This is a genomic window from Rhizobium sp. 01T437 (assembly GCF_056398505.1).
Window position 1 is genome coordinate 504,856 of the sequence record NZ_JBFTPM010000002.1, and the last position, 56,415, is coordinate 561,270.

At 59.7% G+C, this 56,415-nt stretch carries 56 protein-coding genes (2 of these 56 cut by a window edge); 38 read left to right on the plus strand and 18 right to left on the minus strand.

Annotated features, from left to right (window positions below):
• A protein-coding gene (gene trxB, locus AC1DM5_RS05935) for a thioredoxin-disulfide reductase (RefSeq protein WP_439016019.1) crosses the window boundary here: on the minus strand, positions 1–105 show its 5' end (the start). 870 nt of this gene lie to the left of the window's left edge; the window shows 105 of its 975 coding nt (coding positions 1–105); the start codon lies at positions 103–105; the stop codon falls past the left edge of the window.
• 230 nt (positions 106–335) lie between these two features.
• Between trxB and AC1DM5_RS05940 the strand changes: the two genes are divergently transcribed.
• On the plus strand, positions 336–803 hold the full coding sequence (locus tag AC1DM5_RS05940; protein WP_007824299.1) for an Lrp/AsnC family transcriptional regulator: 468 nt from the start codon (positions 336–338) through the stop codon (positions 801–803).
• Between the two features lie 102 nt (positions 804–905).
• Here AC1DM5_RS05940 and AC1DM5_RS05945 read toward each other — a convergent pair whose 3' ends face one another.
• Genes AC1DM5_RS05945 through greA form a run of 3 tightly spaced genes read right to left on the minus strand, consistent with a single transcriptional unit; the run spans position 906 to position 3,310 of the window.
• Positions 906–1,700: a hypothetical protein gene (locus tag AC1DM5_RS05945; protein ID WP_477820619.1), complete on the minus strand. Its 795-nt coding sequence runs from the start codon at positions 1,698–1,700 to the stop codon at positions 906–908.
• Positions 1,701–1,752: 52 nt separating this feature from the next.
• A complete protein-coding gene (locus AC1DM5_RS05950; protein WP_477820618.1) occupies positions 1,753–2,802 on the minus strand; it encodes a glycosyltransferase family 4 protein in 1,050 nt (349 codons plus the stop codon).
• 31 nt (positions 2,803–2,833) lie between these two features.
• Positions 2,834–3,310 carry a transcription elongation factor GreA gene (gene greA / locus AC1DM5_RS05955; RefSeq protein WP_113325123.1) on the minus strand — a complete coding sequence of 159 codons (477 nt, stop codon included), beginning with the start codon at positions 3,308–3,310 and terminating at the stop codon, positions 2,834–2,836.
• A 249-nt stretch (positions 3,311–3,559) separates the two neighbouring features.
• On the opposite strand from greA, the gene AC1DM5_RS05960 reads away from it, so the two are divergent.
• The gene (locus tag AC1DM5_RS05960; RefSeq protein WP_477974734.1) at positions 3,560–4,792 is read left to right on the plus strand and encodes a putative DNA modification/repair radical SAM protein; all 1,233 of its coding nucleotides are present in this window, start codon (positions 3,560–3,562) and stop codon (positions 4,790–4,792) included.
• Positions 4,792–6,237, plus strand: a complete 1,446-nt coding sequence (locus AC1DM5_RS05965) for a UdgX family uracil-DNA binding protein (protein ID WP_477974736.1) — start codon at positions 4,792–4,794, stop codon at positions 6,235–6,237. Before AC1DM5_RS05960 ends, AC1DM5_RS05965 begins: the two co-directional genes overlap by 1 nt.
• A 22-nt stretch (positions 6,238–6,259) precedes the next feature.
• Here AC1DM5_RS05965 and AC1DM5_RS05970 read toward each other — a convergent pair whose 3' ends face one another.
• The 4 genes from AC1DM5_RS05970 to AC1DM5_RS05985 all read right to left on the minus strand — a co-directional run bounded on the left by AC1DM5_RS05970 (position 6,260) and on the right by AC1DM5_RS05985 (position 13,114).
• Complete coding sequence (locus AC1DM5_RS05970; RefSeq protein WP_477820615.1) at positions 6,260–7,450, minus strand: T6SS phospholipase effector Tle1-like catalytic domain-containing protein; 1,191 nt, start codon at positions 7,448–7,450, stop codon at positions 6,260–6,262.
• Between the two features lie 119 nt (positions 7,451–7,569).
• On the minus strand, positions 7,570–11,055 hold the full coding sequence (carB, locus tag AC1DM5_RS05975) for a carbamoyl-phosphate synthase large subunit (protein ID WP_477974738.1): 3,486 nt from the start codon (positions 11,053–11,055) through the stop codon (positions 7,570–7,572).
• A gap of 173 nt (positions 11,056–11,228) precedes the next feature.
• A complete protein-coding gene (locus AC1DM5_RS05980; protein ID WP_477820613.1) occupies positions 11,229–12,266 on the minus strand; it encodes a zinc-dependent alcohol dehydrogenase family protein in 1,038 nt (345 codons plus the stop codon).
• A gap of 77 nt (positions 12,267–12,343) precedes the next feature.
• Positions 12,344–13,114, minus strand: a complete 771-nt coding sequence (locus AC1DM5_RS05985; RefSeq protein WP_477820612.1) for a LytTR family DNA-binding domain-containing protein — start codon at positions 13,112–13,114, stop codon at positions 12,344–12,346.
• Between the two features lie 85 nt (positions 13,115–13,199).
• Between AC1DM5_RS05985 and AC1DM5_RS05990 the strand changes: the two genes are divergently transcribed.
• Positions 13,200–13,688: a DUF2306 domain-containing protein gene (locus tag AC1DM5_RS05990; protein WP_477820611.1), complete on the plus strand. Its 489-nt coding sequence runs from the start codon at positions 13,200–13,202 to the stop codon at positions 13,686–13,688.
• 84 nt (positions 13,689–13,772) lie between these two features.
• The gene (gene ypfJ, locus AC1DM5_RS05995) at positions 13,773–14,702 is read left to right on the plus strand and encodes a KPN_02809 family neutral zinc metallopeptidase (protein ID WP_477974740.1); all 930 of its coding nucleotides are present in this window, start codon (positions 13,773–13,775) and stop codon (positions 14,700–14,702) included.
• Positions 14,703–14,754: 52 nt separating this feature from the next.
• Here the strand turns inward: ypfJ and AC1DM5_RS06000 are convergent, their stop codons facing one another.
• A complete protein-coding gene (locus AC1DM5_RS06000) occupies positions 14,755–15,747 on the minus strand; it encodes an aldo/keto reductase (RefSeq protein ID WP_477820609.1) in 993 nt (330 codons plus the stop codon).
• A 111-nt stretch (positions 15,748–15,858) separates the two neighbouring features.
• Here AC1DM5_RS06000 and AC1DM5_RS06005 point away from each other — a divergent pair, with 111 nt between their 5' ends.
• From AC1DM5_RS06005 to AC1DM5_RS06015, 3 genes are all read left to right on the plus strand, one after another.
• Positions 15,859–16,764 (plus strand): LysR family transcriptional regulator, encoded by a 906-nt coding sequence (locus AC1DM5_RS06005; RefSeq protein ID WP_477820608.1) that lies wholly within the window; start codon positions 15,859–15,861, stop codon positions 16,762–16,764.
• A 134-nt stretch (positions 16,765–16,898) separates the two neighbouring features.
• Positions 16,899–18,146, plus strand: coding sequence for a TCR/Tet family MFS transporter (locus AC1DM5_RS06010; protein WP_477820607.1), 1,248 nt, complete (start codon positions 16,899–16,901; stop codon positions 18,144–18,146).
• Between the two features lie 141 nt (positions 18,147–18,287).
• Positions 18,288–19,691 (plus strand): MATE family efflux transporter, encoded by a 1,404-nt coding sequence (locus AC1DM5_RS06015; protein WP_477820606.1) that lies wholly within the window; start codon positions 18,288–18,290, stop codon positions 19,689–19,691.
• Positions 19,692–19,707: 16 nt separating this feature from the next.
• Here the strand turns inward: AC1DM5_RS06015 and AC1DM5_RS06020 are convergent, their stop codons facing one another.
• The 3 genes from AC1DM5_RS06020 to carA all read right to left on the minus strand — a co-directional run bounded on the left by AC1DM5_RS06020 (position 19,708) and on the right by carA (position 22,074).
• On the minus strand, positions 19,708–20,028 hold the full coding sequence (locus AC1DM5_RS06020) for a hypothetical protein (protein ID WP_007824261.1): 321 nt from the start codon (positions 20,026–20,028) through the stop codon (positions 19,708–19,710).
• 162 nt (positions 20,029–20,190) lie between these two features.
• Positions 20,191–20,715 (minus strand): N-acetyltransferase family protein, encoded by a 525-nt coding sequence (locus tag AC1DM5_RS06025; RefSeq protein ID WP_477820605.1) that lies wholly within the window; start codon positions 20,713–20,715, stop codon positions 20,191–20,193.
• Between the two features lie 153 nt (positions 20,716–20,868).
• A complete protein-coding gene (gene carA / locus AC1DM5_RS06030) occupies positions 20,869–22,074 on the minus strand; it encodes a glutamine-hydrolyzing carbamoyl-phosphate synthase small subunit (protein ID WP_477820656.1) in 1,206 nt (401 codons plus the stop codon).
• Between the two features lie 368 nt (positions 22,075–22,442).
• Here carA and AC1DM5_RS06035 point away from each other — a divergent pair, with 368 nt between their 5' ends.
• On the plus strand, positions 22,443–22,895 hold the full coding sequence (locus AC1DM5_RS06035; protein ID WP_477820604.1) for a GatB/YqeY domain-containing protein: 453 nt from the start codon (positions 22,443–22,445) through the stop codon (positions 22,893–22,895).
• Here AC1DM5_RS06035 and AC1DM5_RS06040 read toward each other — a convergent pair.
• A complete protein-coding gene (locus AC1DM5_RS06040; protein WP_477974742.1) occupies positions 22,876–23,772 on the minus strand; it encodes a hypothetical protein in 897 nt (298 codons plus the stop codon). The two genes, AC1DM5_RS06035 and AC1DM5_RS06040, sit on opposite strands and share 20 nt — an antisense overlap.
• Before the next feature lie 768 nt (positions 23,773–24,540).
• Between AC1DM5_RS06040 and dnaG the strand changes: the two genes are divergently transcribed.
• The 7 genes from dnaG to AC1DM5_RS06075 all read left to right on the plus strand — a co-directional run bounded on the left by dnaG (position 24,541) and on the right by AC1DM5_RS06075 (position 32,422).
• On the plus strand, positions 24,541–26,556 hold the full coding sequence (dnaG, locus tag AC1DM5_RS06045) for a DNA primase (RefSeq protein ID WP_113324530.1): 2,016 nt from the start codon (positions 24,541–24,543) through the stop codon (positions 26,554–26,556).
• Positions 26,556–28,421 carry a DNA helicase RecQ gene (gene recQ, locus AC1DM5_RS06050; protein WP_477820602.1) on the plus strand — a complete coding sequence of 622 codons (1,866 nt, stop codon included), beginning with the start codon at positions 26,556–26,558 and terminating at the stop codon, positions 28,419–28,421. The genes dnaG and recQ overlap by 1 nt, the downstream gene beginning before the upstream one ends.
• 75 nt (positions 28,422–28,496) lie before the next feature.
• Positions 28,497–28,958, plus strand: a complete 462-nt coding sequence (locus AC1DM5_RS06055) for a cupin domain-containing protein (RefSeq protein WP_477820601.1) — start codon at positions 28,497–28,499, stop codon at positions 28,956–28,958.
• A 61-nt stretch (positions 28,959–29,019) separates the two neighbouring features.
• The gene (locus AC1DM5_RS06060) at positions 29,020–29,748 is read left to right on the plus strand and encodes a class I SAM-dependent methyltransferase (RefSeq protein ID WP_477820600.1); all 729 of its coding nucleotides are present in this window, start codon (positions 29,020–29,022) and stop codon (positions 29,746–29,748) included.
• Positions 29,749–29,815: 67 nt separating this feature from the next.
• Positions 29,816–31,003 carry a glycine C-acetyltransferase gene (locus AC1DM5_RS06065; protein ID WP_310387090.1) on the plus strand — a complete coding sequence of 396 codons (1,188 nt, stop codon included), beginning with the start codon at positions 29,816–29,818 and terminating at the stop codon, positions 31,001–31,003.
• 23 nt (positions 31,004–31,026) lie between these two features.
• Positions 31,027–32,064 carry an L-threonine 3-dehydrogenase gene (gene tdh, locus AC1DM5_RS06070; RefSeq protein WP_477820599.1) on the plus strand — a complete coding sequence of 346 codons (1,038 nt, stop codon included), beginning with the start codon at positions 31,027–31,029 and terminating at the stop codon, positions 32,062–32,064.
• A 10-nt stretch (positions 32,065–32,074) separates the two neighbouring features.
• Positions 32,075–32,422, plus strand: a complete 348-nt coding sequence (locus AC1DM5_RS06075; protein ID WP_477820598.1) for a GFA family protein — start codon at positions 32,075–32,077, stop codon at positions 32,420–32,422.
• Positions 32,423–32,431: 9 nt separating this feature from the next.
• On the opposite strand, the gene AC1DM5_RS06080 is transcribed toward AC1DM5_RS06075, so the two are convergent.
• Positions 32,432–32,983 carry a L,D-transpeptidase family protein gene (locus AC1DM5_RS06080; protein ID WP_477820597.1) on the minus strand — a complete coding sequence of 184 codons (552 nt, stop codon included), beginning with the start codon at positions 32,981–32,983 and terminating at the stop codon, positions 32,432–32,434.
• Positions 32,984–33,511: 528 nt separating this feature from the next.
• On the opposite strand from AC1DM5_RS06080, the gene rpoD reads away from it, so the two are divergent.
• From rpoD to AC1DM5_RS06120, 8 genes are all read left to right on the plus strand, one after another.
• Complete coding sequence (rpoD, locus tag AC1DM5_RS06085; protein ID WP_112543627.1) at positions 33,512–35,566, plus strand: RNA polymerase sigma factor RpoD; 2,055 nt, start codon at positions 33,512–33,514, stop codon at positions 35,564–35,566.
• A 279-nt stretch (positions 35,567–35,845) separates the two neighbouring features.
• Positions 35,846–36,139: a GYD domain-containing protein gene (locus AC1DM5_RS06090; RefSeq protein WP_113324502.1), complete on the plus strand. Its 294-nt coding sequence runs from the start codon at positions 35,846–35,848 to the stop codon at positions 36,137–36,139.
• Between the two features lie 126 nt (positions 36,140–36,265).
• Positions 36,266–36,988: a DUF930 domain-containing protein gene (locus AC1DM5_RS06095; RefSeq protein WP_477974744.1), complete on the plus strand. Its 723-nt coding sequence runs from the start codon at positions 36,266–36,268 to the stop codon at positions 36,986–36,988.
• Between the two features lie 48 nt (positions 36,989–37,036).
• Entirely contained in the window at positions 37,037–38,149 is a 1,113-nt protein-coding gene (locus AC1DM5_RS06100) for a DUF930 domain-containing protein (protein WP_477974746.1), read from the plus strand.
• 108 nt (positions 38,150–38,257) lie between these two features.
• On the plus strand, positions 38,258–38,419 hold the full coding sequence (locus tag AC1DM5_RS06105; protein WP_183740999.1) for a hypothetical protein: 162 nt from the start codon (positions 38,258–38,260) through the stop codon (positions 38,417–38,419).
• Positions 38,420–38,469: 50 nt separating this feature from the next.
• A complete protein-coding gene (locus AC1DM5_RS06110) occupies positions 38,470–39,267 on the plus strand; it encodes an APH(3') family aminoglycoside O-phosphotransferase (protein ID WP_477820595.1) in 798 nt (265 codons plus the stop codon).
• 105 nt (positions 39,268–39,372) lie between these two features.
• Positions 39,373–40,173 carry an AraC family transcriptional regulator gene (locus AC1DM5_RS06115; RefSeq protein ID WP_477820594.1) on the plus strand — a complete coding sequence of 267 codons (801 nt, stop codon included), beginning with the start codon at positions 39,373–39,375 and terminating at the stop codon, positions 40,171–40,173.
• Positions 40,174–40,245: 72 nt separating this feature from the next.
• Positions 40,246–41,133, plus strand: coding sequence for a DMT family transporter (locus AC1DM5_RS06120; protein WP_477820593.1), 888 nt, complete (start codon positions 40,246–40,248; stop codon positions 41,131–41,133).
• Here AC1DM5_RS06120 and AC1DM5_RS06125 read toward each other — a convergent pair.
• Complete coding sequence (locus tag AC1DM5_RS06125) at positions 41,130–41,993, minus strand: helix-turn-helix domain-containing protein (protein ID WP_477820592.1); 864 nt, start codon at positions 41,991–41,993, stop codon at positions 41,130–41,132. The two genes, AC1DM5_RS06120 and AC1DM5_RS06125, sit on opposite strands and share 4 nt — an antisense overlap.
• A gap of 135 nt (positions 41,994–42,128) precedes the next feature.
• Between AC1DM5_RS06125 and AC1DM5_RS06130 the strand changes: the two genes are divergently transcribed.
• The 8 genes from AC1DM5_RS06130 to AC1DM5_RS06165 all read left to right on the plus strand — a co-directional run bounded on the left by AC1DM5_RS06130 (position 42,129) and on the right by AC1DM5_RS06165 (position 47,753).
• A complete protein-coding gene (locus AC1DM5_RS06130) occupies positions 42,129–43,064 on the plus strand; it encodes a phytanoyl-CoA dioxygenase family protein (RefSeq protein WP_477820591.1) in 936 nt (311 codons plus the stop codon).
• 226 nt (positions 43,065–43,290) lie between these two features.
• Positions 43,291–43,689 carry a DUF427 domain-containing protein gene (locus AC1DM5_RS06135; RefSeq protein WP_007824207.1) on the plus strand — a complete coding sequence of 133 codons (399 nt, stop codon included), beginning with the start codon at positions 43,291–43,293 and terminating at the stop codon, positions 43,687–43,689.
• A gap of 140 nt (positions 43,690–43,829) precedes the next feature.
• Positions 43,830–44,486 (plus strand): hypothetical protein, encoded by a 657-nt coding sequence (locus tag AC1DM5_RS06140; RefSeq protein WP_477974748.1) that lies wholly within the window; start codon positions 43,830–43,832, stop codon positions 44,484–44,486.
• Positions 44,487–44,609: 123 nt separating this feature from the next.
• Positions 44,610–45,833, plus strand: a complete 1,224-nt coding sequence (locus AC1DM5_RS06145) for an MFS transporter (protein WP_477820589.1) — start codon at positions 44,610–44,612, stop codon at positions 45,831–45,833.
• Positions 45,834–45,939: 106 nt separating this feature from the next.
• Positions 45,940–46,293, plus strand: a complete 354-nt coding sequence (locus AC1DM5_RS06150) for a DUF1428 family protein (RefSeq protein ID WP_037099860.1) — start codon at positions 45,940–45,942, stop codon at positions 46,291–46,293.
• A gap of 74 nt (positions 46,294–46,367) precedes the next feature.
• Positions 46,368–46,790, plus strand: coding sequence for a secondary thiamine-phosphate synthase enzyme YjbQ (locus AC1DM5_RS06155; protein WP_477820588.1), 423 nt, complete (start codon positions 46,368–46,370; stop codon positions 46,788–46,790).
• Between the two features lie 122 nt (positions 46,791–46,912).
• A complete protein-coding gene (locus tag AC1DM5_RS06160; protein WP_477820587.1) occupies positions 46,913–47,218 on the plus strand; it encodes a hypothetical protein in 306 nt (101 codons plus the stop codon).
• Positions 47,219–47,369: 151 nt separating this feature from the next.
• The gene (locus AC1DM5_RS06165) at positions 47,370–47,753 is read left to right on the plus strand and encodes a hypothetical protein (protein WP_037099852.1); all 384 of its coding nucleotides are present in this window, start codon (positions 47,370–47,372) and stop codon (positions 47,751–47,753) included.
• 114 nt (positions 47,754–47,867) lie between these two features.
• Here the strand turns inward: AC1DM5_RS06165 and AC1DM5_RS06170 are convergent, their stop codons facing one another.
• Complete coding sequence (locus AC1DM5_RS06170) at positions 47,868–48,611, minus strand: SIMPL domain-containing protein (protein ID WP_477820586.1); 744 nt, start codon at positions 48,609–48,611, stop codon at positions 47,868–47,870.
• Positions 48,612–48,838: 227 nt separating this feature from the next.
• Between AC1DM5_RS06170 and AC1DM5_RS06175 the strand changes: the two genes are divergently transcribed.
• The 5 genes from AC1DM5_RS06175 to AC1DM5_RS06195 all read left to right on the plus strand — a co-directional run bounded on the left by AC1DM5_RS06175 (position 48,839) and on the right by AC1DM5_RS06195 (position 53,364).
• Positions 48,839–49,138 (plus strand): hypothetical protein, encoded by a 300-nt coding sequence (locus tag AC1DM5_RS06175; RefSeq protein ID WP_477820585.1) that lies wholly within the window; start codon positions 48,839–48,841, stop codon positions 49,136–49,138.
• Positions 49,135–49,368: a hypothetical protein gene (locus AC1DM5_RS06180; RefSeq protein WP_477820584.1), complete on the plus strand. Its 234-nt coding sequence runs from the start codon at positions 49,135–49,137 to the stop codon at positions 49,366–49,368. The genes AC1DM5_RS06175 and AC1DM5_RS06180 overlap by 4 nt, the downstream gene beginning before the upstream one ends.
• Complete coding sequence (locus tag AC1DM5_RS06185) at positions 49,362–50,705, plus strand: O-antigen ligase family protein (protein WP_477820583.1); 1,344 nt, start codon at positions 49,362–49,364, stop codon at positions 50,703–50,705. The genes AC1DM5_RS06180 and AC1DM5_RS06185 overlap by 7 nt, the downstream gene beginning before the upstream one ends.
• Before the next feature lie 61 nt (positions 50,706–50,766).
• Positions 50,767–50,946, plus strand: coding sequence for a hypothetical protein (locus AC1DM5_RS06190; protein WP_477820582.1), 180 nt, complete (start codon positions 50,767–50,769; stop codon positions 50,944–50,946).
• Positions 50,947–51,147: 201 nt separating this feature from the next.
• The gene (locus AC1DM5_RS06195; RefSeq protein ID WP_477820581.1) at positions 51,148–53,364 is read left to right on the plus strand and encodes an adenylate/guanylate cyclase domain-containing protein; all 2,217 of its coding nucleotides are present in this window, start codon (positions 51,148–51,150) and stop codon (positions 53,362–53,364) included.
• Between the two features lie 15 nt (positions 53,365–53,379).
• Here the strand turns inward: AC1DM5_RS06195 and AC1DM5_RS06200 are convergent, their stop codons facing one another.
• Together AC1DM5_RS06200 and AC1DM5_RS06205 are read right to left on the minus strand one after the other, a co-directional pair.
• Positions 53,380–53,892, minus strand: a complete 513-nt coding sequence (locus tag AC1DM5_RS06200) for a YHS domain-containing (seleno)protein (protein WP_477820580.1) — start codon at positions 53,890–53,892, stop codon at positions 53,380–53,382.
• 30 nt (positions 53,893–53,922) lie between these two features.
• Positions 53,923–54,513 (minus strand): ankyrin repeat domain-containing protein, encoded by a 591-nt coding sequence (locus AC1DM5_RS06205; RefSeq protein WP_477820579.1) that lies wholly within the window; start codon positions 54,511–54,513, stop codon positions 53,923–53,925.
• Positions 54,514–54,847: 334 nt separating this feature from the next.
• Here AC1DM5_RS06205 and AC1DM5_RS06210 point away from each other — a divergent pair, with 334 nt between their 5' ends.
• Positions 54,848–56,415, plus strand: partial view of an NACHT domain-containing protein gene (locus tag AC1DM5_RS06210; protein ID WP_477974750.1) — the 5' end (the start) only. Its footprint extends 2,971 nt past the window's final position; only the first 1,568 of its 4,539 coding nucleotides appear in the window; it begins with the start codon at positions 54,848–54,850; its stop codon lies beyond the right edge, outside the window.

The following is a 56,415-nucleotide window of genomic DNA, read 5'->3' on the forward strand; positions in this document are numbered from 1 at the left end:
GGCGATCAGAACCGGCTTCAGCATGGCGCGCGCGGCATAGACCGCTGCCGTATAGCCGGCAGGTCCGGAACCGATAATGAGCACCTTGGTATGGCGGGCAGACATGGAATTTCCTTTCGACTGGCAGGATGCGGCGGCTAAGAGGCGAATAAGGCCGTTTCGCGATCCCTGCGCCATTTATGAACGACCAATGCTTTTATTCAAGGGCAGCCTTGCATTACCAACAAGGCAAATGCAGGCGCTGTGCAAGATTCCGTCATCTGACTGAAACTTTCTTGCGTATTCCGTCGCTTTATATAGAAGCTGCCCGCGGGGAATTAAAGAAAGGCCTAAGCGTGGTTCGCGCTGAACTTGACGTTATCGACATAAAGATATTGCGGGAACTGCAGGCCGACGGCCGCATGACCAATGTGGAACTTGCCGATCGGGTGGGAATTTCCGCGCCGCCCTGCCTGCGCCGTGTGCGCAAGCTCGAAGAAGCCGGTGTCATCGAAGGCTATCACGCGATGCTGAACAGCCCGAAGCTCGGGCTCGATCTCGTCGCCTTCTGCATGGTCGGTCTCAAGCACCAGTCGGAAGCCAACCTGAAGGCCTTTGCCGCTGCCACCACCGAATGGCCGCTGGTGCGCCAAGCCTGGATGGTTTCCGGCGACAGCGATTTCCTGCTGCATTGCGTGGCCCAAAACCTCACCCGCTTCCAGGACTTCGTTATCGAGGTGCTGACGGCCAACGAGCATGTCGATACGGTTCGCACCATGCTGACGATCCGCCAGGTGAAGAAGCTCGGACTCGTCGAACTGTAATCTAAAGCGTGTCGCGATCTTCAGATCCGCTTGCCACGCTTTAGGCTCTTGTTTTCGCATGTCGTTGCCGCAAAACCGCTACACACTTTTGCGCGACATGCTTTAGCCTCGCCAGGCCTTGCTCAGCCAATCGGTATTGCCGATGCGGCGATACCATTTCTGTCCGCCACCTTCAAAAACCTCACTCATTTTCGGGCTGCCGGCAAAGACGACGATTTTGGCCTCCGGCGGCCGCTCGGGATCGCGCCAGAAGCTCTGGATGTGGGGTGGCACGCAGGCATTCTTGAAGCTCACGCACCATTCGCGCGGCCAGTATTGCAGGTTTCCTTGCGCTTCGAGCTTTGCACTCTGGAACTGCTGTGAGATCTCGTATTTCGACATGGCCGCCACCGGGTCGGCGACATAGGTATCCAGAATATAAGCGTGGGCGCCGATTTCGTAGCGGAAGACCGAACTGTTGCCGACCGAGCCAAGGAACTTGTCGCGCGCGGGCTTGAGTTTGCGCAGCGGCTTGGCGCGGAAGAGATCGTCATCGCGGATGATGAGGAACTTTCCCGGATGCTGGAAGAGCGGTTCCAGATCATCGACGATAACGAGATCGAGATCGAGGAAGAGGGCAATGCCCTTGAGATCGGCAAGCTCGCGGCGGAAGAGCGCAAGCTTCTGCCAGCGGCGGTCCTTGGAGCCGGCCGGCAGGCCGAGCTCGGGCAGAGGAAAGGTTTCCATACCCTCGTCGAGGCCGGCTGTATTGTCGGTGAAGCAAACAAAGCGATGCGGGCGCTTCAGGTGTCGTTTGACGCCGCGGTAGAGATTGTTGACGTATTCGGCGCCATAGAGCGTCCCCCACTTCATACAGAGCACGTTGACCAGGTTTTCGTTGTCATTTGCGGTCGACATCTACGTGTCCCTACCTCCCTGATATGTCCGTTGCCATGGTCTGACGAACGGCTTACGCGCCGAGAAGTTGCTGGTAAATCCGGTTGATCGCCGTCGCTTCCTTTTCCAGCGCGAAATTTTCCCGCACGCGCGCCAGCGCCGTTTCTCCCTGCGCAATGGCGAGGGCAGGATCGGCAAGATAGGTGGCGATCGCCGCCGTCAGCGCCTCGCCGTTGCCGGGCGGCACGATGACGCCGTTCTCGCCGGGCACGATCATTTCAGCGTAGGCACCGGCGTCAGAGGCCACGACTGCTGTCTTCGAAGCCATGGCCTCCAGCGGCGTCAGGCCGAAGCCTTCATTGCGGGAGGGGGCGACATAGAGCGTCAGGCGGCGATACCAGACCTTGATATCTGGCACTTCGCCGATGAAGACGATGCGGTCGGTCAGACCCGCTGCGGCGATATCGGCCTTCAGCTTGTCGGCAAATGCAATGTGTTCCGGGGTGACGCGACCGGAAATGACGGCCGTCCAGTCCGGATGCTGCGGCAGCAGCGCCATCATCGCCTGCACGAAAAGATCGGTGCCTTTCTGATGGCGGACGCGGCCGAAGCAGCCAATGAGGTAGCGGCCGGGCAGGCCTGTGGCAGCGATCGTGTCGACAGACCCTTCGGGGGGATGGAAGAGCGTAAGATCGACGCCGTGCTGGATGACCGTGTACGGCACCTTGAGGAAGGAGCCGGAACGGCTGCTGGTGGCGATGACAGCATCCATCTGGCGAATCAGCCAGCGGGTGTAGGAGCTATGTCGGCGCTGGGCGGCTGAGGTGAAGACAAGCTTAAGCGGCATGCGCAGCACGTGACGCATGAGGATGCCCGCCGCCATCTCATTGTTGCGGCGTGCATGCCAGACGCGATGGCCCCGTCCGGTCGGCGGACGCCAGAGGCCTGATAGCTGCGGCCATTTCAGGCGCGGAAGTTCCGGCGGAAGGCCGGGGCCGAGGGCTGCGATCCTGATCCCCAGCCGGATCTGGCAGGGGATGAGCTGAACGATCGTCGACGTGACGCCGGAGAGCCGGCGTTTCAGGTTGGGCGCGATGATCTCGACGTCACTGATATCCGGCACTGGCTGCTCTTGAAGGGGGAGGCGCGGGCGATCAGCCCCAGGAGACGGAGAGGATTTCGTAGGCCTTCGAACCACCCGGCGCGTTGACTTCGATGGAATCGCCGACTTCCTTGCCGATCAGCGCGCGGGCGATCGGGGAGGAGATCGAGATACGGCCCTGCTTCACGTCGGCTTCCTGATCACCGACGATCTGGTAGGTCTTTTCCTCTTCGGTGTCCTCGTCGACGAGCTTCACCTTGGCGCCGAACTTGATCTTGTCGCCCGACATCTTGGAGAGATCGATGACTTCGGCGCGCGCCGTCAGGTCTTCGAGCTCAGCAACGCGGCCTTCATTGTGGCTCTGCGCTTCCTTGGCGGCATGGTACTCGGCATTTTCCGAAAGGTCGCCATGGGCGCGCGCTTCCGCGATTGCCTCGATGATTCGCGGGCGCTCCTCCTGCTGACGCCAGCGCAGTTCTTCCTGCAGCTTGACGAAACCACCCTGTGTCATCGGTACCTTATCAACCATTTTTTCGTCCTTCTCTCCCCGCATCTGCAGTTCTCGCAGACACAAAAGAAAACAGGTCCCGAAGGGAACTTCGGAACCGTGCTACAATCTTAGTTCGTTGCTTATAGCAGATCGACACGCGCGATTTCCATAAAATTCTTACCGAAGCTTTCCGCCTCCCGCAGAAGTACCTGCTTTTGAAGGGAAGTTGGATGGAGGCTCACTTCTTCGTCTTGATTTTGCCACCGTGAACATTTAGTGAACACGCTGATGAAGAAATCGCTTAAAGAACGGTTGGTGATCCTCTCCGACGCTGCCAAATATGATGCTTCCTGCGCCTCGAGCGGCACTGTCAAACGGGATTCGGCTGCCTCCGGAGGGCTCGGTTCCACCGAAGGCTCGGGCATATGCCATGCCTACGCGCCGGATGGGCGATGCATCTCACTCTTGAAGATCCTGCTCACCAATTTCTGCATCTATGATTGCGCCTATTGCATCAATCGTTCGTCCAGCAATGTCGAGCGCGCCCGCTTTACGCCGGAAGAGGTGGTCTGGCTGACACTGGAATTCTACCGGCGCAACTATATCGAGGGACTGTTTCTCTCCTCCGGCATCATCCGCTCGTCCGACCATACGATGGAGGAAATGGTGCGCATCGTGCGGGAGTTGCGGGTCACGCATCAATTTCGCGGCTACATCCATCTGAAATCCATTCCGGAGGCCTCTGCGCATCTGATCGAGGAGGCGGGGCTCTATGCCGATCGCCTGTCGCTCAATATCGAGCTGCCGACCGATAGCGGCATCAGCCGTTTTGCGCCCGAGAAGAAGCCGGAGAGCATTCGCCGCTCGATGGGCGATCTCAGGCTGAAGATCGAGGCTGCGGAGGAGCCGACGCTGCAGACCAAGAGGCGCAAGCGCTTCGTGCCGGCCGGCCAGAGTACACAGATGATTGTCGGCGCTGACGGCGCCAATGATGCGACGATCCTGTCGAGCAGCGGCCAGCTTTACAGCAGCTATGGTCTCAAACGCGTCTATTATTCCGCCTTCAGCCCAATTCCGGACAGTTCGAAGAACCTGCCTCTCATCAAGCCGCCGCTGATGCGTGAGCACCGGCTCTATCAGGCCGACTGGCTCTATCGTTTCTACGGGTTCGGCATCGATGAGATCACCGCGACGCAGCAGGGTGGCATGCTGGATCTCAATCTCGATCCCAAGCTTGCCTGGGCGCTCGGCCATCGCGAGGACTTCCCCGTCGATGTCAACCGCGCCGATCGCGAGAGGCTCTTGCGCGTGCCGGGGCTCGGCACCAAGACGGTGAAGGCGATCCTGACTGAGCGGCGGCAACGCCGTCTGCGGCTTGAAGACCTGCCGCGGCTCGGCGTGTCGATCCGCAAGGTGCAGGCCTTCATCACTGCCGAGGGCTGGACGCCGCATCGCCTTGTCGACCGGCCGGACTTGCGCGCGATGTTCGAACCGCAACCCGAACAGTTGTCGTTGCTATGATGCGCCGGGTGGTTCTGGAGGGCAGGGGCAATTTCGAGGAATGGCGCAAGGCCGCTCGCGCCTTTGCCGCAGCCGGGATTCTGCCAGAGGACGTCGACTGGCATGAAAAGAGCAGCGAACCGGGCTTTGCCTTCCAGCGTGACGCCTTGCCGCCCGATCCTCCCGTCAGCGCCAAGCCGATGAGCGTGCCGCCGGCTTTCATGGCGTTAGCCGAGGCAGTGATCTGCTATAGCGATGCCAGGCGTTTTTCGCTGCTTTACAGCCTGCTCTGGCGGCTGCAGGAAAACCGGAACCTGCTGGATCTGGCGTCCGATGAAGAGGTGTCGCGTGCTCTGCTGATGCAGAAGAGCGTGCATCGCGACGCCCACAAGATGACGGCCTTCGTGCGCTTCAAGGAGGTGGCGGCACCTGCCGGCGGGCGGCGGAAATTCATCGCCTGGTTCGAGCCGGATCATTACATCGTCGCGCGCAAGGCGTCCTTCTTCCAGCGCCGCTTCACCGACATGGACTGGCTGATCGCGACGCCGAAGGGTTCGGCTGCCTGGGACGGCAAGCGGCTGACGACAAGCAATGCTGCCTGCGAGAAGCCTGACATCAGTGACGCGACCGATGATCTCTGGCGCATCTATTATGCCAGCATCTTCAATCCGGCGCGGCTGAAGGTGAAGGCCATGCAGGCAGAGATGCCGAAGAAATACTGGAAGAACCTGCCGGAAGCCGATCTCATCCCCGGCCTGATCGCCGAGGCTGAAGCGAAAGTGCTTGCCATGGCCGAGCGCGAGGCCACGATGCCGCTTCCCTATCACAACAGGATCCAGGAGGCGGCCGCCCGCATGCCGGCCCCGCAGATGGCTCCTGCCGGAACGCTGGAGGCATTGCGCGAGGAGGCCGCCGTCTGCAGCCAATGCCCGCTGCATGCGAAGGCGACGCAGACCGTCTTCGGCGAAGGGCCAGATGATGCCGAGATCATGTTCGTTGGTGAGCAACCAGGCGATCAGGAGGATCTCGCAGGTCGACCCTTCGTCGGGCCGGCGGGCAAGGTTTTCGACGAGGCGATCGCACAGGCCGGCATCGATCGGTCGAGGCTTTATGTCACCAATGCCGTCAAGCATTTCAAATACGAGCCGCGCGGCAAGCGGCGCATCCACCAGAAGCCCAATCCGGGCGAAGTGCAGCATTGCCGCTGGTGGCTGAAGCTGGAGCTCGATCTCGTAAAGCCGAAATTGATCGTGGCGATGGGCGCGACGGCGCTCTATTCGCTGACCGGCGAGGAGCAGAAGCTGGAGGATCTGCGCGGGCGCCCGATCGCAATGGAGGAGGGGCGGTTGCTCTTCGTCACGGTGCATCCCTCCTATCTGCTGCGAATTCCGGACGAGGAGAGGAGGGCACAAGAGCTGATCCGCTTCCGGCAAGATATGAATCTGATCAAGGGCCTGGCTGCCTGAGCGCAGAATTCGGTTCAATGCGTCAGGAGACGAAGACCGGATCTTTCGGCAGGTTCGGCGGATTATATCCGGTCACCATGCGCACCCTCACGGATTCATGCAGGTTTGTGCCATCGGGGATGAAACGCCTGTCTTCGCGGGGCAAATAAATCCCTCTTCTGTCGCCGCGCTTGCGCCAGGAGTTTTCCGGCACGCGCCGCGGAATATATTCGAGCAGCTTCCACCCCGCGCTCATTGAGTCGTGCAGCGGCGCGGCCGCATTGAGCTCGACATAGTATTTGTCGCTCTTGCCAAGGACGATACTGTTGATGGTGCGCGAAACGTAGAGCAAGCCTGAGGGGCCTGTTTCGCGGATCATCCAGTCAAGCGGTATCTTGATCTGGGCGCTCTCGGTTTCCGGGTAACCGCCGCCGATATCGCCGTGGACACCGGCAAACCACACCTCCTTAAAGTCCTGTTTTGCGGTTGCGGGCTTGAAGGGATTGCCGCGATAGTCCTGATCCGGCGTCCACAATTCCGGCTGGAACATGGTTCTTCGTTCGTCGATCGCCATGGCATGGCGCACATATTCGACGCTTGGATTCTTGCGGGTGAAAGGATGGGTCTTGAACTGAATGCGCCCTTTGCCCTTTTCGATGACAGAGGCAACCGTATCAAAGAGACCGAGCAGCTTGATCGGCGGGCGGTCGTTGCGCAGCATGCGTTCGTAGAGCCGCATGCTCTTGAAGGCCGATGAGGGATCGCCGCCATCGGCGCGCTGCTCCTGTTCGGGAATGCCCTTGTAGGTTCTGTAAGCGTAGTCGAGCAGGTTCAGGTGATATCTGCTGCACAGCCCAAAGGCATGGATGAAACCTGCGAGAACACGGGCCGTATAGGCGCCGCGGCTGAAGCCGAAAATATAGATGCGGTCCCTCTCGGGATGGCCTCCGTGATCGTCGGGCGTGCCGGCATCGTAATTTTCGACGAGGAAGCGGTAGGCGCCTTTGACGTTTTCATCGAGACCCCAACCAGTGGTAAGGCCCCAGACCTCGATAGACTTGCGGTAGAAGGGCGACCAGGCATCTGCCGCAGCCAGCGTGCCGACGCCGGGGTCGTAATAGACGATCTGTTCGTCGGAGCGCTTCAGCGTTCCGAACAGACGCAAAATATTGGTGCGGTCTGCAGTTATCTCGTTCGACGTGCCGTCGAACAGAATGACGATATTCTTCGACATGCTGCTTCCCCGATACGGCCGGGGAGCAGGCTAACATCAAGTATCCGTGTCTGCAATTTTGGGTCGCAGTTTTGGCAGACCGAGGAGGTGAGGCGAAGAGGCGATGCCTCTTCGCGGGATCAGAAGTAGCTCTGCAGCGGGCGGACTTCGAGATTGCCGGCCTTGAGCGCCTTGATGGCCTGGGCGGCGGCTTCGGCGCCGGCCATCGTGGTGTAGTAGGGCACCTTCTGCATCAGCGTGGCGCGGCGCAGCGACTTCGAATCCGAGATCGCCTTGTTGCCGTCGGTCGTGTTGATGACGAGCTGGACCTGGCGGTTGCGGATGGCGTCCTCGATGTGCGGACGTCCCTCGAGAACCTTGTTGATCTTCGCGGCGGTGATGCCGTTTTCGGCGAGGAAGCGGGCGGTGCCGCCGGTCGCGAGAACCTTGAAGCCCTGTTCGACGAGGATGCGGATCGCCGGCAGAACGCGCGGCTTGTCTTCGTCGCGCACGGAAACGAAGACCGTGCCTTCACGCGGCAGTTCGACGCCGGCGCCGAGCTGCGACTTGGCGAAGGCCAGCGCGAAATCCGTATCGAGGCCGATGACTTCTCCGGTCGAGCGCATTTCCGGTCCGAGCAGCGTGTCGACGCCCGGGAAACGGGCGAAGGGGAAGACGGCTTCCTTGACGGCGATGTGCTTCAGCGCACGCGGATCGGGCTTCTCGCCGTAAGCCGCAAAGGTCGCATCCAGCTTCTCGCCGGCCATGACGCGGGCGGCGATCTTGGCGATCGGCGCGCCGATGGTCTTGGCGACGAAAGGCACCGTGCGCGAAGCGCGCGGATTGACTTCGAGCACGTAGACCGTGCCATCCTTGATGGCGAACTGGACGTTCATCAGGCCGCCGACATTGAGAGCCTTTGCCATGGCTTTCGCCTGGCGCTCCAGCTCGTCGAGCATCTCGCGCGAAAGTGTGCGCGGCGGCAGCGAGCAGGCGCTATCGCCGGAATGGATGCCGGCTTCCTCGATATGCTCCATGATGCCGGCGACGTAGACGTCTGTGCCGTCGGATAGGCAATCGACGTCCACCTCTATGGCGTGGCTGAGATAGCTGTCGAACAGCAGCGGGTTCTTGCCGAGCAGGGTGTTGATCTGGCCGGTCTTGTCGTTCGGGTAGCGCTGCTTGATATCCTCCGGCACCAGTTCCGGAACGGTATCGAGCAAGTACGTCTGCAACTGGCCTTCGGAATGCAGGATCTGCATGGCGCGGCCGCCAAGTACGTAGGATGGGCGCACGACCAGCGGGAAGCCGATTTCGGCGGCGACGAGGCGGGCCTGCTCGACCGAGTAGGCGATGCCATTGTTCGGCTGATTGAGATCGAGCTTCATCAGAAGCTTCTGGAAACGGTCGCGGTCTTCGGCAAGGTCGATCATATCAGGCGCGGTGCCGAGGATCGGGATGCCGTTCTTTTCGAGCGCTTCGGCGAGCTTCAGCGGGGTCTGGCCGCCGAACTGGACGATGACGCCGACCACTTCGCCCTTTTCCTGCTCTGCGCGCAGGATTTCGATCACGTCTTCGGCCGTCAGCGGCTCGAAATAGAGGCGATCGGAGGTGTCGTAGTCGGTTGAAACCGTTTCCGGGTTACAGTTGATCATGATCGCTTCATAGCCGGCATCCTTCAGCGCGAAGGCGGCGTGGCAGCAGCAATAGTCGAATTCGATGCCCTGACCGATACGGTTCGGACCACCGCCGAGGATGACGACCTTCTTGCGGTCAGACACCAGAGCCTCGGAGCGGGCAGCACCGACAAAGGGCGTCTCATAGGTCGAGTACATGTAGGCGGTCGGCGAGGCGAATTCGGCAGCACAGGTGTCGATGCGCTTGAAGACGGGGCGAACGTTCAGGCTGTTGCGCAGCTCGGCCACTTCCTTCGGGCGCTTGCCGGTCAGGGTGGCGAGGCGGGCGTCGGAGAAGCCCATGGCCTTCAGCATGCGCAGGTTGGTCTCATCGGTCGGCAGGCCATGCTCGCGGATGCGGGCTTCCATATCGACGATATTCTTAAGTTGGGCGAGGAACCAGGGATCGATCTTGCAGCCTTCGTGGACCTCTTCGATGCTGAGGCCCATGCGCAGCGCCTGGGCGACCATGCGCAGGCGGTCCGGCGTCGGCGTGCCGATCGCAGCGCGGATGGCGTTGTGGCTGGATTCGCCTTCTTCGGAGTCCGGGATCTCGATTTCGTCGAGGCCGGTCAGGCCGGTTTCGAGGCCACGCAGCGCTTTCTGCAGCGATTCGGCAAAAGTGCGGCCGATCGCCATGACTTCGCCGACAGACTTCATGGCGGTCGTCAGGACCGGCGAGGCGCCGGGGAATTTCTCGAAGGCGAAACGCGGGATCTTGGTGACGACATAGTCGATCGACGGCTCAAACGAAGCTGGTGTCGCGCCGCCGGTAATGTCGTTTTCGAGTTCGTCGAGCGTGTAACCGATCGCGAGCTTGGCGGCGACCTTGGCGATCGGGAAGCCGGTGGCCTTGGAAGCAAGCGCCGAGGAACGCGAGACGCGCGGGTTCATTTCGATGACGACGAGGCGGCCGTCCTTCGGGTTGACGGCGAACTGTACGTTCGAGCCGCCGGTCTCGACGCCGATCTCGCGGAGCACCGCGATCGAGGCGTTGCGCATCATCTGGTATTCCTTGTCCGTCAGCGTCAGCGCCGGAGCAACCGTGATCGAGTCGCCGGTGTGGACACCCATCGGATCGATGTTTTCGATGGAGCAGATGATGATGCAGTTATCCGCCTTGTCGCGGACGACCTCCATCTCATATTCCTTCCAGCCGAGGACGGATTCTTCGACGAGGACTTCGGTGGTCGGCGATGCATCGAGGCCGCCGCCGACGATTTCGAAGAATTCCGAGCGGTTATAGGCAATGCCGCCGCCGGTGCCGCCGAGCGTGAAGGACGGACGGATGATGGCGGGCAGGCCGACATGGTCGATCGCCTGGGCGGCAATCGCCATGGCATGGCTCATGTAGCGCTGCTTGCGGTCGCTCTCGCCGAGGTTCCACTGGTTTTCCAGTTCGTCGAGCGCCTTGTCGAGCGCGGAGCCGGAGAGGCTTTCGCGCAGCTTGGTGCGCTCGGCCTCGTGCGTCTTGCGGTCGGTATCCTTGATGTCGGTGGCGTTTGCCAGCATCGAGCGCGGCGTTTCAAGGCCGATGCGTGCCATTGCCTCGCGGAACAGCGCGCGGTCCTCGGCCATGTCGATGGCGGCAGGCTTTGCACCGATCATCTCGACATTGTATCGGTCGAGCACGCCCATGCGCTTCAGGGAAAGCGCGGTGTTCAATGCCGTCTGGCCGCCCATGGTCGGCAGCAGCGCGTCCGGGCGCTCCTTGGCGATGATCTTGGCGACGACTTCCGGCGTGATCGGCTCGACATAGGTCGCATCGGCGAGCCCCGGATCGGTCATGATCGTTGCCGGGTTGGAGTTGACGAGGATGACGCGGTAGCCTTCCTCTTTCAGCGCCTTGCAGGCCTGGGTGCCGGAATAGTCGAATTCGCATGCCTGGCCGATGACGATTGGTCCCGCGCCGATGATGAGGATCGATTTGATGTCTTGGCGCTTCGGCATGGGCGATATCCATTTTCTAGCTGCGCAAAAAGCCGGCCAGGGTGGGAGGTCACCGGGTCGGGTCGCGCATTGAGGGTCTTTTCAGGCTAGAAGCGGCTTATAGGCAAATGTTTTTGCAAACGGAACCCCATAAATCATGGAATCGACAGGAATTCGGACCGGCCTTTGGAAGCCTATTGCCCGGTGGGCACGACGAGTGTGCGAATCTCGCCGCCAAGCGCCGGATTGGCGATGGCTTCGGGTGCCTGTTCAAGCGTGATCCGGCGCGAAATCAGCTGCTCGACCTTGATCGCGCCCGAGGCGATGAGATCGGCCGCGCGCCCGTGCGTGAAAGGGTTGAGGAAAGAGCTGACGAGGTTCACTTCGCGAAACAGCAGGTCGAAGGGTTCGATCTCTATCTTTGCGCCTTGCGGCATGACGCCGAGGATGATGGCCGTGCCGCCGCGTCTTGCGAGCTTGGGAGCCTGCGTCATCGTTTCCGGCACGCCGGCGCATTCAAAGACGACATCGGCGCCGCCCGGCAGCAATCCGTCATCGCCGGTAGTGCCGGTAATGCCGGTGACGGCATCCGCCTGTGACGGATCGAAGGTCAACGTCGCGCCAAGCCTTTCGGCAAGTGCACGTTTCTCGGCATTGCGGGTGACCAGAAGAATGCGTGTCGCACCGGCGAGCCGGGCAAGCTGGATGATGAGCAGGCCGATCACGCCGCCGCCAAGCACGATCACGGAAGCGCCTGTCTTGATGTTGGCGAGATCGACGCCGTGCAGGCAACAGGCGAGCGGCTCGCAAAAGGCGCCGTGCAGGGGGTCGAGGGCAAGCGGCAGGGCGAAGGCCTGTTTCTGTGGAAGGATGACATAATCGGCAAAACCGCCGTCTCTATGGATCCCGATCGCCTGCAGGTGCCGGCAGAGATTGACCCGGCCGTTGTGGCATTCCTCGCAGCGGCCGCAGGCGATATTGGGATCGCCGGTCACGCGCATGTCGGGTTGGAAGCCTGTGACCTTGGGGCCGACCGCTTCGATGATGCCGGCGAATTCGTGGCCGAGGGTCACCGGTGGATGGGAGGGGAACTCGCCGAGGAAAAGATGGCGGTCGGTGCCGCAGATGCCGCAGGCTTCGACGCGCACCAAGAGGTCACCCGGTCCGGGAACGGGCTTTTCGACCTCGCGCAGAAACAGCTTTCCGGTCGCTTCCAGGCGCACGGCTTTCATTGGCATTCTCCTCCCTGTCTCCTGCTCATCAGGAAGCGGGAAAGCAGGAGTCGCGTCAAGCATTTGCCGGCATTTCTTCAGCCGAAGCGTCGGCGGGCTTCCTCGGTAAAACTCCGGCTGACTGGGATCTGCGTGCCGTCGCGGGTGAGGATGAAGATCTTGCCGTTGTCGCGTTTCAGGGATTCGACATGGGTATCGGCCACCCAATGCGACCTGTGCACCTGAAGCCCAGGCGTTCCGCCGATCTCGCGCAACGCATCGGAAAAGCGCAGGAGCACCAGTTCGCGGCCGCGGCTAGTGACCACTTCTGTATAATGGTCCTGCACGGAGAGGCGCAGCAGGGCGCCGCGGTTCTGCGGCTTCAGCCGGTCGAGGATCGAGGTCGCCGGAGGTGTTTGCGCGGTTGCCTGCTCGATCTGGCGATGCATGGCGAGGTAGGTCAGAAAGCAGAAGAGGGCGCAGAGCGGCAGCGCGAAGAGCGCCCTTACGAAGCTGCCGCCAAGCGTGGCCGGATTGCCGCTGAAGGCATAGTCGACAAGGCCGATCGCAAAGCCGATCGGCAGGGCGGCGACCAGTGAGCCGATCATCATGCGCCAGAACATGCGGTTCAGCACCTTGCGCAGCAGCGCATCGGCAAGAACCGAAAACAGGATGGCGATCGACCAGGCGACGGCGTGCAGGATCAGCCAGTAGGCGAAGCGCTCGCCGGCTGCCATGCTTTCCATCGTGCCATAGGGGCCGGTGATCGCGAAGATCAGAACGATGGCGAGGAAGGTTCCCCAGAAGCGCGGTGCGCGCCAGAAGACCTGCAATTCGCGAAGCGTGGATTGCAAGGATGGGTGATCCACGAAGTTTTCCCGCCGTCTACGCCATGTTTGTTGAGAGGAGTGCAGTCATGCCGGAAACAGGGGACGAATTCAACCGGAGCCGCTCATGACCCTGGAACCTCTGCTTAATGCCCCTATTGCCATTCAGATCCACGTTACCGCGGTGGTGCCGGCGGCGATCCTCGGCGCCTATCTGCTCGCATGGCCGAAGGGCACGCCACGGCACCGTCTGCTTGGCAAGATCTGGATGGTGTTGATGGTGGTGACGGCCCTGTCGAGCTTCTTCATCCACCAGATCAATCTCGTCTATGGCTTCAGCCCAATCCATCTTCTTTCTGTCCTCGTGCTCGCCGGAAGCTGGCGGGCGATTCTTGCCGCGCGGCGGCATGATATCCGTACACATCGGCGGATCGTATCGGGCATGTATTTCGGCGGCATCGTCGTTGCCGGCCTTGCTACACTGCTGCCGGGCCGGCTGATGCATGCGGTCACATTCTCCGGCAATAGCTGGCTGGCCCTGGCGCTGCTCGGGCTGGTCACCGCTGCGATCGGCGCTGCCATCGGGTTTCGTCCACGCCGCAGCCGGGTTGCGTGAGGAAGCGGCTGGAATTCGTCCTCGCGGCGGATATATAACTGACTCCTGAGAGCATGCATGGGCGCATCGCCGGGGAGATCGAACATGGAATGGAAAGGCCGGCGTCAGTCCGACAATATCGAGGATCGCCGTAGCGATCCATCCGGTGGCATGGGACGCAATCCATTCGGCCGCGGTGGCGGCTTCAGCTTTCCATCAGGTGGCGGCGTTGGCCGTCGTGGTGGCGGGCTCAGCATTGGCACGATCATCTTTCTCGTCGTCATCTACCTGATCTTCAAGGCGATGGGCATCGACCTGATGCAGGTGATGGATGGCGGCGGCTCGACGGGCGGGGGCGGCTACACGCAGAGCGAATCCTCCTCGCAGGCTCCAGCCAATGACGAGATGACCGCCTTCGTGCGCACTGTTCTCGCCGAAACCGAAGATACCTGGCACGGCATCTTCCAGTCGCAGGGCAAGGATTACGAGGAGCCGCGGCTCGTGCTCTTCTCCGGCCAGACCCAGTCGGCCTGTGGATTTGCCTCGGCTGCCACCGGTCCGTTTTACTGCCCCGGTGATCACAAAGTTTATCTCGACACGGCCTTCTTCCAACAGCTTTCCGACCAGTTCGGCGCATCCGGCGATTTCGCCGAAGCCTATGTGGTCGCCCACGAGGTCGGCCATCATGTGCAGAACCTGCTCGGCATCCTGCCGAAGTTCAATCAGGCGCGCCAGAGCATGAGCGAGGCTGATGCCAACAAGATGTCGGTCCGCGTCGAACTGCASGCAGATTGCTTTGCCGGCATCTGGGGCAAATATACGCAGCAGAAAGGCATTCTCGACGCTGGCGATCTGGAAGAGGCGCTCAATGCCGCCCAGCAGATCGGCGACGATACGCTGCAGAAGCGTTCGCAGGGCTATGTCGTGCCTGAGAGTTTCAATCACGGCACGTCGGCGCAGCGCATGCGCTGGTTCAAGCGCGGCTTCGACAGCGGACAGCTTTCGGCCTGCGATACTTTCGCCAACCCAATCTGATCAGGATATTCGGCACCCAGCCCGAAGGCAGGGTGCCGGTACGCCGGGCAGCTTACTTTTCGCTGTCCATGTGCTTGAGCTGGGCTTCTGGATAACGGGCGCCCTTGGCCGCCCCCTTAGGCACGACGCGTTCGATGGCGGAGAGATCGTCTGCGGTGAGCTTCACCGCGCGGGAGCCGAGCGCTTCCGTCAGCCGGTCGCGGCGGCGGGCGCCGACCAGCGGTAGGATATCCTTGCCCTGTGCCGCTACCCAGGCGATCGCGACTTGTGCGACCGAGGCGCCCTTGAGGGTGGCGATCTTTCTGAGTTCTTCCACCAAAGCAAGGTTCTCGTCGATATTGCCTTCCTGAAAGCGGGGGCTGACGGCCCGAAAATCGCCTTGCCCGTGCTGGCCCTTCTGCCAGTGGCCGCTGATGAGGCCGCGCGACAGCACGCCATAGGCGGTGATGGAAATGCCGAGCTCGCGGGTCACAGGCAGGATCTCATCTTCGATGCCGCGGGAGATCAGCGAATATTCGATCTGCAGGTCGGCAATCGGTGCGACGGCAGCGGCCCTGCGGATCGTATCGGCGCCGACTTCGGAGAGGCCGACATGACGGACGTAACCGGCCTTGATGAGATCTGATATCGCGCCGACCGTGTCCTCGATCGGCACATTCGGATCGAGACGGGCAGGGCGATAGATGTCGATATAATCGACGCCAAGGCGCTGCAGCGTATAGGCAAGGAAGTTCTTCACGGCGATCGGGCGGGCGTCGTAGCCGTTCCAGCCATTGGAGGGATCACGCAACGCGCCGAACTTGACGCTGATGATGGCGTCTTCGCGCTTGCGGCCCTTGAGCGCCTCACCGATCAGCATTTCATTATGGCCCATGCCATAGAAGTCGCCTGTGTCGAGCAGGTTGACGCCGGCATCGAGTGCTGCGTGGATGGTCGCAATGCTTTCAGCGCGATCAGACGGGCCGTACATGCCCGACATGCCCATGCAGCCGAGGCCGATAGCCGAGACTTCTGGACCGGTCTTTCCCAAACGATAGGTCTGCATTTTCTTCTCCTTCAGCAGCGCCCCGATGGCGTCTTCGGATGCGGTTTTACCGCAACCGAATTTGTGCGATAATCCGGATAATCTCGAACGGGCCGTACGGGAAAATGCACAATGGATGACCTTCCCCTCAGTGATCTGGATGCCTTTGCCGCAATTGCAAGAGAGCGCAGCTTCCGCTCCGCAGCCCGCAAGCGTGGGGTTTCTGCGTCATCGCTGAGCGATTCCCTGCGGCGTCTCGAAGAGCGGCTCGGTGTCAGGCTTCTCAATCGTACGACGCGCTCCGTGACGCCGACGGCGGCGGGCCAGCGATTGCTCGAGAGGCTTTCGCCGGCGCTTTCGGAAGTGGCCGCCGCGCTCGGGCAGCTTGATAATTTTCGCAACAGTCCGGCAGGCACGCTCAGGCTCAACGTGCCTAGTATCGTTGTGAAGCTTTTCATGGCCGATCTCGCCGCACGGTTTCTGGCGCTTTACCCGCAGATCACGCTGGAGATCATTGCCGACGATAATTTCATCGACGTGCTGGCCGCCGGTTTCGATGCCGGTATTCGCTATGACGAGAGGCTGGAGCGCGACATGATCGCCGTGCCGATCGGGCCGCGCCGGCAGCGCTATATGACGGTGGCCGCTCCCTCCTATCTGGAAAAGCGGGGCACGCCACAGCATCCGCGGGATCTGCTGGAGCATGGCTGCATCCGCCATCGCTTCATCAGTGGCGCTTCGCTTGCCTGGGAATTCGAACGGGGTGACGAAGTGCTGGTGATTACGCCATCCGGCCCCATCATCGCTAATGCTGTGGAGATGGAGATCGAGGCCGCACTTGCCGGTCTTGGCGTCATCCGTACCTTTGAAGAACTGCTTGGGTCGGGCATTGCGGAGGGCCGGCTGGTGCCGATCTTAAGCGAGTGGGATAGCGAATTTTCCGGCCCGTTTCTCTATTATCCGAGCCGCCACCACATGCCCGCGCCATTGCGGGCTTTTGTCGATTTTGTGCGGATGGAGCAGCGAAAGAGCGCGTGAGCCATCTGTTTTGGCGGCCTCTCCATCAAAAACATTGAAATGTTCACGTATTGTTTCGGCCATTTCAATCGGCTATGTCATATATCCGGCGACGAGATCGTCTTTCCAGAAAATCTCAGCTGTAGAGATGTCTTATGCTTGATCCGAAATTCGTTCGCCGCGGCCTTTTCCTGGTCTTCATCATTCTCTTTCTGGACGTTATCGGCATTGCCATCATCATGCCGGTGCTGCCTGTTTATCTGGAGCAGTTGACGGGCGGCACGGTCAGCGATGCAGCTGTCGATGGCGGCTGGCTGATGCTGATCTACTCGCTGATGCAATTCCTGTTTGCGCCGCTGCTCGGAAACTTGAGCGACCGTTTCGGGCGCCGTCCGATCCTGCTGCTCTCGGTGCTGACCTTCGCGTTCGACAATTTCATCTGCGCCATCGCCACCAGTTACTGGATGCTCTTCGTCGGCAGAGTGCTCGCAGGCATCAGCGGTGGCAGTTTCGCCACCTGCTCGGCCTATATCGCCGACATCAGCAATGAGGAGAACCGCGCCAAGAATTTCGGCCTGATCGGTATCGCCTTCGGCGTCGGTTTCACGGTCGGCCCCGTCATCGGCGGCTTCCTTGGCGAGTTCGGGCCGCGCGTACCGTTCTTCGGTGCAGCTGCGCTTTCCTTCATCAATTTTGTCGCCGCCTGTTTCCTGCTGCCGGAAACGCTCGAAGCGAAGAACCGCCGCACCTTCGAATGGAAGCGCGCAAACCCACTCGGCGCTTTGCGGCAGATGCGGCACTATCCCGGCATCGGTTGGGTTTGCCTCGTGATGTTCCTGTTTTTCCTCGCGCATGCCGTCTATCCCTCGGTCTGGCCCTTCGTTTCGACCTTCCGCTACGGCTGGAGCGAAGGGCAGATCGGCCTGTCCCTCGGCCTCTACGGGATCGGCGCCGCTGTGGTCATGGGACTCGTTTTGCCGCGTGTCGTGCCTGTTCTCGGTGAATGGAAGACGGCGCTGCTCGGCCTGTGTTTCTCGATGGCCGCCCTCACAGGTTATGCTTTCGCCTGGGAGGGCTGGGTCGTCTATACCGTGATCGTACTGACGGTCATGGAGAATGTTGCCGATCCGCCGCTGCGCAGCATTGCCGCCGGTAAGGTGCCGCCCTCGGCACAGGGCGAGCTGCAGGGCGCGCTCACCAGCATCGGCAGTATCACGACGATCATCGGCCCGCTGATCTTCACACAGATGTTCGGCTATTTCACCAAGCCGGATGCGCCGATCACCTTTGCCGGCGCGCCTTATCTGCTGGCGGCTTTGTTCATCCTCCTTGCTGCGGTTGTATTCCTGACGCGGGTGACGACATCGAAAGCTCCGGCACAAGCCTTCAACGCGGCGGAGTGATCCATCAAAAACAATGAAGCTGTGATGAATTTTTCAGCATCTGCTTGTTTTGGGGGTGGTTCTTTGCGCCGCTTTGCTCTAAGCCGACGTGATATTTTGCCGCACTGCGGCCCTTAACGATTCAATCTCAGGAATAGTGTCATGGACACGCCGATCGACGTGCGCGCCATTGCGCCTGCAAACGACAACCGCTGGTCTGCGCATTTTCGCGCCACGCTGATGCTCGGCGTGCCGCTGATCGGCGCCCAGCTCGCGCAATTCGGCATCGGCATGACCGATGTGATGATCGTTGGCCAGCTTGGAGCCGAGCATCTTGCCGCCATGGTGCTTTCCGCGCAGTTCCTTTTCACGATCCTGATTTTCGGTTCTGGCTTTGCGATTGCCGTCATCCCGATGGTGGCCCAGGCCTATGGCCGCGGCGATGTCGTGAGCGTGCGCCGTTCGCTGCGCATGGGTATCTGGGTTGTCATCTGCTACTGGCTGCTGATGCAGCCGGCCTTCTACAATTCCGAGACGATCCTGCGGTACTTCGGGCAGAAGCCCGAAGTGGCAAAGCTTGCCCACGGCTATATCATCATCGGTCAATTCGGTGTGCTGCCAGGTCTGCTCTATAATGTCATGCGCGGGCTCGTCAGCGCCATCGGCAAGGCCGGCGTCATCCTCCAGGTCACCATCGCCATGCTGGTGCTGAATGCGATCGGCGCCTACATCCTTGTGCTCGGCCATTTCGGTTTCCCGGTCATGGGGCTGGAAGGGGCCGCAATCGTGTCCGTTGCGGTGCAGGCCGCGGGTTTCCTCTTCATCCTCTCCTATGTACAGGGCAGGGAGGAGACGCGGCGTTATGAGATTTTCGTGCGCTTCTGGAAGCCGGACTGGCATGCCTTTTTCGAAGTCATACGCCTTGGCCTGCCGATCAGCATCACCATCCTCGCCGAAGTGAGCCTCTTCACGGCAGCCTCGCTACTGATGGGGCATATCGGCACGATCGAGCTTGCTGCGCATGGCATCGCTCTGCAATGGGCGTCGATGGCTTTCATGATCCCGCTCGGTCTCGGCCAGGCGGCAACGGTGCGGGTCGGTGTCGCGCACGGGCAGGGCGATTATGCCGGGCTGGTACGCGCGGCGATCACGGTGCTGATCATCGCCAGCATCGCTGCGATCATCGGCAGCATCATCTTTGCGACCGTGCCGCAGCTTCTCGCGCGCCTGTTCCTCGATGTCAGCCTGCCGGAAGCGCCTGAGGTGCTGGCCTATGCCGGTCCGCTGATCGTCGTTGCCGGTCTCTTCCAGTTCGTCGATGGCGTGCAGGCGATCGCCAGCGGCCTGCTGCGCGGGCTGAAGGATGCGCGCGTGCCGATGATCCTGGCGCTGATTGCCTACTGGCCGATCGGCTTCTTCCTGGCCTGGGCCTTTGCCTTCCCGCTCGGTCTCGGCGGTCTCGGCATCTGGTTAGGCTTTCTCGTCGGGCTTGCGGCCGCGGCCGCCATGCTCTGCACGCGCTTCTATATTCTCGTTCGTCGGGAAGGGGCTGCGGCCGGCGCCTGAGCCGGCCGTCCCAGTATCAGGCGGCCACGGGCTTGTAGCTGGCGATATCGGCGCGGATGCCGAGGCGCGCAAACATTTCCTGCGGATCGAAATTGGCCGCCTTGTGGGCTGCGGCAACGACTGCCCGCACGCGTTCGACGACATCGGCGCTTTCCCATTCGGCGACCGTCACGAAATTGAATTCGCCGGGGCCGGCAACCTGTTCCAGCACCGTATGATTGATGAAGCCGTCCTGTGCCTCCAGCACCTTATGGGTCATCATCACATTGACGAGAAATTCCTCGCGCGCCGCAGCCGGCACGACGAATTTGTCTATCCTGTAGAAAGCTCCGCTCATCCAGTCTTCTCCTGCATCTGATGTGTTGCAGGCAGTTCTGTAATTCCTCAAGTTAAGTTGAGGTCAATATGCCGGCAAAGAAAAAAGGCCCGCCTGAGCGGATCAATCGTGGCGCGGACGCCAGATGCAAAACAACGTCAGCGACGTTTACGGTGTCCAATGTTATGAAACGTGGCGGGTCGCCCAGGAGCCTATCCGGCGGGACATCATAATCTCATCCATCTCCATGCCGTCGTGGAGAAACGCGCTCGGAATCCGGCCTATTTCGACAAAACCTTCGCGTTCGTAGAACCGGCGTGCCGCGGGATTTTCGGCGCTAACCGCCAGTTCGATCTGCCTGATCCCGTGGGCATCTGCATGCTTCGTCACTTGCTCCAGAAGTTTAAGAGCAAGGCCGGTTCCGCGCAGGCTGGCACGCACATAGACCATTATGAGCGTTGCCCGGTGCGCCATCTTGCTTGGCTTTTGCGACATCAGCCCCATGATCGCGACTGGTTCATCATCCTGAAAGGCGACGAAGACAGGCATTTCAATCAACCGGCTGCGCCATTCATCAAGAGACAGTATCTCCCAATCTTCTGAGCGGCTGGCGAATGCGGCGGGGTCCGAACGCAAGGCTTCAAGTCGAATTTTCTTGAAGACCTCGGCATCCTCTGGTTTCAGCAGTTTGATAATTCCGTCAGACATACCACCGCTCCAAAGCCACGAGACGGGTTAGCACTGTGTCTATGAAGTATTTTCAGCAGGCAATATCTTGATGAAGACGACCCCCTCGATGAGGGAGGAGATCGTGATTTTTAATCAAAAAGGGCTGGGCTACGAAGCGGCGTTGATGAGAAATCAGCGCTCGGCGAGCGCCGGTTCGCCCTTCTTCTCGCGCACCATGTTGACGAAGCGGCGGAAGAGGTAGTGGCTGTCCTGCGGGCCGGGAGAGGCTTCCGGGTGGTGCTGGACGGAAAAGACCGACTTGCCGAGAACGCGCAGGCCGCAATTCGTACCGTCGAACAGCGATACGTGGGTCTCTTCAACGCCTTCGGGCAGCGACTTCGTGTCGACCGCGAAGCCGTGGTTCATGGAGACGATCTCAACCTTGCCGGTCGTGTGATCCTTGACCGGGTGGTTTGCACCGTGATGGCCCTGATGCATCTTCTCGGTCTTGGCGCCGAGTGCCAGGCCGAGCATCTGGTGGCCGAGGCAGATGCCGAAGACCGGGATATCGGTGCTGATCAGTTCCTTGATGACTGGCACGGCATATTCGCCTGTAGCGGCCGGGTCGCCCGGGCCGTTCGACAGGAAGATGCCATCCGGCTGAAGGGCGAGCACATCCTGCGCACTCGCCGTTGCCGGCATGACCGTGACCTTGCAGTCGAGACCGGCGAAGAGGCGCAGGATATTGCGCTTCACGCCGTAATCCAGGCAGACGACATGGTACTTGCTGTCGGAGGCGCTGAGTTCGCCATAGCCTTCGTTCCAGACCCAGGGTGTCTGCGACCACTGCGAGGACTGGCCGGAGGAGGCGATCTTGGCGAGGTCGAGGCCTTCGAGGCCGCTCCAGGCCTTGGCTTCCGCCTTCAGCGCTTCAATGTCGAAATTGCCCTGGGGGTCATGAGCGATGACGGCGTTGGGCGACCCGTTCTCGCGGATCCAGGCGGTCAGCGCGCGGGTGTCGATGCCGCAGAGGCCGATGATGCCGCGGGCCTTCAGCCAGGCGTCGAGATGCTTGGCGGCACGGTAGTTCGAGGGCTCGGTGATATCGGCCTTGAAGATCACGCCGACCGCGCCGTGGCGTGCTGCCGGCGTCAGGTCCTCGATATCCTCTTCGTTGGTGCCGATATTGCCGATATGCGGGAAGGTGAAGGTGACGATCTGACCGAGATAGGAAGGGTCGGTGAGGATTTCCTCATAGCCGGTCAGCGCCGTGTTGAAGACGGCTTCCGCCTGAACCTTGCCGGTTGCTCCGATGCCCTTGCCTTCGATGACTGTACCGTCGGCAAGAACGAGCAGGGCGGTCGGCTTTTCGGTTGTCCAGGGTGCTGTCGCGGTCATCTTCATCCCGTTTCCGGCGGGCTTGGCGTTTACGAAAACGCGAGCCGGCCATTTGATCTCGCAGGTGCAGGCGCGCGGCTTTGGCCGCGTTTGACGCCTGATCACGAATTTTGGTGCAGGTGGCGGTAGATAGCCACGCTCTCTGCCTAGGTCAATCTTTGTACTGCAGATTGCGGCACTTTTCCTGCCGATATTGCCGGGATTCTCGCAATTTATTTGATCCCACACATCAGCGTGGTTTATGAAAGCGCCATTCCAGAGCGGCGGGCCGGGAAACGGATTCGCCGCTTCAAGTTTTGTTCAAGCATCGGCTTATCTGAAAAGCCCCTTCACACTTTTCGGTCCGGTGCTTCAGAAGGAGTAATGACATGCTGCGCGATCAACTCGCCACCCAGCTCAAGGAAGCCATGAAGGCGAAGCAGATGGGGCGTCTCGGCACCATCCGCCTCATCCAGGCCGCGATCAAGGATCGCGACATCGCCAATCGCGGCGTCGGCAAGGAAGAGGCGGGCGACGACGAAGTGCTGCAGATCCTCGCCAAGATGGTGAAGCAGCGCGATGAGTCGGCGAAGATCTACGAAGAGAACGCCCGTCCCGAGCTTGCAGCCAAGGAGCGCGCAGAAATTGTCGTTATCCAGGACTTCATGCCGAAGCAGCTTTCCGACGATGAGGTGCGTGGCAATATCGCCGCCATCATCAAGGAAGTCGGCGCCGAAGGCCCGAAGGACATGGGCAAGATCATGGCTGCCCTGAAAGAGCGCTATGCCGGCCAGATGGACTTTGCCAAGGCTTCCGGCACCGTCAAAGAGCTGCTGAAATAAGGCGCCTTGCCTGCGGTTGTTCTTCGACCGCAGGCCCAAGCACGGCTTCCGCGGCTGAATCGATGATGGCGAATTTCGCCGCCTGATAGTTCCAATATTCGAGCACGAAACCGCGGGAGAGCCAGAAATCGCCCTTTCTCGGCGGTTCGGTCCATCCCACGCTTCCCATATCAGCGGCCTGCGCGAGCAGGCGTTTCAGGTGGGTATTGGAAATCATGAACTGATCGCGAATCTCGCGCAGCGACAACGGGCCGACGATGACGCGGTCGGCAGAATGCGGAAAGCCCGGCAGGCGCGAAATCAGATAATCCATCACGAGGCCGCCGGAATTGGCCCAGTTGAAGAGATTGAAGGTGGCGCCCGGATCGCGCACGGCTTCGGTTTCGATGATCTTCTTGGCGATCAGCGGCTGCAGGCGGGCGATCAATGTTGGATCGGCCATCAGATTTTCCGCGCGGCGGCCGCCATCGAGGCTATCCAGAATCATCAAATGGGCGACCAGCCATTTGGTAAAATGATGCTCGGCCGTTTCCGTCGGTTCGAGGAAGCGGGTGCGTTTGTCATCGCCCGGAATGGGACGCAGAAACCGGTAGGCCAGCATTTCCTGCACGAAGGCAGCTGCCGTGTTGCGGCTGGCGATCTTGTTCTGGATGACGAAATCGATGAAGCGGCCGGAATAGAGGCCGCGCCTCTCTTCACCAGGATAGCCGTAATAGAGCGCAAAGCCGGTATGCGCCATCAGCCAGCGCTGCTGTGCGGCGAATATCGATGCAATACGCGGGCTGTCGCGATAAATCGCGAGCATTTCATTGGCACAATGAAGAATTGCAGCAAGAAAACTATCGTCGGCTGCAAGATTTTCTGCGGTGTAGGCCATAGCGCTGTCCAGGAGTTTCGCGCATTCATTTGCCACGCCTATTGGAAGTGTCAATGCTTTTGTATTTTAGGGGTTAATTGGCAAGGTAAAGCTCAATAAAAGCGGCGGCGCATAGTCTTGAGCATTTCCGGTTTTCTCCGAAAGCGGAAATGCTCAAGACTATTTGTTTTTACGCAATTCCGGACGCAAAACCGCTGCACACTTTTGCTGAAGTTGCTCAAAAAATTAAGAAGGCAGGAGCTGGGGGCGCTCCTGCCTTCTTGCTCTTTGCTTCCGTCAGCGACGCAGGGTCGAAACCCAAGCCGGCGGGTATTTGCAAAGGCACCCTTGCGAGGCGGCGCCGGGGGTAGGGATGGTGCCTCGCTTGGGGATCGCTTTGTTGAGTTCGAACTTATGGCCAGCCCCTGGCTTATTCAAATTACAAAAATATAATAATCCCGGATTTGGCCTCTCGGAATGTGAATATGGAGTTCGGCCGCGCACTCCGAAAAAGCCTGGGCAATCCACTCATATCTCTTTTAACTTGTTGTTTTTGCATCTTCTTTCTCCGAGCGGATTTTCCGCGAAATGGACGGCGCCACCCTCTCGGAACTTGGAAAATGTCAAAAATGTCGCACCCCCGGTCAGGGGCCGATAACATGTTGTTGAGTGGCATTGGCGGAGGTTTGTGACAATGTCCTGCACCCTGTGAAAAGCGGGATTTACGGCAGAAGTTTCGTGGCGCGGCGCGGTAAAGCTGCTTATATGGATGTTCTGCAAGAGGTAGAGATGCGCTTTTCCCCCACCTTCCTGGACGATATCCGCGACCGCGTTCCCATTTCGAACGTGATTGCGCGGCGCGTGGGGTGGGACAAGCGCAAGACCAACGTGTCGCGCGGCGACTATTGGGCCTGCTGCCCATTCCATGGCGAGAAGTCGCCGAGCTTCCATTGCGAGGATCGCAAAGGCCGTTACCATTGCTTCGGCTGCGGCGTGACCGGAGATCATTTCCGCTTCCTGACTGAGCTCGAAGGCCTGAGCTTCCCCGAGGCGGTGCAGACGATCGCCGACATGGCTGGCGTGCCGATGCCGGTCGCCGATCCGCAGATGGAAAGACGCGAGAAGGAGCGCACCTCGCTTCTCGACGTGATGGAAATGGCGACGCAATTCTTTCAGGACCAGTTGCAGACGGCGAATGGCGCCAGGGCGCGCGCCTATCTGCGCGACCGAGGGTTGACGGGGCGCACCATCGAGACCTTCCGGCTCGGGTTTGCACCCGACAGCCGCAATGCGCTGAAGGAATTTTTGGCCGGCAAGGGCGTCAGCAAGGAGCAGATCGAGGCCTGCGGGCTTGTTGTGCACGAGAATGTGCCAGTTTCCTACGACCGGTTCCGCGATCGCATCATGTTCCCGATCCTGTCTTCCCGCGAGAAGGTTATTGCCTTCGGCGGCCGCGCCATGTCGCCGGATGCGCCGGCGAAATACCTCAACTCCAACGAAACCGAGCTCTTCCACAAGGGCAACGTGCTCTACAATTTCGCCCGGGCGCGCCGCGCGATGCAGGGCGCAAATGGCGAAGGCACCATCATTGCCGTCGAAGGCTATATGGATGTCATTGCGCTGCATCAGGCCGGTATCGAGAATGCCGTGGCACCGCTCGGTACGGCGCTGACCGAAAACCAGCTCGACCTGCTCTGGAAGATGACGTCGCAGCCGGTACTCTGCTTCGATGGCGACGGTGCTGGCATTCGCGCCGCCAACCGCGCCGCCGATCTGGCGCTGCCGCATCTGAAGCCGGGGCGAAGCGTGCGTTTTGCGCTGCTGCCTGACGGCAAGGACCCCGATGATCTCGTACGTCAGGACGGCAGGGCGCCTTTCGACAAGGTCATGGCGCAGGCAAAGCCGCTGTCGGAAATGCTGTGGGACCGCGAGGCGAGAAACGGGACCTTCGATACGCCCGAGGCGCGCGCCGAGCTGGAAGCACGGCTGAAGCAGCTCGTTGCCGTCATTGGTGACGAGAATGTACGGCGCCATTACCAGCAGGACATGCGCGACCGGCTGAACAGCTTCTTCCAACCGCAGTTCCAGAACCGCGGCGGCGACCGGCGCAATTTCGGTGGCGGCAGCAATTTTTCAGGAGGCAGCAATTTCGGCGGGGGCAATTTCCGTGGGCAGAAGGAGCGGGGCGGGAAGGCTGGCGGACCGCGAACGCAGGCGTTCGCATCGGATCGTCTCACCCGTTCAGGCCTCGTGCGTGGCCATCAGGAAAATGCGGCGCTCCGGGAGTGCGTGCTGGCGCTGACCGTCGTCAACCATCCAGCGCTGATGCTCGACGATTATGATGAGATCGCCGCCATCGATTATGACAACCGCGATCTGCAGAAGCTCTGGTCGGCGATGCTGGGAGCAGCTGCTGTTGTTGCCGGACCGCATCTGACGCGCGATTACCTGCTGGAATGCCTTGATGTCGCCGGCTTTGGTTCGCTCCTGAAGAACCTTGACCAGCAGGTGCGTAATGCCCGGCTCTGGACGGCTACCGAGCAGGCAGCGATGGAAGATGCCCGCGAGGGTTATCGCCAGGCGCTTGCCTTCCACAAGCGTGCCAAGGATCTGCGCTGGCAGAAGATCGAGCTGGAGCGTGATATCGCGCAGGCGACGGAGGCGGGCGACGATGCCGAGATCGACAGGCTGATGCGCGCTTCGCAGGAAGTGCATTTTGAGGCGCTGCGGCTCGAAAACCAGGAAGCCATTATCGATGGCTTCGGTGTGCTCTCCGGCCGCGTCAAGGGCGCTGCGAGCCACTGATGTCGCAGACTGAAAGCCACGAGCCGCCGTTTCCTGTATCCGATGCGCTGTTTTCAGGCGCGGCCAAGCCGCTCGATGTGCTGAAGCGTGTCTATGGCTACCCCGCCTTTCGCGGGCGGCAGCAGGAGGTCGTAGAGCATGTCGTCGCGGGTGGCGATGCCGTCGTGCTCTTCCCGACGGGTGCGGGCAAATCGCTCTGCTTCCAGATTCCGGCCCTTTGCCGGCCGGGTCTTGGTATCGTCGTCTCGCCGCTGATTGCGCTGATGCGCGATCAGGTGGAGGCGATGAAGCAGCTCGGGATCCGTGCTGCGGCACTGAATTCCTCGATATCGCGCGAGGAATATGGCGCGATCCGTCGCGGCATTTCCTCTGATAATCTCGATCTGCTCTATGTGACGCCCGAGCGCATCCTGATGGATGGGTTCCGCGAGCTGATCGGCAATACCAGGATCGCGCTCTTTGCTATCGATGAAGCGCATTGTGTTTCGCAATGGGGCCATGATTTCCGACCGGAATATCGCGAACTCGGCAAGCTTGCGGAACAATATCCCGGCGTGCCGCGCATCGCGCTGACGGCGACGGCCGATCCGCATACGCGGGAAGACATTATCGAGCGGCTGATGCTCGACAATGCCGCGGTCTTCACCACGAGCTTCGACCGGCCGAACATTTCCTATGAGATCGTCGAGCGCGACCAGCCGCGCCAGCAGCTCCTGCGTTTCCTGTCCGGCCACAAGGGCAATAGCGGCATCGTCTATTGCCTGTCGCGGGCCAAGGTGGAGGAAACCGCCGACTGGCTGAACACCCAGGGCATACGGGCGCTCGCCTATCATGCCGGCATGGACCGGGCGCTGCGTGACGCCAACCAGGATGCGTTCCTGAAGGAAGAAGAACTCTGCCTCGTCGCGACAGTTGCCTTCGGCATGGGCATCGACAAGCCGAACGTGCGCTACGTCGCCCATCTCGATCTGCCGGGCTCGGTGGAGGCCTATTATCAGGAGACGGGTCGCGCGGGACGTGACGGCCTGCCGTCCGAGGTGTGGATGGCATACGGTATGGCCGATGTGATCCAGCGCCGGCGGATGATCGATGAGGGCAACGCGGCCGACGAGATCAAGCGGATCGAGCGCGGCAAGCTCAATGCGCTGCTGGCGATCTGCGAGACCGCATCCTGCCGGCGGCAGGCGATCCTGGCGCATTTCGGCGAAGCGCATGGCGGCAAGTGCGGCGGTTGCGATACCTGCCTGAAGCCGGTCGAGACCTGGGACGGGACGGAAGCGGCGATCAAGGCGCTGGCTGCGATCTACCGCACCGGCGAGCGTTTCGGCGCCGGCCACGTCATCGATGTGCTGATGGGCAACGTCAACGAGAAGACGGGACGCTTTCGCCATGTCGATATGCCTGTTTTCGGCGCCGGCAAGGATATTGCTGTTCGCACCTGGCAATCGGTCTATCGCCAGCTGATGGCGATGGGCCTGATCCGCGTCGATCATGAAGCGTTCGGAGCCCTGAAGCTGGAGCCGGAGGCGCGCGCCGTCTTCAAGCGTGAGCGCGAGGTCTTCTTCCGCAAGGATCGCGCGCCTTCAGAGCGCAGAGCGAAGAAGACGGAGCGAGCGGAGCGCAGGACCGGGCTTTCGGGGGCGGATGGCACGCTCTTCGAAGCGCTGAGGGCCGAGCGCATGTCGATTGCCAAGTCACTCGGCGTGCCGCCCTATGTCGTCTTCCCGGATGCGACGCTGATTGCCTTCGCTACCGAGCGGCCGCGCAGCCGCAAGGAGCTTCTCGGCATTTCGGGCGTCGGCCAGTCGAAGCTCGAGCGCTACGGCGACGCCTTCCTCGATATCATTCTCTCCCACGACGAATAGGCCGGTTGCACCTACCTTCCGCTGCAATCGGCACAGATCTCTGCTAGGGTTGTTCCAGAGTTTGGGGGAACTTCAATGGCACATTTCAACAGAGCAGTCGCATCACTGCCCGGGCGCGAGCGGATTGCCAGACATCCTCATGGCGGGCAGGTCTTCATTCATGCAACGGCGGAGGAAACCGCCGGCGCCTATGGCATATGGGAAAGCTTCTCGGCGCCAGGCACCGGCCCGTCGCGGCATATGCACACGCGGGAGACGGAGGTCTTTCGGGTCATCGAGGGGAGCTACCGTTTCTGGTGCGGAAACGAGATGATCGAGGCGCCCGTCGGCTCCGTCGTCGTGCTGCCGCCGAATGTTCCGCATCATTGGCGCAATGTCAGCGATGGCATGGGCCGGATGATGGGCTTCGTCACGCCTGGTGGGTTCGAGCATTTCTTCGTGGAGCTCGAACGGGCTGGTGCGGCGACACCGGAAGCGATCTTGCCGATCCAGCATAGGTTCGGCCTCGTGGAGATCGGCGACGGTCCCGATCCCTGAGATGCCCGATCCTTGAGATGATTATGGATGGTATCCTATAAGGGCCATCCGGAGGATTATCATGAGCCAGAATATCTATGATACGGCGGAGTTCTTCGCCGGATACAGCGTCATGCGCCGCTCGGTCGAAGGGCTTGAGGGTGCAGCCGAATGGCCGGCGGTTCGGGCGCAATTACCTGATCTCAGAGGCAAGCGGGTGGTCGATCTCGGTTGCGGTTTCGGCTGGTTTGCCCGCTATGCCCGCTCGGTGGGTGCTGCAAGCGTCCTCGGCCTCGACATATCCAAAAACATGATCGGCCGGGCGAGGGCGGATACGCATGATGAGGCGATCACCTATGGGATCGGCGATCTCGAAGAGCTGGAACTGCCGGAAGCCTCATTCGATTTCGCGCATAGTTCGCTCGCTTTTCACTATGTCAAAAATTTCGAGCGGCTTGTCGCCACGGTTTACCGGGCGCTCGTTCCCGGTTCGTGTTTCGTCTTTACGATCGAGCATCCGATCTTCATGGCGCCGCGCAATGCCGGCTGGAGCACGGATGCCGATGGTCAGCGCATATGGCCGCTCGACAGCTATGCAATCGAGGGAGGCCGCACGACGGACTGGCTGGCGAAGGGTGTCGTCAAGCAGCATCGCCGCCTCGGCACGACCATCAATATCCTGATATCGGCTGGTTTTACGATCCGCCATGTCGAAGAATGGGCGCCGAACGAGCAGGATCTGACCGCGCATCCCGAATGGGCCGAAGAACTCGACCGGCCGATGTTTCTGCTTGTTACGGTCGAGCGTTGAGCAAGACAAGCCAGCGGCAATATGCTAACCGACGCTCAGACGGGAAACATCAAGAGAAGGGCCCTCAATGACCTCGAATTTCCTCTCGCACCTGCGCGGCGAACTGGCTGCGCTCAAGGATGCCGGCCTCTATAAATCCGAGCGTGTGATCACGTCGAAGCAGGCCGGCGAAATCGCCGTTGCGTCTGGTGAACGCGTGCTGAATTTCTGCGCCAACAACTATCTTGGCCTTGCCGATAACGAAGAGCTGGCGGACGCCGGCAAGAAAGCGCTCGACCGCTACGGCTACGGCATGGCCTCGGTGCGTTTCATCTGCGGCACGCAGGAAGAACACAAGCAGCTCGAAGCCCGTATCTCCTCCTTCCTCGGCATGGAAGACACGATCCTCTATTCCTCCTGCTTCGACGCCAATGGCGGTCTGTTCGAGACGCTGCTGTCCGAAGAGGACGCGATCATTTCCGATGCGCTGAACCATGCCTCGATCATCGATGGCGTGCGCCTCTCCAAGGCCAAGCGCTTCCGCTACGCCAATAATGATATGGCGGCGCTGGAAGAGGAGCTGAAGAAGGCCGAAGGCAGCCGCTTCAAGATGATCGCAACCGATGGCGTCTTCTCCATGGACGGTATCATCGCCAATCTCCAGGGCGTCTGCGATCTTGCGGAAAAGTACGGCGCGATGGTCATGGTCGATGACAGCCACGCCGTCGGCTTCGTCGGCAAGCATGGCCGCGGCTCGCCGGAATATTGCGGCGTCGAAGGCAGGGTCGATATTATCACCGGTACGCTCGGCAAGGCGCTCGGTGGCGCGTCCGGCGGTTATACGTCGGGCAAGGCCGAGATCGTCGAGTGGTTGCGGCAGCGCTCGCGCCCCTATCTCTTCTCCAATACGCTGGCGCCCGTCATTGCCGCCGCCTCGCTGAAGGTCTTCGATCTCATTGAAAATGGCGATGCGCTGCGTGAGCGGCTGACGGCCAATGCATCACTCTTCCGCTCCGAAATGACCAAACTCGGCTTCACGCTGGCGGGTGAGGGTCATGCGATCATCCCCGTCATGCTGGGCGATGCGAAGCTTGCGCAGGATATGGCGGCACTGATGCTGAAAAAGGGCGTCTATGTGATCGGCTTCTCCTTCCCCGTCGTGCCGAAAGGGCAGGCGCGTATCCGCACCCAGATGTCGGCTGCGCATTCGAAGGCGGACGTGGAGCGGGCGATTGCCGTTTTTGCCGAAGCGGGCCGTGAACTCGGCGTTATCTAAGAGCCTTGAGGAGAGAAAAGATCATGTCCAACATGATGAAAGCACTGGTCAAGGCGAAGCCCGAAGTCGGCCTCTGGATGGAGAACGTGCCGGTGCCGGAAGTCGGTCCGAACGACGTGCTGATCCGGGTGAAGAAATCGGCGATCTGCGGCACGGACGTGCATATCTGGAACTGGGACCAGTGGGCGCAGAAGACCATTCCGGTGCCAATGGTGGTCGGTCACGAATTCTCCGGCGAGATCGCCGAGATCGGCTCCGCTGTTACCAAATACCGCGTCGGCGAACGTGTTTCCGGCGAAGGCCATATCGTCTGCGGCAAATGCCGCAACTGCCGTGCGGGCAGGGGGCATCTTTGCCGCAATACGCTCGGCGTCGGCGTTAACCGGCCGGGCTCCTTCGGCGAGTTCGTCTGCATTCCGGAAGCCAATGTCGTTGCCATCCCCGACGATGTCACGGATGAGATCGCAGCGATCTTCGATCCGTTCGGCAATGCCGTTCACACTGCGCTCTCCTTCGATCTCGTCGGCGAAGACGTGCTGGTGACGGGTGCGGGGCCGATCGGCATCATGGGCGCGCTCGTTGCCAAGCGTTCCGGTGCGCGCAAGGTCGTCATCACCGATATCAATCCGAACCGGCTCGCTCTTGCCCGCAAGCTCGGCATCGATCACGTCGTGGATGCTTCGAAGGAAAACCTCGCCGATGTGATGAAATCGATCGGCATGACCGAAGGCTTCGATGTCGGACTTGAAATGTCAGGTGCTGCGCCCGCATTCCGCGACATGATCGACAAGATGAACAATGGCGGCAAGATCGCCATCCTCGGCATTGCGCCTGCTGGTTTCGAGATCGACTGGAACAAGGTCATCTTCAAGATGCTGAACCTCAAGGGCATCTATGGCCGCGAGATGTTCGAGACCTGGTACAAGATGATCGCCTTCGTGCAGGGTGGCCTGGATCTGTCGCCGGTTATTACTCATCGCATCAAGATCGACGAATTCCGCGATGGTTTCGAGGCGATGCGCTCGGGCAATTCCGGCAAGGTCGTGATGGATTGGATGTGAGGAAATTGGAATGAAATACGAGGGAAGCTGCCATTGCGGCAATATCGCCTTTACGGTTGAAGGCGCGTTTACGGAGGCCGTCGATTGCAACTGCTCGCTCTGCCGTCGGCGCGGCGGGCTTCTGGGCTTCGTGCCACGGGAGAAGCTGCATCTGACGGTGCCGGAAGAAAACCTGTCGACCTATACGTTCAACACCCATGCAATCAAACATCACTTCTGCGCCAAGTGCGGCATCGCGCCCTTCGGGGAAGCGAGGGCGCCCAATGGCATGGAGATGGCATCCGTCAATCTGCGCTGCATTCCGGCGCTCGATCTGTCTGCCCTGACGGTGAATGCGTTCGACGGTCTGTCGCGCTAGGGCGACAGTTTAGGGCGTAATGTCAATGGGTGTGTGATTGGGGACACGCGCCCAGATATCGCGCATCTCCTGGTCGGTCACGGCAATACACCCATCCGTCCAATCCCACAGCCGGTGCATGTTCTGGAGAAAGCCCCAACCATTGGGAAGCCCGTGGATCATGATATCGCCGCCGGGAGCAAAGCCTTTCGCTTCGGCATTCTGCCGATCGGCCGGATTTGGATAGGAGATGTGCAGACTGAGATGCGCCATGGACCTGGGATTTCGCCAGTCGATTTCATAACGCCCTTCCGGAGTTTTTTCGTCGCCCTCCCGTTGCTTCGGCCCTCCATCGGCAGCGCTGCCGAGAGAAATCCGATACGTCGAGACGGGAGTGTCGCCTTTGAAAAGGACCATGCGGCGTTCGGATTTATAGACCCGAATGAGGTCAGCCTGTTGCGCCAGCGGCGCGTCCGGAGGCGGCGAGCCTGAGCCGATCCTCGCCATTACCTTCGTGTAGCCGAGAACGCTGACGGCGGCGGCTGCTAGGACGGTTGCTAGAATGATCAGCTTATTTCTCAACGCGATCCTCGCCCCACCACCGGATTATGGCTTTTGAAGAATTAGAGATTCGCCATAATCGTGCGCGATTTGCTTTTGCAACTCATGTTGGCGATTTGCGAAGAATCTGTGGCGTGCGGTTGGAATGATCCGCAGCTATTCTCGTGTTTATCCGAAAGCCCTTGTCTTTCCCTGGTGACATACTAAATAAGCGTAGCAATCGCTGGCGCGGTTCAAAGCCTGTGGATAAGGCTTTTTCCGGGTTTTCGGTGGCTTTTTTTCTGGAAAAGCTTGACGAGAACAAATTTTGTGGGAATCACCGTTCAACTTGAGCGGTGAACTGGGTCAAGGCGGATCGCACAACCATGGCCGGAAATCCAATAGCAATGAAATTTTGCTGTCCGATGCCGGCAATCGTGGTTAATCAGGCTTTAAATGTCATCCCGTTAGGTGGGTATAGGTGATTCGAGGCCGCCGCGCACGTGCCAGGCCACGACAGGGCCATTCACCGCAGCGAGTATGAATAGCGTCAGGAAGGCGACGATATAAATGGCAACGAAGGTCAAAGAGAACGAAGAAGCGGAAGTCGAACGCGACGGCGCAAGCGACGGCCCTCTTCTCGATCTTTCCGATGACGCGGTCAAGAAGATGATCAAAGCCGCCAAGAAGCGCGGCTATGTGACGATGGACGAGCTGAACGCCGTCCTGCCTTCCGAAGAAGTGACGTCCGAACAGATCGAAGACACGATGTCGATGCTGTCAGATATGGGCATCAACGTCATCGAAGACGAAGAAGCCGAGGAAGCCGGCGCTTCCGGTAGCGATGACGACGACAGCTCTGATAGTGAGGACGGTGAGGGCGGCGAACTCGCACCTTCCAGCGGTACCGCACTTGCGACTGCCAAGAAGAAAGAGCCGACCGACCGTACCGACGACCCGGTGCGCATGTATCTGCGCGAAATGGGTTCCGTCGAGCTTCTGTCGCGCGAAGGCGAAATCGCCATCGCAAAGCGCATCGAGGCCGGCCGCGAAACGATGATCGCAGGCCTCTGTGAGAGCCCGCTGACCTTCCAGGCGCTGATCATCTGGCGCGACGAACTGAACGAAGGCACCACGCTCCTGCGCGAGATCATCGATCTCGAAACGACCTATTCCGGTCCGGAAGCCAAGGCTGCCCCGCAGTTCCAGAGCCCCGAGAAGATCGAGGCCGACCGCAAGGCTGCCGAGGAAAAGGAAAAGACGCGCCGCGCCCGCTCCGGTGACGACGACATTACCGATGTCGGCGGCGAAGGCATGCCTCCGGAAGAGGAGGAAGAGGACGAGGACGAATCCAACCTCTCGCTCGCCGCGATGGAAGCCGAGCTTCGCCCGCAGGTCATGGAAACGCTCGACATTATTGCCGAGACCTACAAGAAGCTGCGTAAGCTGCAGGACCAGCAGGTCGAGCAGCGCCTTGCTGCCACCGGCACGCTGTCTTCCGCCCAGGAGCGCCGCTACAAGGAGCTCAAGGACGAACTGATCAAGGCCGTGAAGTCGCTGTCGCTCAACCAGAACCGCATCGATGCGCTGGTCGAGCAGCTCTATGACATCAACAAGCGCCTCGTGCAGAATGAAGGCCGCCTGCTGCGTCTGGCCGAATCCTACGGCGTCAAGCGCGACTCGTTCCTGGAGCAGTATCAGGGCGCGGAGCTCGATCCGAACTGGATGAAGTCGATCGGCAATCTGGCCGCCCGCGGCTGGAAGGAATTCGCAAAGAGCGAGAACACGACGATCCGCGACATCCGCCAGGAGATCCAGAATCTCGCAACGGAAACCGGTATTTCGATCTCGGAATTCCGCCGCATCGTGCACATGGTGCAGAAGGGCGAGCGCGAAGCGCGCATCGCCAAGAAGGAAATGGTCGAAGCGAACCTTCGCCTCGTCATTTCCATTGCCAAGAAGTACACGAACCGCGGTCTGCAGTTCCTCGACCTCATTCAGGAAGGCAATATCGGCCTGATGAAGGCGGTCGACAAGTTCGAATACCGCCGCGGCTACAAGTTCTCGACCTATGCGACATGGTGGATCCGTCAGGCGATCACCCGCTCGATCGCCGACCAGGCCCGCACGATCCGTATTCCGGTGCACATGATCGAAACGATCAACAAGATCGTGCGTACCTCGCGCCAGATGCTGCATGAAATCGGCCGTGAGCCGACGCCGGAAGAACTGGCCGAAAAGCTCGCCATGCCGCTCGAAAAGGTCCGCAAGGTCCTGAAGATCGCCAAGGAACCGATCTCGCTCGAAACTCCTGTGGGTGACGAAGAAGATTCGCATCTCGGCGATTTTATCGAGGACAAGAACGCGCTGCTGCCGATCGACGCCGCCATCCAGGCGAACCTGCGCGAGACGACAACCCGTGTTCTGGCATCGCTGACGCCGCGCGAAGAGCGCGTTCTGCGCATGCGCTTCGGCATCGGCATGAACACCGACCACACGCTCGAAGAAGTCGGCCAGCAGTTCTCGGTTACCCGCGAACGTATCCGCCAGATCGAGGCGAAGGCGCTGCGCAAGCTCAAGCATCCGAGCCGCTCCAGAAAGCTGCGAAGCTTCCTGGACAGCTAAGATTACGCAAGCTGCGCTCGTTCCTCGACAGCTGAGCTTTCACGTCTTCCAGACGATCGATACCAGAACCCGGCCAGCTTTGTTGGCCGGGTTTTTCTCTGCCTGCGCTCCTGAGCGGATTAGCCCGTCGGGGAACACCTAGCCCGATTGATGGCTCTCGCGCCGCTTGTCCCTATGTGGTGACAGGCCTATAATTTCGGCAGCGGGGGAAGAGAGCGGTCGCGGCGTGCGAGCTGTATCATGCGCCGCGTGACCGTGGCCTCCGTTGGGAGGTGCAGCATGACCACCTACATTCTGCTGATAAACTGGACCGATCAGGGCATCCGGAACGTGAAAGATTCTGCCAAGCGACTGGATGCGGCAAGGAACATGCTCGGCGGCATGGGCGGTTCCTTCGACAAGTTTTATCTCACCATGGGCGAATACGACATGGTGGCCGTCTGCGAGGCGCCTGATGATCGCGTGATGGCGCGCTTCACGCTGTCTCTCGCCACAGGCGGAAACGTCCGCACGAAAACCATGAAGGCATTTTCGGAAGTGAACTACCGCGACATCATCGCGTCGCTCTCGTAGGTCAGAATGGCCAATAGCTGGTGATGAGCCGGATGCGGCGTTGCGGTTGTCCCGCGGCGCTGGCAGTGTCGCTGCGCCTTGAACCCAGAGCATGGACTTGCCTTGCCGATGGAACATGCCGGCCAGTTGCAGAGAGGAAGAATCGATTCGGCCTGGCCGGTATCGCTCGTACTGCATCTGGTCATCGGCTTGCTCCTGCTTGCTTTCCTGCCTGATGTGCAGCCCATCAGGCCTGCGCCGGAAGACAGCATCAACGTTGAAGTTGTGACACCGCCTGCGATCGCCGCTCCAACTCCGCCGCCTGCCGTCCAGTCGCTGCCGGACAAGAGCGAAGAGAAGGCAAATTCTGCCGCGGGAGAGGATGCCCCGCCGGCACCCGAGACGGCATCGAGGGAGATGCCTCCTCCATTGCCGACATCGCCGAAGCCGGTGACGTCGGGTCCGCCGGAGCTGACGCAGGCAAAAGAGCTCTTTTCGGGAAAGACGCTGGCCAGCCCACGCAGTCGCGAGGCGCGCCAGTTGCTCGGCACATTGTCCGGCGGGGAGCGCAATCTGCAGCTCTGCAATCTCGAAGCGCTGGAGCAGATCAGCCGTTCGCGTCCGGGCTCTGCCCCTGACCTCGTTGCGCCCTATGCCATGAAAGCGGAGAAGGTGAGGGGTAACAGCGTCGAGGTGGGTGGCGGGGCTTTTCGCAGCAAGCGCAACTGGTTCAACGTCCGGTTCCATTGCGAGGTCGATCCAGCGGGGCAGGCGGTTGTCGCCTTTGCCTTTGCCATAGGTGACGCCATTCCGAGGAGCGAGTGGCAGGAACACAATCTGGTCGCCGATGATGGCGAGGCCGATCAGTGAGCCAGGAGCGATAGGCGCTGTGCGCAAACTTCACGAGGTTTTTTCGATTTGTGGCTTGATGCTGCCAGTTTTAAAGGCCACATCGCTGCTGTGACAGAAGAAGACGTCGAACCGGCAGATACGGACCACGAGAAGGAACACCAGGAGCCTCGCGTTCGCTGGGGCGTCATCGCGTCGGTGCTCGTGCATGTTCCTGTGGTCGCGCTCCTTATTTTTGGTTTGCCGAAGATTCAGCCGAAGCCTGCCGAGGACGAGAGCGTGAAGGTGGAACTCGTTCCGCCGCCAGAGGAGAAAAAACCGGAGGAGAAGAAGCCGAAGGAAAAGCCGAAAGAGGAAGAGAAGCCGAAGGAACAGGCGAAGGCCAAGCAGCCACCACCTCCACCGCCACCGCCGCAATCACCTCCGCCTGCCGCAGAGACGGCAGAAAAAACGAAGCAGACGCCTATGCCGCCTATGCGTGTTGTCACGGAATTTGGCGATAAGAATAGTGGTCCAAAAAAAACGTTGGCAGGCAATTCGTCTGAAGGCGAAGCAAAGCCGGCAACGACGCCCCCAAAGCGCGATGTTGAGCCGCAGCAAATGCCCACAGAGGCCGCCGCGGAGAAACCAAAAAATGAGACGCCTCCATCGAGGCCTGTTCCAGATGATGTGAAGCTTCCGGAAGTTGCGGCGGCTGATGCTTCTCCGGAGCCAAACGGGCCGCCAGCAGACGTGTCGGGTGAAGCCAAGACCAGTATCGAGCAAACCAAGCCGCCGGCGCAGAAAACTCCTGAAAAGCCAAAAGAGGCGGTGAAGAACAATGATCTGGCGAATGCCAAGACGCTATTTTCGTCCACTGAGGACGGAAGCTCCCTTGCGCAGTCCGCAGTCGACGGTCTCCCACGTAGCAAAAGGGTGGCCGTTCTTTGCGCCAGTGAGCTTCGCGCCCAACTCGCTTACGGTTCTCCGAGTTATCAGCCCTACGCACTACCCCAGTACGGGTTGCGAGCAGGAACCCTGCTGAATATCGACGATGCGGCCTTTGGTACGGCCAAGGGTTGGTACCATGTTCGTTTCCGTTGTGAGGTGGATGCGGATGCCACGAAGGTGGTTTCGTTTGCCCACGAAGTGGGCGGCTTGATCCCCGTTAACCAGTATGGAAAATATGATATTCGCGAATAGTCGGCGGCACCTTTGGCCGCGCCCATTCCGCAACAAGCCACGCGCAAGGAACCATCTCTATCGTTTTCCCATGGCCGTGATGATTATGGTGGATAAGGGGACAATGATATGTCGAACGAGATTGAGCACTTCTTCGAGCGTCAGGAAGAAGCCGTCAGCCTCATGTTTCTGGAAAACAAGGCAGACGAGCTGACCGATATTCTGGTCGCCGCCCTGGAAGAAGCTTTCGAAATTCTTCTGGAAAGCGCGCCGGCCGAAACCTTCCACTAAAGCGCCCACACCGGCTTTCAGACAGAGTTTCTTCCCATAACAGGATCGTCATGGTCGTTCCGCTTCAGGAGGATGGCAGGCTTCCGGTTTCGCTCCGAAGCCATCTTGGCGGCTATGAATGGCGGCGGGACGCGCTCGGCCGTTCCTCGGCTTGCGTTTTCCGATTGGAAGGCGAGAGGCGTCCAGGGCTTTACCTGAAGGTCGAGGAGGCGGGGCCGTTTTGCGAGCTTGCCGATGAGGCCGAGAGGCTCGTCTGGCTTCGCAGCCAGGGCCTCGATTGCCCCGAGCTCATCGCCCATGAGAGCGATGGCGAACGTAGTTTTCTCCTGATGACGGCACTGCCGGGCGCCGATCTCGTCACTGCCGCGACGTTGTTGCCGGAAGAGCGCATCGAGATCCTCGCCTCTGCACTCAGCACTCTCCATAACGTCGATATCAGCGCCTGTCCGTTCAATCATCGGCTGGAAAAGCGCCTCGCCGCCGCTGAAGCGCGCATGCGCGCCGGTGTCGTTGACGAGACGGATTTCGACGAGGGGCGGCTCGGCAAAAGCGCCTTCTTCCTCTTCAGCGAATTGCAGCGGCTGCGACCGGAAAGCGAAAATCTCGTTATTGCGCATGGCGACGCCTGCCTGCCGAACTTCATGGTCGCAGACGGGCGGTTTGCCGGTTATATCGATTGCTGCCGCCTTGGTGTCGCCGACCGCTATCAGGATATCGCGCTTGCCTGCCACAGCATCGCCGATAACTTCGGTGAGGAATTCGTGCGGCTGTTTCTCAATGCTTACGGCCTGTCGATCATCGATCCCGTGAAGATGGACTATTATCAGCTCCTGGATGAGTTCTTTTAGAACTCTTTGTTTTGAGGCAAAACCGCTGCGCACTTTTGCTGGAGTTGCTTCAGCGCTTGCCCGGCTTGCTACCGGCTGGCAAAGTCGGGTGCGAAGGAGATTGCCATGGCCACCAGCCAGTTCAGGATGCTGCGCTCGTCCGTGCCCGGCGTTGAAGCAGTGGTGGCGACATCAGGCCATCGTTTCGCGCGCCATACGCATGAGCAGTTCGGCATTGGCCTCATCTTTTCCGGTGCGCAGAAATCGCTGAGCGGACGCGGCATGGTCGAGGCGGAGGCCGGCGATCTCATCACCGTCAATCCGAATGAGGTTCATGACGGGACGCCGATCGGCGAGGCGCGCTCATGGAGCATTCTCTATTTTGATCCTGCCGTAATGGACGGCATCGCGCGCGAGGTTGCACAAGGCGGGATCAGCCGCTCGGAAATTCCGCGCCCCGTCATTCACGACAGGTTGCTCGCCGAACGGTTTCGCGCGCTGTTTTCCGCTGTTGCTGGCAACGAGGAACGGATGCGCTGCGAGGAGCTGCTTCTGTCGGTCATTGCCGATGCCCTGCGGGAAACGGCGATGCGGGAGGAGCCGGCGACGGCACTGCATTCCATTGTTCATGCCCGCAGCATGATCGATGACGATCCGGCGGCCGAGATTTCACTTTCCGATCTGGCAGGGGAGAGCGGCCTCAGCCGGTTTCAGGTGCTGCGCGCCTTTGCGCGGGCGACGGGTTTTACGCCGCATGCCTATCTCGTTCAGGCTCGCGTGCATCTTGCCCGGCGGCTGATCGCCGGTGGTGCGTCGCTGGCGGAGGCCGCAGCCGAAAGCGGCTTTGCCGACCAGAGCCATATGACACGCGCCTTCGTTTCCCGCTATGGCCTGACGCCCGGCGCTTATGCGCGGGGCCATTCCTGATCTCCTGCAATTTCGTTCAAGACCCAGCGCTGCCCAACCTGTTTGTTTGCTCCATCTCGAAGGGAGCCGCAGATGAGCAGGGAATTTCAGGGTTATATCTATCTCACGCTGGCGATGGTGACGGTTGGCAGCACTGTCATCGCCAGCAAGGTCATTGCCTCGGGCCTGCCGCCTTTTACGGCGACGGCGCTACGCTTTGCCGTGGCCTTTCCCTTCTTCCTTTTCCTCATGCGCTGGACGGGATCGCGGCTGCCGCGTCTCTCCGGGCGGGACTGGCTGATCCTCCTCACACAGGCGGGGGCCGGGAGCGTCGGCTACACGACCTTGCTGATCTCAGGCCTGTCGCTGACATCGGCGGCCAATGCCGGCGTCATCATCGGCACGCTACCTGTCGTCTCCGCGGCGATCTCCATCTTCCTGCTTGGCGAGAGGCCGCATCGTTTCCTGCTGCTGGCGATCGGGCTTGCGGCTGCAGGTGTCTTTTCCATCGCCTTTTCGCCAGCGGCCGGTCATGGCGCTCTTGTCGGTGATATCATGATTTTCGGGGCCGTCATCTGCGAAGGGCTGTTCATTTTGTTGAACAAGCGGCTTGGTACGGCCATTCCGCCGCTGACGCAGTCAGCGTTGATGACGGCAATTGGTTTCGTGGTCGCAGCAGTACCGGCTCTGTTCGAGCATCATGATATCGGCATCGGCGTGCAGTCCGCCGTCGTTGCGGTGATCTACTACGCGCTGGTGCCGACGGTCGGCGGCTTCGTGCTCTGGTATGCGGGAGCGGAGCGCGTCAGTGGCGCGGAGGCCTCTCTCTTTACAGCCGTCGCGCCGGTATCGGCAGTCATCTTCGCTTTCCTTGTTCTGGGGGAGGCGATCGGCCTCAACCAGATCTTTGGCATCGCCTGCGTGCTCGCAGCCGTTATCGGGCTTGGCCTTGCCAGCTTGCGGCGAACGGCCAAGGTTTAAGCGCGGCGGAAGACGTTGCGGTATTCCCGAGGCGTCATTCCGGTCTGCGCCCGGAACTGCCTGTTGAAATTGGCAAGCGAACTATAGCCAACAGCATCGGCGATATGGCCGACGGGCTGGACAGTGGCCGAAAGGCGGGCGCAAGCATCACCGATGCGCATGCGGATCAGATAGTCGGAGACGGTGGTGCCGGTGTGGCGGCGGAAGAGCCGGTGCAGGCCGGAGACGCTGAGTGCGGCTATATCGGCGAGCTCTTCCAGCGCGATCGTGCGGGCATAGTGCAGATGCAGGTGGGTGAGTACCCGATCAATGCGTTCACGGCTCTCCTGCAATTCCCGGCTTTGGCCGGGTGCGCTGGCCAGCGCAGATGCCTGCCGGTCGCCGGCGATGGAGCCGAGAATGTCGAAGAGCGAGAGCAGCCGTTCGGCAGGCGGCTTTGCGAAGATCGCCTCGATATCGTTGCGGACGGCTTCGGCTGCCTCCTTCGAGAAGTGCAGGCCGCGATCTGCTCGGGCAAGCATTGCTTCGACCGGGCGAAGCTCCACGGCTCCCGATGTCATCTTCTGTATCCAGTCCGGATGGAACCAGAGCACGAGGGCAATATGCGGGTTTGCCTCGTCGTATTTCGCCCGCGATACCCAGGTGTGCGGCAGGTTGGGGCCGACCAGCACGAGGTCGCCATCGCCATATTCGCCGGTATGATCGCCGATGAAACGCTGGCCGATGGAATTCAGCGTTAGCGTCAGCTCGAACTCGGGATGATGGTGCCACTGGAACGGGATCGCGTCATCCAGCCGCCGGTTCAGCATGCTCCAGGAGCTGTCGGCATGCCGCGGCAATATCTCTAAATAAGGCCTCATCGGGCGCCTTTCAGACTGTTAACGCCAGAATAGTATCATAATTTGCCAAGCTGGCACAACATGGCTGGCGCCCGTGCACTACACTCTCCTTATTGCCTGAAACCACAGGGATGGATCAAACGATGGGAGGATCTCATGCAACTGGCAGCGAAACGCGACGCTCATCCGACGGCCTCGTCGGTCACCACCCAGCTCAAGGACATCAAGAAGAGACTGCCGCTACGCGTGCTCTCGGAGGCGGACTGGCAGCACTGGACGACGAAGGGCTATGTGATCGTTCGCCAGGCCGTTCCTGCAGCCAATGTCGAGCGGCTTGCGGAGGTGCTCTGGCGTTTTGACGAGAAGGATCCGAACGATTCTTCCACCTGGTATGCGCCGCAGCGCCGCGAGCACAAGATGAAAGAGCTCAACAATACCGGCATGCTGGAGATCTACAATCACCAGGCGATGTGGGATAACCGCATGGAAAAGCGCGTCTATGATGTCTTCGTGGATATCTGGGACCGCGAGGACCTGTGGGTGACGATCGACCGCGCCAATCTCAACCCGCCGAAGAAGGTCAAGGGCAATCCGAACGGCTTCATTCATTGGGATGTCGATACGTCCATCCGCCCGCTGCCGATCGGCGTGCAGGCCGTGCTGAGCCTCAAGAAGCAGGACGGTGACGTCGGCGGCTTCCAGTGCGTGCCCTATCTCTTCGAGCATTTCGACGAATGGGTGAAGACGCAGCCTGAGGATCGTGATCCAATGCATCCCGACATGAACGGCCTTTCGACTGTCAATATCGACATGGAGCCGGGCGATCTGATGATCTTCAACTCTCTGCTCGCCCATGGCGTTCGCCCGAACCATGCGGAGAACCGCGTGCGCATGGCACAATATATCTCCATGCACCCGGCCGAATACGACAATGCCGAAGAGCGCGAGGAGCGTATCCGCCTATGGCGGGAGCTCGACCATCCGAAGCGCGATGCCTTCCCCGGCGATCCGCGCGAATGGGAAAAGCACAATGCCAAGACCGCCGAGCTGACGCCGCTCGGCCGCAAGCTGCTCGGCATCGACCGCTGGTAAGCGGATAGTAGATCACAAGCCGCGGAGGTGAACGCCTCCGCGGCTCTTTCATCATCATCGGCGATATGATTGCGCGGTCTGGCACGAAGCCGCCGATGCTGTCCCTCATCCACATCTGCGGGCTTATGAAATCCACCGAGAACGAGAAGGCAGTTGCTGACCCCTTGGGATGGTCGTTTGCGTACCCTATCTCTTTCGGAGAGATATCAATCCGGAGATGACATCCATGTCAGGCAAGCCGATCAAGATTCCCGGGCCGGACCATCCGATCACCGTCGAACACAATCCCTCCCGTATCGTCGTCAAGCTGGGTGGCCGCGTGATTGCCGATACGCATGATGCGCTGACGCTTCGCGAGGCTTCCTATCCGCCGGTGCAGTATATTCCACGCAAGGATGTGGACATGTCGCTGCTGGAGCGCACCGACCACGAGAGCCATTGCCCCTATAAGGGGGACGCCTCCTACTACAGCATTCCTGTTGGCGGTGAGCGTTCGAAGAATGCGATCTGGACGTATGAGACGCCCAATCCCGCCGTTGCCAACATCAAGGGCTATATGGCCTTTTACCCTGATAGGGTCGATTCCATCGAAGAGCTGTCGTCGCCCGAAGCAGGGCAGTTCTAAGGGATAACTTGACTTCCACTTATGATCTACGCACCGGGTTCAAAATGACGCCGGATGCGTAAGCGTATTAGGTTAATATGAATCCCTCTCAGGTTGCAGTATCTTTGCCGCGCGCGAGGATACTGCAGACCGGGGGCTTCATGAAACTGGATCAGGTGGAGCTTCGCTCCGAAGTATTGGATATCCGGATCGTAGAGAGCATCGGCGATGGTTCTTTCAATCTTGAATTCGATATTTCTCGCAGTGACGGATACGTTCTGATCCTTCTGGAAATACTGGCGGGAAGGGGCGATTTCCTCGTTCAGGGTTTCAATGAGGAAAATAGTGCCGCCACATCACTTCGGAGCCGACAAAGGGTCTACATATTGAGACCTGTCGACGCTGCCCGCAGGATCGCTGTCGGCATGTTTGCAGCCGTCAACAGCAAGGTCCGGGCGACGATCGCCTGTTTCAAGCGGAAGATCGTCAATACATCTGAGGAATTGTCCTGTCCTCTATGCCGGGCGCTTTCCAAAGTGCTCGTTGCTTCCGCACTTGCCTGGATGGGCATTCCGTCTCCGGACATTCTGGATAGGGTCGAGATTTCCACCGCTCCCTCTGTCGAGCAGATGAGGAAGCTTCTCAGTGGCACGGCGACCATAGGCAGTTCGCAGAACGAGCTACTCGCGCTTGTCGATCCGGGTTTACGTACGGCAATCCTTGATGTCATGGAAGAGACCATGTGGTTGCTCGATATGCGTGACCAACTCCATACTGCCGCGTGCCAGATGGTCGGCTGCTGTCCTCCCCCACATTGATGCGGCAATTGCGCGCCGGGGCTTATTCCGGTTGACATAAATAATTTTCAAGCAGAACACCGTTCCGTTCTTATAAGATTCCTATATGTGCCTGTGGCTTGGCCGCAGGCCGGTGACTGAACAATGGACATACCAGTGAAAGAGCGGGATAGCGTTCTGCGCCATCCCGGCTATCTGAACTTCGCCGCCTCCCGCGTCTTCTCCTCGCTTTCCTTCCAGGCCGTGGGTATCGCCATGGGGTGGATGATCTATGATCAGACACACAGCGCCTTCGCGCTCGCCCTCGTCGGTTTCTGCCAGTTCCTGCCGATGGCCGTGCTGACCTTTGTCGTCGGTCACGTCGCCGACCGGTTCGATCGCCGCCGGATCGGGCTCGTCTGCCAGCTGATCGAGGCGATCACTGCACTGGTGCTGGCGGTCGCGACCTGGCAGCAATGGCTTTCGCCGGTAGGAATTCTGGTCGCGGTCACCATCATGGGCGCCGTCGTCGCGTTCGAGCGGCCCACCATGGCGGCTCTCCTGCCCAATATTGTGCCGGCCTCGATGCTGCAGAGAGCTGTTGCCACTTCGACCTCGCTGATGCAGACGGCGCTGATCATTGGCCCGTCGCTCGGCGGTCTTCTCTATGGCGTCAGCCCCATTGCGCCTTTCGCGGTCGCAGCTGTGCTTTTTGCCGTGGCGAGCTTCAATGTGATTTCGATCCGCATGGAGTGGACGCCGTCGAAACGAGAGCCGGTGACACTTACCTCCGTCTTCGCCGGCGTTTCCTTCATCCGCAGCCGGCCGGTGATGCTCGGCACGATTTCGCTCGATCTCTTCGCAGTGCTGCTTGGCGGCGCGACAGCGCTGCTGCCGATGTTTGCGCGCGATATCCTGCATGCCGGCCCGTGGGGTCTTGGCCTGCTGCGCGCGGCGCCCGCAATCGGTGCGCTTGCCATGTCCATCGTGCTGGCCCGCCGGCCCCTCACATCGGATGTCGGCCGGAAGATGATGGCGGCGGTCGCGGTCTTCGGTGTCGCCACCATCGTGTTCTCGCTCTCGACCAACATCGCGCTTTCCGTCGTCGCACTGCTCGTCATCGGTGCCTCCGATACGGTCAGCGTCGTTGTGCGAAGCTCTCTCGTGCAGCTTCTGACACCGGATGAGATGCGCGGCCGCGTCAATGCCGTGAATTCGCTCTTCATCGGCACCTCGAACCAGCTTGGCGAATTCGAATCCGGCATGCTTGCGGGCGTGGTCGGCCCGGTCATGGCCGGCATTGTCGGCGGGTTCGGTACGATCGTCGTCGTGCTCTTGTGGACGCGGCTTTTCCCCGACCTTCTGAAGGTGAAGACCCTTCAGGGCTAGGCCTTATCTCCTTGCCGCATAGGCCGCGGGCGTTAATTGACGCGGCAATGTCGGATGCCGCCGGCGTCGAACGTCCTTCGGACGTTAACACGAGAGGAGAAATGCAATGTCCTATGTTGATGGTTTCATCGTCGCCGTCCCCCGCGAGAATGTCGATGCCTACAAGGAGTTCTCCGCCTATGCCGGATCGATCTGGAAGGAATATGGCGCGCTCGAATATGTCGAATGCCTCGGCAACGACGTGCCCTATGGCGAACTGACCTCGTTTCCACGCGCCGTGATGGCCAAGGATGACGAGGTGGTGGTCTTTTCCTGGATCCTCTACAAATCCAAACAGCAGCGCGACGAGATCAATGCCAAGGTCATGGCCGATCCGCGCCTTTCCAGCGACAAGTGGAAGATGCCATTTGACGGCAAGCGCATGATCTATGGCGGCTTCGAGGAGTTGCTGCGGCTCTAACACCGGACCTGTGCCATTGACTTCGAGGGCAAGGCGCGCCACCTCGCGAGAGACAATCTGCGACGGAGACTGCCTTGCCCCAGACGATGCTTTCGCTTTCCACCCGTGGTCAGGGCCTCTACGAATTCACCGATCAAGCCCAAGCTTTCGTGCGACAGTCCGGCACGGAGGAGGGGTTGCTGACGGTTTTCGTGCGCCATACCTCCTGTTCGTTGCTTATCCAGGAAAATGCCGATTCCGACGTGAAGACGGACCTCAACAGCTTTTTCCGCCGCCTCGTGCCGCCGACATCCGACCCATCAATGCGTTGGGTCGTTCATACGACAGAGGGACCGGATGATATGCCGGCCCACATCAAGGCGGCTCTGACTCAGGTTTCGGTCGGCATCCCCGTCGGCAACAGCCGATTGGTCCTTGGCACCTGGCAAGGCATTTATCTCTTCGAGCACCGTGACCGGCCGCACCGGCGCGAAGTGGTGTTGCATCTGAGTCCGTGAGGTCATTAACCCTTGTGAATGCCAACTGAATGGGCGATTCGAGCGGCATTCAGCTTCATGCGTTTAGTCTCCAGACAATCCCAAAAGGGAGATCGAGGAAACACCACGAGGAGACAACACCAATGTCGCATTTCCTTGCCAAGGCTTCGCTTGCCGCACTGCTCGCCCTGAGTTCCCTCCCGTTTGCCGGCTCCGCTGCTTTCGCCGCGCCCCAGACGGATTTCGTCGTCAAGGCGCAGTATCACCGCCCGCCGGTTCGCGGCTGCTCGCCGATGGAGGCCATCCGCAAGGCCCGCTATTCCGGCCTGCGCGACGTGCGTATTTCCAACATTACGCCGCGCCGGGTCGTCGTTGCCGGCCGTGATCGCCGTGGCTGGGACCGCATGACCTTCGCCAATGTGCGCGGTTGCCCGCTCATGTATCGCTAATTCGTTCGGCCGGAGTCAGGAAAACTTGAGCTCCGGCCGTTTTGCCTTGACCGCGACACCGTCACCCGTTTTCTCTCGGAACTGTATGTAAGTGATTCCGAAACAGGCTCCGGCAGTTGCCCGCGCGGCTATCAACCACGAGGATCTTTTTATGATGCAGTTTCTGGCGAAGGCGGGGCTTGCCGCCCTTCTTTCCGCTGCTGCGCTGGCCGGCACCGTTGCGCCGGCGGCAGCACAGGTGAATATTATTATCGGCGAACCGGACCGTGGTCCGCCCCCGCCGGACTGGCGCCGCCCGCCGCCACCGCCGCCGGGTTACGGCCGTCCGCCTCTGCCTCCGCCGGGCTACGGGCGTCCACCGCGTGGCGGTTGCGATCCGCGCATGGCGGAAAACATCGCTGAGGATTACGGTCTGCGCCGCACACGCGTCGTCGATATCACGCCGCGCCGTGTCATCGTGCAGGGCTGGAGCCGCCGCGGCCCCGACCAGATGACCTTCGGCAACGTTCGCGGTTGCCCGCTCATGCGCCGCTGATACCAGGCGCACGATCGTCCATCGCATAAAAAACCGCCCTTGCAGACAGCAAGGGCGGTTTTCTTTTGAACGGCTTTCCCGTCGGGGCAGGGCGCCGAAGCGCCCTGTTGAGGGTCACTGCTCGATTGCGAAAGTCACGCTGACAGTGACATTGTAGCTGTTCTCGCCGCCCTGGACCGGAACGGCGGCGGCATCGGAGGCTTCCTTCATCATCGCGGCGCGGTAGACCGGCTGCGGCATCGGGCGCACGACATTCTCGCTGATCTCGATGATGCGACCGACTTTCACGCCGGCGGCTTCGCTCAGTGTCTTCGCCTTCTTGATCGCGTTGGCGACAGCGTTCTTGCGGGCTGCCTCCAAGGCTGCTTCGGGCTTGTCGTTGGTGAACTGGATATCGCCGCCCTGATTGATGCCGAGAGTGACGGACTGGTCGATGATCTCGCCCAGTTTGGACAGGTCGCGGACGCGAACGGTGACCGAATTGCTGGTCTGGTAGCCGATCAATTGCGGTGGCTGCGGCTGGTTATCAACCGGCTGCGGGTAATTGTACTGCGGCTGGATCGAGAAGCCCGAGGTCTGCAGATCGCGATCGGCAATGCCGCTCTTTTTGAGCGCGGCCAGCACCTCGTTCATCGCCTTGTTGTTTTCGTCGAGCGCTTCGCGGGCTGTCTTTGCCTGTTTGACCACTGCGAGATTGACGACGGCCATATCGGGAGCCAATGCCGATTCGCCTTCTCCTGATACGTTGATGACCGCTTCGCGCGGCCGATTCTCCTGCGCCAGAAGCGGCGCGGATGCCGCGAGCGGCAGGCTCAGAAAGGCTGTCAGAAGGGCAGTCTTGGTGTAGTTCGGCGCCATGTTTGTTCCTCGGCTGTTTGCGTCCCTGCGAGCTTTGTGTCTGTGGATTGTGAAGCTATTGCGGCAGGAATCGATATGAGAATTGCTTTATCATGATGATTGCTTTCGACTAAAGGGTGTAGGGGGCAATCAACGCATGGTAGGTAATCTGGACGTGGATGTTGCCCGCAGTTAAGCCCCGACTTATAAAGAGCCGCATTTCTGTCTCATGCTGAAGTTTCGCTTTTATGAAAATCGGTGCCTATGTCATCAACCTGAACCGCTCCATTGCTCGATGGGAAGGGCTTTCGCGGAAGGCCAATTCGCTGGCGCTCGACGTCAGCAATGATGCAGCGATCATCATGGAAGATGACGTGGAACCGCAGCCCGATCTGATGGAACGTGTAGAGGCTGCGCTTGCCGCGGTTCCGAAAGCGGAACTGGTCAAGTTGCTCAACCACCAGTCCAAAGGCATCCTGCAGAAGGCGACGACGAAATTCGGCGATGCCACCGGCCGCTGCATCCACGGGCCGCAGGGAGGACGATGACCGTCATGGTCTATCCCTTCGATGTGGCATTAGAACGCGGGTGGTCGACCGAGGTTAATACCTTTACGGTCGAGAACAATCTGATAGAGCTAGGGCCGAACAGCCACGAAACGGCGATTGCAACGAAGCTCGACTACAGACGGCAGAAATTCAAGGGAATACGCCGCTCGGTCACGCATCTGCTTCGCGCCGCCGATTATGCTAGAAGGGTGCAATATTCTCTATGGTAGCGAGCGAAGAGCCGATTGCCACGCCCCCCCGCCTCAAGCCCGTCCTCGTCATCCTATGGCTGCTGCTGATTTCGGCTCCCATTCTGGAAAGCGATAGCTATCGCTATGCGGCCCTGTTGCTGATCGGGACGACCTTTATCTGGTGCAAGCCGAATTTTAGTCTGCTGAAGCGAGACTGGCTGGCCAATGCCTGCCTTGTCTGGGGCGCCTACGCGCTGCTGCGCTTCCTCTTCGGCCTGATCGTCGACGGTGAAAAGGGCGCGTCCGACTGGCTCTACGCCTTTCCGCTGTTTTTCCCGGCTGTTGGCATCGCGCTTTATTCCAGCCGGAAACATGTCGAAACGGTCTTTGCGATCTATTTCCCGATCGCACTTGCCGCCCTGCTGATCTCCACCGACTACCGGCTGATTCTTGCAGGCGATGACCGTATTTCGCCGCTCTTCCATAACAACCTGATCCATGGCGCAATCGGCTGCGGCTTCCTGATGATCGGCGCCTTCTACTGGCTGTTGCACGCCTGGGAGACCGGCAAGCTTGCGCGCCGTTCCGGCAGCTGGATTATTGCCGTCGCGACACTCATCATCGCGCTCTGCCTTTTCAATATTTATGGCTCCAAGGCGAAAGGCGTCTGGCTGAGCCTCGTCCTCGTCGGGCCGCTCATGCTGGCCTCGCTGCTGCTTTACGCAAATAGACGCCGGGCCGCCTTGGTAGGGGCTGTTATCGTCGCTCTCATCGCAGCAGCGCTTTTTGTCGGCGGCGATGATATCTGGAGGTTTGCCGGTCCGACCTATGAGGCCACCGCACGGATCGAGACCGAAATCTCTGCGCATGGCACATGGAATGCTGTCGCTGCTGCGATCGCGTCAAAAGATACGCCGGAGTCGATGAGCGAGCGGCTGCAGCTCTGGGCGAATGCTTCGGAAGTGATTGCGCAGGCGCCTCTCTTTGGTGCCGGCAACCACTGGCTGACGCTCTGGAACTCGACCACCTATGCCAGCGTGCCCTATACGCTGCTCCATAACGGCTATTTCGAAATGCTTGTCCGTCACGGGCTGTTCGGCATTATCGTTTTCGCCATATTGGCAACGGCCATGTACAGCCGCGTTTTAGCTGCGTGGAGAGCTAAGCTGATCAGCCTCAGCGCGCTACTCGCCTATAGCATGGTGACGCTATTCTTCCTTGGAACGATCCTGTCCAACTCCAACAACCGGCTGGCAATCGGCGAATCGTTCTTCTTCGTGTTCTCCGCCGTCGCGTTTGCCTGCGGGATCATGTTGAAGAAGGGAGAGATCAGGCAGAATACCGGCATGGTATCTCGGGATCAGAAGGTTGCCTGAGAGGGTGATGGAACCCAGCCCAAAAGGGGTTGCCGAGCGCTCCTAGGCTGGAGCGCCCGCGTTGTCAGATACCGAAATCGTCCAGAAACGAAGGATGGATCGCGGTCTTCCTTGCCTCGCGCGCATCACGATAGCGCTGCTGGGCAGAATCGAAGCTGTTAACGATCCGTCGTATAAGGCCGCTTTTGCGGCGTTTGAAAATCAAGTGCATAGCAAGCTCGCTTTTTCTTATTTTTGTTAGCCGGCAGCATATAATTTGCGCAACGTGGCGCGGCAATGGGCATTTTGGCATGCCACCTATGCAGAATATGACAGTGATATGACATGGAAGGGATCGCGGTCAGCCTAAGGCATCCGAGATCCGGTCAATGGCCGCGATGGTATCGGCCATAGCGGTGCTGTAAGATGCCGCGCTGTCGTCCTTTCGGGGGAAGAGACTGACATGGAGCGCCGCCTTGCAGCCGTCCTGATCGCCGATGTCGTGGGCTATGGCCGTTTAAGCCAGGTCGATGAGGAGGGGACGCGTCTGCGTTTCCAGGCAGACATGAGGGAGGTTGTCGAGCCCCTGATAGCCGAGCATAGCGGGCGGCTGGTCAAAACCATGGGCGACGGGCTGCTGGTCGAATTTCACAGTGTGGTCGAAGCCATGCGCTGCGCGGTGGACGTGCAGAAGCTGAAGGCGAAGCACAATGCGGAGATTCCGGCCGATTTTCGCCTGGATTTCCGCATCGGCATCAATCTGGGTGACATCATCGTCGAGGGGAACGACATTCACGGTGATGGCGTCAATCTCGCCGACCGTATGCAGGTGCTCGCCGAGCCCGGCGGGATCGCGATCTCCGGGCCAGCCTACGACCAGGTGAAATCGAAGCTCGATGTCGGTTTCGTTTCGCTTGGCGAGCAAAGGGTCAAAAGCATCCCCGAGCCCGTGCGCGTCTACCGCGTCGTGTTCGATCCGGCGGCAGCCAAAAAGTTCAGCAATCTGCGAGAATATCTCGGCCGCCGGCGAATCGCGGCAATGGCTGGTGTTGCCATCCTGCTCATTCTGGCAGGAGCGGCGCTGTGGTGGCAACCATGGGCGCTGCTCGAAAACCCATCGTTGACCCAGCGCTTTGCCTATCCTTTGCCGGACAAGCCCTCCGTTGCCGTGTTGCCATTCATCAATGTCAGCGGCGACGTCGAGCACGATCATCTTGCCGAAGGCCTGACCGATGATCTGATTACGGAACTGTCGAAAGTCTCCGGGCTCTTTGTCATCGCGCGCCATTCCGTCTTCGCCGTGCGCGACAATAGCGGCAAGATACAGGATGTGGCGGCCGAGCTCGGCGTTCATTATGTCCTTGAAGGCACGCTGCAGCGCGCGGGCTCGCGATTGCGCATCAATGTCAAACTGATCGACGCGCTGACCGGGCTTTCAATCTGGGCCGAACGCTACGACCGCGAATATGCCGACCTTTTCGCAGTCCAGGATGATGTCATCAGCAAGATCATCGCAGCACTTGCCATCAGACTCAGCGAGGGCGAGCGCACGCAACTGGCGCAGATCCCCACGGAGAATCTCGAGGCCTACGACTATTATATGCGCGCCGAGCAGGCGGGTCTCACCTATGGGGATGTGGCGACCTATCGTGAGGCGCTGTCCTATTATCAGAAGGCGATCGACCTCGATCCGAATTTTGCCGATGCGCATGCGGGTATCGCGCGCATCGCCGTCGATGTCTGGCGCAACGACTACAATATCCTCTGGTCGGCCGCTGTTGCCCGCAAGATCGCCTATGACGCGGCAGGGCAGGCATTGAAGATCGATCCGAACAATGCGCGGGCGCATACGGTCCTTGCCCTCCTGCAATTGGTCGACGGTCGCCAGACGGAGGCGCTGATATCGGCGAACCGTGCCGTGCAGGCGCAGCCGAGCGATGCTGAAGCCAATGGCAATCTGGCCCTCGTGCTCGCTCATATCGGCAATCATGACCAGGCGACTACCGAAATTGAAAAGGCGCTGCGCTTCGATCCTTCGCCGTCGCCCGGCTTTCAATTGCTTGCGGGTATCGTCTTCTACATCGTTGGTGATGACGACCGGGCGATCTCGCTGATGGAGGCGGCCCGCGACGCGCTTCCCAATGCGGAGGCTGCGCGCGAATTCCTGACTGCAGCCTATATCGAGGACGGCGATAAGAAACGCAGCCTGCAGGAGAAGACGAAGCTGCTAGCGCTCTTTCCCGAAAGCAATCTGACCTATTACAGCTATCTCTACGACTACTGGCGCAAGGAGGATCTGAACCTGCATTTGAGCAGGCTGCAGAAAGCGGGAATTCCGGAATGGCCCTTTGGATTTCAGGGCGCGCAGGCCGATCAGGTCACCGGCGAGCAGTTGCGCGATCTCATCAGCGACAAGACCTGGACCGGTAAACATCGCAACGGCACGCAATTCGTCCAGTTCTTCGACAAAGCCGGCAATACCGCCTATCGCAGCGCCAACACGAATATTACCGGCACAGTCGAGATCAGGGGAGACTGGCTCTGCGAGAAATTCGCGGGCTATTTTCTCGATAGAATGGTCTGCGGCAACGTCTATCGCAATCGCACCCCCGAGGAGCCCGGCGCGACATATGTACATGTCACGCCACAGGCGCTGAAATTCTTTTCGATCGAGGGCTGACTGGTGATTGATCAGCTACTGGGCAGAGGGATGCTGCCAGTCTTTCTGTGCCTTCTCCGATATCAGGATGTTCTGCACTTCCGACCAGTGCTTCTGGGAGTCGACCACCTTTGTCGGGTTCTTCACTAGTCCGTCGGCGGCACCCGGATCATAGCTGATATAGAGCTTGCCTTCGATGATCCGCCAGGCATTCGGATCGATATTGGTGGTGACCGTCCCGAAGGACACGCCATCGGCGCAGTAGCCGCCATATTGCGGGGCATATTTGCCGGGATCCTTGACGAACATGTCACGATGCTCGGCGCTGGCGAAATACCAGGTCGCGCCCAGCCAGTGATGGGAATATTGCGGCGACCCTTCCACGGCTTTATCATCCGTGAAATAGGCGACCGGGTCATAGCCCTTGATCGCCACATCCCCGAAATAGCCCGTATTGATGAAGTCTTCCGCTGTGGCCTCGTTTGCCAGCAGCAGGACGGCAAGGCCACCTATAGCTGCAGCCTTCACAAATCCATTCCAGTGAGACATTTCAATGCTCCCGTTTTCAGGCGCGCACGTTCATTTTCGCTTCGTGCATTCGTCATAGAGCCACTGACCCGTGAGGTCCGCTCCCTGACAGGCGGCGCCCGCTTTCAACAATAGAGTGACGGCGTCCCAGTGCGATCGCCATCCGGCCTGGGTCACCGGCGTGTAGCCATTTCTTTCCTTCGGCTCGATATCGGCCTTCTGCGCGAGCAGGAAAGCGATGACATCCGCATGGCCTTCCTCGGCTGCCGCATGCAGCGGCGTCATGCTGTAGAAATTCTTGTGATCGTTGACGGAGGCACCCTTGGCCACCAGCAGCTCCACGATATCGAGGTGACCGCCATAGGCTGCCGCATGCAGGGCCGTCAGCCCGCCCTTATTGCGGATTTCAATGTCGCAGCCGCGATCAAGAAGAAGGGTGACGACATCGGCCTTGCCGGAGAGGGCCGCAATCAGCAGCGCCGGTTCGCCCGTATCATCCAGTTCAGCGAGGTTTGCTCCCTGATCGGCAAGCTGTTTGACGCGCTCGACATTGCCTTCGCGCGCGGCATCGTGCAGTGGGCCCGCGGACGCTGCGGAAATCCCAAGGCCGAAACAGATGAAGCTGATCCAAAAGACATTCATCGCGCACCCCCGTCTTGCCATTACTGGCTTACAAGCGCGAAAGCGTAATTAAGCTATCATGAATATGAGGGGGCGGCAATGAATGGCGACGGTATCCTACCAGTTCGACCAAAGCCGTTAGTCCTTCTGTCCCAGAAACGTTCGTTTACTTGAGACAATGAGTCTGAATTTTATGGGCGGCAAATGGTCATCTTTCCCGTCACGTTTGCCACGCACGGAAAGGCTTGGATTTCAGAAAGGTTACCGACTTCGTAGATCCCCCGACTCACTGGACTTTTGGATCGATGTCGCTTTGAATTGCGCACCTTGAATTGCTCCAACCACAGCGTGAATCATGTATGATTTTTCCAAGATCAATGCCTTTGACGAAGGGCAGCGGGCTTCTTTTGAGGAATTTTTATGTCAATTGGCGCGCCGCGAACAGTTTCCCGAAGGCTCCCGCTTTCGGCGGGTTGAAGGTGCGGGTGGTGATGGCGGTGTGGAAGCGTATTGGACTCAACCAAACGGTAAAAAAGTCGGATACCAAGCGAAATATTTTCTTCGCGCCGGGGATGTTGATTGGGTTCAAATAGAGAAGTCAGTTTCTCAAGCAATCAGGACGCACCCTGACCTGGAAAAATATATTGTTGGTTTGCCTTGTGATCTCACGGATAAAACCGGCACCAAGAGGAAAGGAAAGTCTGGGTGGGAGCACTGGGAAGGACATAAGGAGAAATGGAGAAAGGCTGCCGCTGCTCAAGGCATACCTGACCTCCAATTCGAAATGTGGTCAAAGAGCGAATTACTTCTGCGACTTTTAGCAAGCGGAACGGAAGGGCTTCGAGAATTCTTTTTCGGTGATATCCCGCTGTCCCTGGCATGGTTTCGTCAAAAGCTTGATGAGTCAATTATTTCGCTCGATGAGCGGTATCATCCAGAAGACCATGTGAACGTAAGAATACAAAATCTCTTTTCAACAATCACGAGAAGTGAAGACATTCGAGCGAAACTCTATGTCGCTGTTGGAGCAATCAGGAAGTCTTGGCTCAAAGAAGACAGAATTAAATCACTATCAGCTCAACCGAATAGTGATCTTATTACGGTAATACGGACTGCGTACACAAACCTGCTCGCAATCGAGCTAGATTTTTGTTCGCCCCCCGATCAGGATTGGGATTCAGACGATTGGATCAAGCGAATAGAGGCGCTGGAAACTTCCGCGAATAAGTTGCAGGAATGGTATTGGGCTCATTCCCGGACGTTGGCCGATAAGGCTCCGGAGAGAGACGATCTCCGCAGATGTATTGACGAAATCGAAAAACTCCACTCGGCCGCAGCTGAGCTTGGAGACCTCGTCCGATCTGAATATATGACGGCAGAATGTCGACGAGTCGCGTTTGTCCGGGGCAATGCGGGTGCCGGGAAAAGTCACCTTCTAGCTCAATGTGCAGCCGACGCGCTGAAAAAAGGCCAACCTGCGCTTCTATTACTTGGGCAGCGCTTAAATGATGCCGACTTGTGGACACAAATCAGCAATCAACTCGGGCTTCCTGGCAGAACTTCAGATCAGCTACTTGGTGCACTCGATGCTGCGGGCAAAGCAAACGGTTCCCGCTCCTTGCTATTGATCGACGCGATAAACGAGGGCGTCGGCAGCCGATTTTGGCGAAGCAACATTGCAGCATTTATTCATAAAATACGCAGCTACAAGACTGTGTGCTGTGTAATCGCGTGCCGAACTGAATATTTCGACGCTGCGGTCCCGGAGGGCGCGGTAGGTCAGCTTCCAATCTTTGATATTCGTGGCTTTGAATCTCCAGAAGAGCAACTGGAAGCCGCTCGTGTTTATCTGGACAAGCGTGGGATTGCGCGGCCGAGCACTCCTTGGTTGGCTCCAGAATTCGTAAATCCGCTCTTTTTGCG

Coding starts and splice junctions, on each gene's coding strand:
- AC1DM5_RS06115 (WP_477820594.1), top strand. CDS start 39,373: ATGGCCACCAGCCAGTTCAGGATGCTGCGCTCGTCCGTGCCCGGCGTT.
- AC1DM5_RS06120 (WP_477820593.1), top strand. CDS start 40,246: ATGAGCAGGGAATTTCAGGGTTATATCTATCTCACGCTGGCGATGGTG.
- AC1DM5_RS05990 (WP_477820611.1), top strand. CDS start 13,200: ATGACCCTGGAACCTCTGCTTAATGCCCCTATTGCCATTCAGATCCAC.
- AC1DM5_RS06000 (WP_477820609.1), bottom strand. CDS start 15,747: ATGCAGACCTATCGTTTGGGAAAGACCGGTCCAGAAGTCTCGGCTATC.
- AC1DM5_RS06090 (WP_113324502.1), top strand. CDS start 35,846: ATGACCACCTACATTCTGCTGATAAACTGGACCGATCAGGGCATCCGG.
- AC1DM5_RS06195 (WP_477820581.1), top strand. CDS start 51,148: ATGGAGCGCCGCCTTGCAGCCGTCCTGATCGCCGATGTCGTGGGCTAT.
- AC1DM5_RS06105 (WP_183740999.1), top strand. CDS start 38,258: ATGTCGAACGAGATTGAGCACTTCTTCGAGCGTCAGGAAGAAGCCGTC.
- AC1DM5_RS05980 (WP_477820613.1), bottom strand. CDS start 12,266: ATGAAAGCCGTGCGCCTGGAAGCGACCGGAAAGCTGTTTCTGCGCGAG.
- AC1DM5_RS05945 (WP_477820619.1), bottom strand. CDS start 1,700: ATGTCGACCGCAAATGACAACGAAAACCTGGTCAACGTGCTCTGTATG.
- AC1DM5_RS06005 (WP_477820608.1), top strand. CDS start 15,859: ATGGATGACCTTCCCCTCAGTGATCTGGATGCCTTTGCCGCAATTGCA.
- AC1DM5_RS06040 (WP_477974742.1), bottom strand. CDS start 23,772: ATGGCCTACACCGCAGAAAATCTTGCAGCCGACGATAGTTTTCTTGCT.
- AC1DM5_RS06015 (WP_477820606.1), top strand. CDS start 18,288: ATGGACACGCCGATCGACGTGCGCGCCATTGCGCCTGCAAACGACAAC.
- rpoD (WP_112543627.1), top strand. CDS start 33,512: ATGGCAACGAAGGTCAAAGAGAACGAAGAAGCGGAAGTCGAACGCGAC.
- AC1DM5_RS06025 (WP_477820605.1), bottom strand. CDS start 20,715: ATGTCTGACGGAATTATCAAACTGCTGAAACCAGAGGATGCCGAGGTC.
- AC1DM5_RS06175 (WP_477820585.1), top strand. CDS start 48,839: ATGAAAATCGGTGCCTATGTCATCAACCTGAACCGCTCCATTGCTCGA.
- greA (WP_113325123.1), bottom strand. CDS start 3,310: ATGGTTGATAAGGTACCGATGACACAGGGTGGTTTCGTCAAGCTGCAG.
- carB (WP_477974738.1), bottom strand. CDS start 11,055: ATGCCGAAGCGCCAAGACATCAAATCGATCCTCATCATCGGCGCGGGA.
- AC1DM5_RS05965 (WP_477974736.1), top strand. CDS start 4,792: ATGCGCCGGGTGGTTCTGGAGGGCAGGGGCAATTTCGAGGAATGGCGC.
- AC1DM5_RS06135 (WP_007824207.1), top strand. CDS start 43,291: ATGTCAGGCAAGCCGATCAAGATTCCCGGGCCGGACCATCCGATCACC.
- AC1DM5_RS05970 (WP_477820615.1), bottom strand. CDS start 7,450: ATGTCGAAGAATATCGTCATTCTGTTCGACGGCACGTCGAACGAGATA.
- AC1DM5_RS06065 (WP_310387090.1), top strand. CDS start 29,816: ATGACCTCGAATTTCCTCTCGCACCTGCGCGGCGAACTGGCTGCGCTC.
- AC1DM5_RS06010 (WP_477820607.1), top strand. CDS start 16,899: ATGCTTGATCCGAAATTCGTTCGCCGCGGCCTTTTCCTGGTCTTCATC.
- AC1DM5_RS06125 (WP_477820592.1), bottom strand. CDS start 41,993: ATGAGGCCTTATTTAGAGATATTGCCGCGGCATGCCGACAGCTCCTGG.
- AC1DM5_RS06160 (WP_477820587.1), top strand. CDS start 46,913: ATGTCGCATTTCCTTGCCAAGGCTTCGCTTGCCGCACTGCTCGCCCTG.
- AC1DM5_RS06145 (WP_477820589.1), top strand. CDS start 44,610: ATGGACATACCAGTGAAAGAGCGGGATAGCGTTCTGCGCCATCCCGGC.
- recQ (WP_477820602.1), top strand. CDS start 26,556: ATGTCGCAGACTGAAAGCCACGAGCCGCCGTTTCCTGTATCCGATGCG.
- AC1DM5_RS06075 (WP_477820598.1), top strand. CDS start 32,075: ATGAAATACGAGGGAAGCTGCCATTGCGGCAATATCGCCTTTACGGTT.
- AC1DM5_RS06055 (WP_477820601.1), top strand. CDS start 28,497: ATGGCACATTTCAACAGAGCAGTCGCATCACTGCCCGGGCGCGAGCGG.
- AC1DM5_RS06205 (WP_477820579.1), bottom strand. CDS start 54,513: ATGAATGTCTTTTGGATCAGCTTCATCTGTTTCGGCCTTGGGATTTCC.
- AC1DM5_RS06165 (WP_037099852.1), top strand. CDS start 47,370: ATGATGCAGTTTCTGGCGAAGGCGGGGCTTGCCGCCCTTCTTTCCGCT.
- AC1DM5_RS05960 (WP_477974734.1), top strand. CDS start 3,560: ATGAAGAAATCGCTTAAAGAACGGTTGGTGATCCTCTCCGACGCTGCC.
- AC1DM5_RS06150 (WP_037099860.1), top strand. CDS start 45,940: ATGTCCTATGTTGATGGTTTCATCGTCGCCGTCCCCCGCGAGAATGTC.
- AC1DM5_RS06020 (WP_007824261.1), bottom strand. CDS start 20,028: ATGAGCGGAGCTTTCTACAGGATAGACAAATTCGTCGTGCCGGCTGCG.
- AC1DM5_RS06110 (WP_477820595.1), top strand. CDS start 38,470: ATGGTCGTTCCGCTTCAGGAGGATGGCAGGCTTCCGGTTTCGCTCCGA.
- dnaG (WP_113324530.1), top strand. CDS start 24,541: ATGCGCTTTTCCCCCACCTTCCTGGACGATATCCGCGACCGCGTTCCC.
- AC1DM5_RS06180 (WP_477820584.1), top strand. CDS start 49,135: ATGACCGTCATGGTCTATCCCTTCGATGTGGCATTAGAACGCGGGTGG.
- AC1DM5_RS06200 (WP_477820580.1), bottom strand. CDS start 53,892: ATGTCTCACTGGAATGGATTTGTGAAGGCTGCAGCTATAGGTGGCCTT.
- AC1DM5_RS06170 (WP_477820586.1), bottom strand. CDS start 48,611: ATGGCGCCGAACTACACCAAGACTGCCCTTCTGACAGCCTTTCTGAGC.
- AC1DM5_RS06140 (WP_477974748.1), top strand. CDS start 43,830: ATGAAACTGGATCAGGTGGAGCTTCGCTCCGAAGTATTGGATATCCGG.
- tdh (WP_477820599.1), top strand. CDS start 31,027: ATGTCCAACATGATGAAAGCACTGGTCAAGGCGAAGCCCGAAGTCGGC.
- AC1DM5_RS06130 (WP_477820591.1), top strand. CDS start 42,129: ATGCAACTGGCAGCGAAACGCGACGCTCATCCGACGGCCTCGTCGGTC.
- AC1DM5_RS06060 (WP_477820600.1), top strand. CDS start 29,020: ATGAGCCAGAATATCTATGATACGGCGGAGTTCTTCGCCGGATACAGC.
- carA (WP_477820656.1), bottom strand. CDS start 22,074: ATGACCGCGACAGCACCCTGGACAACCGAAAAGCCGACCGCCCTGCTC.
- AC1DM5_RS06035 (WP_477820604.1), top strand. CDS start 22,443: ATGCTGCGCGATCAACTCGCCACCCAGCTCAAGGAAGCCATGAAGGCG.
- AC1DM5_RS06185 (WP_477820583.1), top strand. CDS start 49,362: ATGGTAGCGAGCGAAGAGCCGATTGCCACGCCCCCCCGCCTCAAGCCC.